The 55,036-nt window shown below is 66.7% G+C and carries 54 protein-coding genes (2 of these 54 running past the window's edge); 40 read left to right on the top strand and 14 right to left on the bottom strand.

Annotation, left to right across the window (positions count from 1 at the left end):
- The 7 genes from kdpA to B7D75_RS16665 all read left to right on the top strand — a co-directional run.
- A protein-coding gene (gene kdpA, locus B7D75_RS16695; RefSeq protein WP_033998610.1) for a potassium-transporting ATPase subunit KdpA crosses the window boundary here: on the top strand, positions 1-22 show its 3' portion. The gene continues 1,673 nt to the left of window position 1, outside the view; only the last 22 of its 1,695 coding nucleotides appear in the window; the start codon falls outside the window, past its left edge; it ends in the stop codon at positions 20-22.
- Between the two features lie 11 nt (positions 23-33).
- Positions 34-2,106, top strand: a complete 2,073-nt coding sequence (gene kdpB / locus B7D75_RS16690; protein WP_034078805.1) for a potassium-transporting ATPase subunit KdpB — start codon at positions 34-36, stop codon at positions 2,104-2,106.
- Positions 2,107-2,159: 53 nt separating this feature from the next.
- Entirely contained in the window at positions 2,160-2,711 is a 552-nt protein-coding gene (gene kdpC / locus B7D75_RS16685; RefSeq protein WP_107114236.1) for a potassium-transporting ATPase subunit KdpC, read from the top strand.
- A gap of 103 nt (positions 2,712-2,814) precedes the next feature.
- Positions 2,815-5,472, top strand: coding sequence for a sensor histidine kinase (locus tag B7D75_RS16680; protein WP_012076258.1), 2,658 nt, complete (start codon positions 2,815-2,817; stop codon positions 5,470-5,472).
- A 101-nt stretch (positions 5,473-5,573) separates the two neighbouring features.
- Entirely contained in the window at positions 5,574-6,266 is a 693-nt protein-coding gene (locus tag B7D75_RS16675) for a response regulator (protein WP_003155703.1), read from the top strand.
- A gap of 118 nt (positions 6,267-6,384) precedes the next feature.
- Complete coding sequence (gene glsB / locus B7D75_RS16670; protein WP_034000544.1) at positions 6,385-7,293, top strand: glutaminase B; 909 nt, start codon at positions 6,385-6,387, stop codon at positions 7,291-7,293.
- 110 nt (positions 7,294-7,403) lie between these two features.
- Complete coding sequence (locus B7D75_RS16665; RefSeq protein ID WP_107114235.1) at positions 7,404-8,009, top strand: DUF4893 domain-containing protein; 606 nt, start codon at positions 7,404-7,406, stop codon at positions 8,007-8,009.
- A 3-nt stretch (positions 8,010-8,012) separates the two neighbouring features.
- Here B7D75_RS16665 and B7D75_RS16660 read toward each other — a convergent pair whose 3' ends face one another.
- Positions 8,013-9,050 carry a patatin-like phospholipase family protein gene (locus tag B7D75_RS16660; protein WP_003155708.1) on the bottom strand — a complete coding sequence of 346 codons (1,038 nt, stop codon included), beginning with the start codon at positions 9,048-9,050 and terminating at the stop codon, positions 8,013-8,015.
- A gap of 107 nt (positions 9,051-9,157) precedes the next feature.
- Between B7D75_RS16660 and B7D75_RS16655 the strand changes: the two genes are divergently transcribed.
- The 3 genes from B7D75_RS16655 to mnmH all read left to right on the top strand — a co-directional run bounded on the left by B7D75_RS16655 (position 9,158) and on the right by mnmH (position 11,663).
- The gene (locus B7D75_RS16655; protein WP_003097836.1) at positions 9,158-9,436 is read left to right on the top strand and encodes a hypothetical protein; all 279 of its coding nucleotides are present in this window, start codon (positions 9,158-9,160) and stop codon (positions 9,434-9,436) included.
- 83 nt (positions 9,437-9,519) lie between these two features.
- Positions 9,520-10,554, top strand: a complete 1,035-nt coding sequence (gene selD / locus B7D75_RS16650; RefSeq protein ID WP_003155711.1) for a selenide, water dikinase SelD — start codon at positions 9,520-9,522, stop codon at positions 10,552-10,554.
- Positions 10,554-11,663, top strand: a complete 1,110-nt coding sequence (gene mnmH, locus B7D75_RS16645; protein ID WP_003155712.1) for a tRNA 2-selenouridine(34) synthase MnmH — start codon at positions 10,554-10,556, stop codon at positions 11,661-11,663. Before selD ends, mnmH begins: the two co-directional genes overlap by 1 nt.
- Here the strand turns inward: mnmH and B7D75_RS16640 are convergent.
- Complete coding sequence (locus tag B7D75_RS16640) at positions 11,642-11,989, bottom strand: GFA family protein (protein WP_034000549.1); 348 nt, start codon at positions 11,987-11,989, stop codon at positions 11,642-11,644. The genes mnmH and B7D75_RS16640 overlap by 22 nt on opposite strands.
- Before the next feature lie 141 nt (positions 11,990-12,130).
- On the opposite strand from B7D75_RS16640, the gene B7D75_RS16635 reads away from it, so the two are divergent.
- Together B7D75_RS16635 and B7D75_RS16630 are read left to right on the top strand one after the other, a co-directional pair.
- Positions 12,131-12,877 carry an acetoacetate decarboxylase gene (locus B7D75_RS16635; protein ID WP_034078813.1) on the top strand — a complete coding sequence of 249 codons (747 nt, stop codon included), beginning with the start codon at positions 12,131-12,133 and terminating at the stop codon, positions 12,875-12,877.
- A 50-nt stretch (positions 12,878-12,927) separates the two neighbouring features.
- The gene (locus B7D75_RS16630; RefSeq protein ID WP_058145464.1) at positions 12,928-13,536 is read left to right on the top strand and encodes a flavin reductase family protein; all 609 of its coding nucleotides are present in this window, start codon (positions 12,928-12,930) and stop codon (positions 13,534-13,536) included.
- A gap of 6 nt (positions 13,537-13,542) precedes the next feature.
- Here the strand turns inward: B7D75_RS16630 and B7D75_RS16625 are convergent, their stop codons facing one another.
- The 3 genes from B7D75_RS16625 to B7D75_RS16610 all read right to left on the bottom strand — a co-directional run bounded on the left by B7D75_RS16625 (position 13,543) and on the right by B7D75_RS16610 (position 16,898).
- A complete protein-coding gene (locus B7D75_RS16625; RefSeq protein ID WP_058129335.1) occupies positions 13,543-13,950 on the bottom strand; it encodes a DUF5086 family protein in 408 nt (135 codons plus the stop codon).
- A gap of 42 nt (positions 13,951-13,992) precedes the next feature.
- Positions 13,993-15,729, bottom strand: a complete 1,737-nt coding sequence (locus tag B7D75_RS16620) for a SulP family inorganic anion transporter (RefSeq protein WP_034078816.1) — start codon at positions 15,727-15,729, stop codon at positions 13,993-13,995.
- A gap of 164 nt (positions 15,730-15,893) precedes the next feature.
- Positions 15,894-16,898 (bottom strand): NADP-dependent oxidoreductase, encoded by a 1,005-nt coding sequence (locus B7D75_RS16610; protein WP_058136053.1) that lies wholly within the window; start codon positions 16,896-16,898, stop codon positions 15,894-15,896.
- A 250-nt stretch (positions 16,899-17,148) separates the two neighbouring features.
- Here B7D75_RS16610 and B7D75_RS16605 point away from each other — a divergent pair, with 250 nt between their 5' ends.
- Both B7D75_RS16605 and B7D75_RS16600 read left to right on the top strand, forming a co-directional pair.
- Positions 17,149-17,910, top strand: coding sequence for an SDR family oxidoreductase (locus tag B7D75_RS16605; protein WP_012076251.1), 762 nt, complete (start codon positions 17,149-17,151; stop codon positions 17,908-17,910).
- 151 nt (positions 17,911-18,061) lie between these two features.
- Positions 18,062-18,955, top strand: a complete 894-nt coding sequence (locus tag B7D75_RS16600) for a bile acid:sodium symporter family protein (RefSeq protein ID WP_043100842.1) — start codon at positions 18,062-18,064, stop codon at positions 18,953-18,955.
- Positions 18,956-18,961: 6 nt separating this feature from the next.
- Here the strand turns inward: B7D75_RS16600 and B7D75_RS16595 are convergent, their stop codons facing one another.
- Positions 18,962-20,164 (bottom strand): benzoate/H(+) symporter BenE family transporter, encoded by a 1,203-nt coding sequence (locus B7D75_RS16595; RefSeq protein ID WP_003155723.1) that lies wholly within the window; start codon positions 20,162-20,164, stop codon positions 18,962-18,964.
- 228 nt (positions 20,165-20,392) lie between these two features.
- Between B7D75_RS16595 and B7D75_RS16590 the strand changes: the two genes are divergently transcribed.
- Positions 20,393-21,034: a hypothetical protein gene (locus B7D75_RS16590; RefSeq protein ID WP_034078820.1), complete on the top strand. Its 642-nt coding sequence runs from the start codon at positions 20,393-20,395 to the stop codon at positions 21,032-21,034.
- 22 nt (positions 21,035-21,056) lie between these two features.
- Here B7D75_RS16590 and B7D75_RS16585 read toward each other — a convergent pair whose 3' ends face one another.
- The gene (locus B7D75_RS16585; RefSeq protein ID WP_107114234.1) at positions 21,057-21,530 is read right to left on the bottom strand and encodes a MarR family winged helix-turn-helix transcriptional regulator; all 474 of its coding nucleotides are present in this window, start codon (positions 21,528-21,530) and stop codon (positions 21,057-21,059) included.
- Between the two features lie 81 nt (positions 21,531-21,611).
- Between B7D75_RS16585 and B7D75_RS16580 the strand changes: the two genes are divergently transcribed.
- The 18 genes from B7D75_RS16580 to B7D75_RS16495 all read left to right on the top strand — a co-directional run bounded on the left by B7D75_RS16580 (position 21,612) and on the right by B7D75_RS16495 (position 44,923).
- The gene (locus tag B7D75_RS16580) at positions 21,612-22,778 is read left to right on the top strand and encodes an aminotransferase-like domain-containing protein (RefSeq protein WP_012076246.1); all 1,167 of its coding nucleotides are present in this window, start codon (positions 21,612-21,614) and stop codon (positions 22,776-22,778) included.
- Positions 22,779-22,828: 50 nt separating this feature from the next.
- Positions 22,829-23,431, top strand: a complete 603-nt coding sequence (locus B7D75_RS16575) for a glutathione S-transferase family protein (RefSeq protein ID WP_012076245.1) — start codon at positions 22,829-22,831, stop codon at positions 23,429-23,431.
- Between the two features lie 923 nt (positions 23,432-24,354).
- Entirely contained in the window at positions 24,355-25,911 is a 1,557-nt protein-coding gene (gene tssA, locus B7D75_RS16570) for a type VI secretion system protein TssA (protein ID WP_034078821.1), read from the top strand.
- 35 nt (positions 25,912-25,946) lie between these two features.
- Positions 25,947-26,453, top strand: a complete 507-nt coding sequence (tssB, locus tag B7D75_RS16565) for a type VI secretion system contractile sheath small subunit (RefSeq protein ID WP_034078822.1) — start codon at positions 25,947-25,949, stop codon at positions 26,451-26,453.
- A 26-nt stretch (positions 26,454-26,479) separates the two neighbouring features.
- Positions 26,480-27,955 (top strand): type VI secretion system contractile sheath large subunit, encoded by a 1,476-nt coding sequence (gene tssC / locus B7D75_RS16560; protein ID WP_012076242.1) that lies wholly within the window; start codon positions 26,480-26,482, stop codon positions 27,953-27,955.
- Positions 27,956-27,967: 12 nt separating this feature from the next.
- The gene (gene tssE / locus B7D75_RS16555) at positions 27,968-28,375 is read left to right on the top strand and encodes a type VI secretion system baseplate subunit TssE (protein ID WP_003154521.1); all 408 of its coding nucleotides are present in this window, start codon (positions 27,968-27,970) and stop codon (positions 28,373-28,375) included.
- A 218-nt stretch (positions 28,376-28,593) separates the two neighbouring features.
- Complete coding sequence (gene tssF / locus B7D75_RS16550; RefSeq protein ID WP_003154519.1) at positions 28,594-30,381, top strand: type VI secretion system baseplate subunit TssF; 1,788 nt, start codon at positions 28,594-28,596, stop codon at positions 30,379-30,381.
- Positions 30,345-31,352, top strand: a complete 1,008-nt coding sequence (gene tssG / locus B7D75_RS16545) for a type VI secretion system baseplate subunit TssG (protein WP_107114233.1) — start codon at positions 30,345-30,347, stop codon at positions 31,350-31,352. The genes tssF and tssG overlap by 37 nt, the downstream gene beginning before the upstream one ends.
- Positions 31,353-31,358: 6 nt before the next feature.
- On the top strand, positions 31,359-33,992 hold the full coding sequence (gene tssH / locus B7D75_RS16540; protein ID WP_079384996.1) for a type VI secretion system ATPase TssH: 2,634 nt from the start codon (positions 31,359-31,361) through the stop codon (positions 33,990-33,992).
- A 10-nt stretch (positions 33,993-34,002) separates the two neighbouring features.
- Positions 34,003-35,514, top strand: a complete 1,512-nt coding sequence (locus tag B7D75_RS16535; protein ID WP_034078825.1) for a sigma-54 interaction domain-containing protein — start codon at positions 34,003-34,005, stop codon at positions 35,512-35,514.
- Positions 35,515-35,602: 88 nt separating this feature from the next.
- Positions 35,603-35,743, top strand: coding sequence for a hypothetical protein (locus B7D75_RS16530; RefSeq protein ID WP_043100850.1), 141 nt, complete (start codon positions 35,603-35,605; stop codon positions 35,741-35,743).
- 17 nt (positions 35,744-35,760) lie between these two features.
- Positions 35,761-36,954: a type VI secretion system-associated FHA domain protein TagH gene (tagH, locus tag B7D75_RS16525; protein WP_043100852.1), complete on the top strand. Its 1,194-nt coding sequence runs from the start codon at positions 35,761-35,763 to the stop codon at positions 36,952-36,954.
- Positions 36,955-36,959: 5 nt separating this feature from the next.
- Positions 36,960-37,466 carry a type VI secretion system lipoprotein TssJ gene (tssJ, locus tag B7D75_RS16520; protein WP_034078930.1) on the top strand — a complete coding sequence of 169 codons (507 nt, stop codon included), beginning with the start codon at positions 36,960-36,962 and terminating at the stop codon, positions 37,464-37,466.
- Positions 37,463-38,794, top strand: coding sequence for a type VI secretion system baseplate subunit TssK (gene tssK / locus B7D75_RS16515; protein WP_012076237.1), 1,332 nt, complete (start codon positions 37,463-37,465; stop codon positions 38,792-38,794). The genes tssJ and tssK overlap by 4 nt, the downstream gene beginning before the upstream one ends.
- Positions 38,795-38,796: 2 nt before the next feature.
- Entirely contained in the window at positions 38,797-39,666 is an 870-nt protein-coding gene (gene icmH / locus B7D75_RS16510) for a type IVB secretion system protein IcmH/DotU (RefSeq protein WP_107114232.1), read from the top strand.
- A gap of 15 nt (positions 39,667-39,681) precedes the next feature.
- Positions 39,682-43,209, top strand: coding sequence for a type VI secretion system membrane subunit TssM (tssM, locus tag B7D75_RS16505; RefSeq protein ID WP_107114231.1), 3,528 nt, complete (start codon positions 39,682-39,684; stop codon positions 43,207-43,209).
- Positions 43,209-43,937 carry a PP2C family protein-serine/threonine phosphatase gene (locus B7D75_RS16500; RefSeq protein ID WP_033997281.1) on the top strand — a complete coding sequence of 243 codons (729 nt, stop codon included), beginning with the start codon at positions 43,209-43,211 and terminating at the stop codon, positions 43,935-43,937. Before tssM ends, B7D75_RS16500 begins: the two co-directional genes overlap by 1 nt.
- The gene (locus B7D75_RS16495; protein ID WP_033997280.1) at positions 43,934-44,923 is read left to right on the top strand and encodes a serine/threonine-protein kinase; all 990 of its coding nucleotides are present in this window, start codon (positions 43,934-43,936) and stop codon (positions 44,921-44,923) included. The genes B7D75_RS16500 and B7D75_RS16495 overlap by 4 nt, the downstream gene beginning before the upstream one ends.
- Positions 44,924-44,949: 26 nt before the next feature.
- Here the strand turns inward: B7D75_RS16495 and B7D75_RS16490 are convergent, their stop codons facing one another.
- The gene (locus tag B7D75_RS16490) at positions 44,950-45,330 is read right to left on the bottom strand and encodes a VOC family protein (protein ID WP_033997279.1); all 381 of its coding nucleotides are present in this window, start codon (positions 45,328-45,330) and stop codon (positions 44,950-44,952) included.
- Between the two features lie 245 nt (positions 45,331-45,575).
- Between B7D75_RS16490 and B7D75_RS16485 the strand changes: the two genes are divergently transcribed.
- Positions 45,576-46,037: a bacteriohemerythrin gene (locus B7D75_RS16485; RefSeq protein WP_003149355.1), complete on the top strand. Its 462-nt coding sequence runs from the start codon at positions 45,576-45,578 to the stop codon at positions 46,035-46,037.
- Between the two features lie 64 nt (positions 46,038-46,101).
- Here the strand turns inward: B7D75_RS16485 and folE are convergent, their stop codons facing one another.
- The 4 genes from folE to B7D75_RS16465 form a co-directional block, all read right to left on the bottom strand.
- Complete coding sequence (gene folE, locus B7D75_RS16480) at positions 46,102-46,647, bottom strand: GTP cyclohydrolase I FolE (protein WP_034078835.1); 546 nt, start codon at positions 46,645-46,647, stop codon at positions 46,102-46,104.
- 77 nt (positions 46,648-46,724) lie between these two features.
- Entirely contained in the window at positions 46,725-47,282 is a 558-nt protein-coding gene (locus B7D75_RS16475) for a Smr/MutS family protein (protein WP_033997278.1), read from the bottom strand.
- Between the two features lie 55 nt (positions 47,283-47,337).
- A complete protein-coding gene (locus tag B7D75_RS16470; protein WP_012076233.1) occupies positions 47,338-47,658 on the bottom strand; it encodes a hypothetical protein in 321 nt (106 codons plus the stop codon).
- A gap of 157 nt (positions 47,659-47,815) precedes the next feature.
- Positions 47,816-48,412 carry a cysteine hydrolase family protein gene (locus tag B7D75_RS16465; protein WP_058174890.1) on the bottom strand — a complete coding sequence of 199 codons (597 nt, stop codon included), beginning with the start codon at positions 48,410-48,412 and terminating at the stop codon, positions 47,816-47,818.
- A gap of 170 nt (positions 48,413-48,582) precedes the next feature.
- Here B7D75_RS16465 and prmB point away from each other — a divergent pair, with 170 nt between their 5' ends.
- A complete protein-coding gene (gene prmB, locus B7D75_RS16460; protein WP_043100861.1) occupies positions 48,583-49,497 on the top strand; it encodes a 50S ribosomal protein L3 N(5)-glutamine methyltransferase in 915 nt (304 codons plus the stop codon).
- 18 nt (positions 49,498-49,515) lie between these two features.
- Here the strand turns inward: prmB and B7D75_RS16455 are convergent, their stop codons facing one another.
- On the bottom strand, positions 49,516-50,295 hold the full coding sequence (locus B7D75_RS16455) for a hypothetical protein (RefSeq protein ID WP_034078837.1): 780 nt from the start codon (positions 50,293-50,295) through the stop codon (positions 49,516-49,518).
- Between the two features lie 77 nt (positions 50,296-50,372).
- Positions 50,373-51,356, bottom strand: coding sequence for an alpha/beta hydrolase (locus tag B7D75_RS16450; protein ID WP_033997276.1), 984 nt, complete (start codon positions 51,354-51,356; stop codon positions 50,373-50,375).
- A gap of 107 nt (positions 51,357-51,463) precedes the next feature.
- Here B7D75_RS16450 and aroC point away from each other — a divergent pair, with 107 nt between their 5' ends.
- The 5 genes from aroC to mtnC all read left to right on the top strand — a co-directional run.
- A complete protein-coding gene (gene aroC, locus B7D75_RS16445; RefSeq protein WP_034078839.1) occupies positions 51,464-52,555 on the top strand; it encodes a chorismate synthase in 1,092 nt (363 codons plus the stop codon).
- Between the two features lie 43 nt (positions 52,556-52,598).
- Complete coding sequence (locus tag B7D75_RS16440; RefSeq protein ID WP_034078841.1) at positions 52,599-53,750, top strand: MFS transporter; 1,152 nt, start codon at positions 52,599-52,601, stop codon at positions 53,748-53,750.
- Positions 53,747-54,364 (top strand): methylthioribulose 1-phosphate dehydratase, encoded by a 618-nt coding sequence (locus tag B7D75_RS16435; RefSeq protein ID WP_003151901.1) that lies wholly within the window; start codon positions 53,747-53,749, stop codon positions 54,362-54,364. The genes B7D75_RS16440 and B7D75_RS16435 overlap by 4 nt, the downstream gene beginning before the upstream one ends.
- Positions 54,361-54,906 (top strand): 1,2-dihydroxy-3-keto-5-methylthiopentene dioxygenase, encoded by a 546-nt coding sequence (locus B7D75_RS16430; RefSeq protein ID WP_012076229.1) that lies wholly within the window; start codon positions 54,361-54,363, stop codon positions 54,904-54,906. The genes B7D75_RS16435 and B7D75_RS16430 overlap by 4 nt, the downstream gene beginning before the upstream one ends.
- A gap of 71 nt (positions 54,907-54,977) precedes the next feature.
- Positions 54,978-55,036 carry the 5' portion of an acireductone synthase gene (gene mtnC / locus B7D75_RS16425; RefSeq protein ID WP_311622681.1) on the top strand. It continues 619 nt past the right edge of the window, so only the first 59 of its 678 coding nucleotides appear in the window; the start codon lies at positions 54,978-54,980; the stop codon falls past the right edge of the window.

The raw sequence follows: 55,036 nt of genomic DNA, 5'->3' as shown, positions 1-55,036 counted from the left end.
ACAACTGAGCCTCGGCTTCTGAAGGAATCGCACATGAACGCTCAGACCCAGGCGTCCAAGAACGCCTTGCACAAACCGCTCGAACGTCGCAGCAACGCATCCACCAGCCTCGCCGCCCTGTGGCGGCCGGCGCTGCTGCAAGCCTTCGTCAAGCTCGATCCGCGCCAGTTGCTGCGCTCGCCGGTGATGCTGGTGGTCGAACTGACCGCCGTGCTCACCACCTTGCTGTGCTTCGTTCCCGACCAGGCGGTACCGACCTCGGTGGCGCTGCAGATCGCCCTCTGGCTGTGGTTCACCGTGCTTTTCGCGAACTTCGCCGAAGCCCTCGCCGAGGGGCGCGGCAAGGCCCGCGCGGACAGTCTCAAGGCCGGCAGCCAGGGCCTCTCCGCCAACAGGCGGCGCGCCGACGGCAGCTTCGAGAGCGTCGCCGCCGGCAGCCTGCGCAAGGGCGATGTGGTGCGGGTCGAGGCCGGCGAGATGATTCCCGGCGACGGCGAAGTCATCGAAGGCGTGGCGGCGGTCAACGAGGCCGCCATCACCGGCGAATCGGCGCCGGTGATCCGTGAGTCCGGCGGCGACCGCTCGGCGGTGACCGGCAACACCCAGGTGGTGTCCGACTGGCTGCTGGTGCGGATCGGCGCCAACCCGGGCGAGTCGACCCTGGACCGGATGATCGCCCTGGTGGAGGGCGCCAAGCGGCAGAAGACCCCCAACGAAGTGGCGCTGGACATCCTGCTGATCGGCCTGACCCTGATCTTCCTGCTGGTGGTGGTGACGCTCAAGCCGTTCGCCCTGTTCGCTGGCGGCAACCTGCCGCTGGTATTCCTGGTGGCGCTGCTGGTGACGCTGATCCCGACCACCATTGGCGGCCTGCTCTCGGCCATCGGCATCGCCGGCATGGACCGCCTGGTGCGCCTGAACGTGATCGCCAAGTCCGGCCGCGCGGTGGAGGCCGCCGGCGACGTACACGTGCTGCTGCTCGACAAGACCGGCACCATCACCTTCGGCAACCGCCGCTGCAGCGCGCTGTACGCCGCGCCTGGGGTGAGCGGCAAGGAACTGGCCGAGGGCGCGCTGCTGGCCTCGCTGGCCGACGATACGCCGGAAGGCAAGTCGATCGTCGAATACCTGCGCATCCTGCATCCGATCGAGGAGCCGCGCCGCGAGGAACTGACGCCGATCGCCTTCAGCGCGGAAACCCGCCTGTCCGGGGTCGACTGGAACGGCCAGGTCTTGCGCAAGGGCGCGGTGGATGCGGCGCTGCGCTTCATCGACCTGCCGCGGGAGAAGATGCCCGAGGTACTTTCGCGGGAGGTGGACAAGATCGCCCAGAGCGGCGGCACCCCGCTGCTGGTGGTAGCCAACGGCCGGTTGCTCGGCGCCATTCACCTGAAGGACGTGGTCAAGCCGGGCATTCGCGAGCGCTTCGCCGAACTGCGCCGGCTGGGCATCCGCACCGTGATGGTGACCGGCGACAACCCGCTGACCGCCGCCGCCATCGCCGCCGAGGCCGGGGTCGACGACGTGATCGCCGAGGCTACCCCGGAGAAGAAACTGGCGCGGATTCGCCAGGAACAGGGCGAAGGTCGCCTGGTGGCGATGTGCGGCGACGGCGCCAACGACGCCCCGGCGCTGGCCCAGGCCGACGTCGGCATGGCCATGAACGACGGTACCCAGGCCGCCCGCGAGGCGGCCAACCTGGTCGACCTGGACAGCGACCCGACCAAGCTGCTCGACGTGGTCCGGGTGGGCAAGGAATTGCTGGTCACCCGCGGCGCGCTGACCACCTTTTCCATCGCCAACGACGTGGCCAAGTACTTCGCCATCCTGCCGGCGCTGTTCGTCGGCATCTACCCGCAACTCGACGTGCTCAACGTGATGCGCCTGCAGAGCCCGCAGAGCGCGATCCTGTCGGCCATCGTGTTCAACGCGCTGATCATCGTCGCGCTGATCCCGCTGGCGCTGCGCGGCGTGCGGGTGCAGGCGGCGGACGCTGCGCAACTGCTGCAGCGCAACCTGCTGGTCTATGGCGTTGGCGGCCTGGTGGCGCCGTTCCTCGGGATCAAGGCGATCGACCTGCTGCTGACCGCAGTCGGTCTTGCATGAGCAACGGCCCGCGCCATCGGGCGCGGGCCCGGGATTGAAGAGAGGATCTGCACATGTTCAAGCAACTCCGTCCGGCACTGGCCTCACTGCTGGTGCTGAGCCTGGCCACTGGCGTGGCCTATCCGCTGCTCGTCACCGGCATCGCCCAGCTGGCGTTCCCCGGGCAGGCCAATGGCAGTCTGCTGCGCGACGCCGGGGGCAAGGTGCTCGGCTCGCGGCTGATCGCGCAGAAGTTCGACGGCGAGGAGTGGTTCCATTCGCGGCCTTCGGCGGGCGACTACGCCACCGTTTCCAGTGCCGCGAGCAACCTGGCGCCAAGCAACCCGGCGTTGGCCGAGCGTATAGCCAGGGATGCCGCCCACGAGCGTTTCGCCGACCAGGGACCGGTGCCGCTGGCGCTGCTCACCACCTCGGGCAGCGGCCTCGATCCGCAGCTTCCTCCCCAGGCCGCGCACTACCAGGCGCTGCGCGTGGCCACGGCGCGCGGGCTGCCGCTGCGGCTGGTGGAGGACCTAGTGGAAAGCCACACCGAGCGGCCGCTGGTGGGGCCGCCGGTGGTCAACGTCCTGGCGCTGAACATGGCGCTGGCCGGTATCGGCCGCTAGGTTTCCCCACAGGCGCGAGGACTTGAAATAATGCCGGATCGGCGGATGATCGCCGGCGATCGCCCGCCCCTCGCGGCGCAGAGCAACGGAGCACGACCGATCCATGACCGACACCGCACGCGCCGACGCGCTGCTGGCCGACCTGCCCGGTGACGGGCGCGGCCGCCTGAAAGTCTTCCTCGGCGCGGCGCCGGGGGTGGGCAAGACCTTCGCCATGCTGCAGGCCGCCCAGGCCCAGTTGCGCCAGGGCGTGAAACTGCGCGCCGGGGTGGTCGAGACCCACTCGCGGGCGGAAACCGAGGCCCTGCTCGCCGGGGTGCCGCAGCAGCCGCTGCGCAGCCTCGAATACCGCGGGATGAAACTGCAGGAGATGGATCTCGACGGGTTGCTCGCCGATCCGCCGGCGCTGGCCCTGGTCGATGAGCTGGCCCACAGCAACGTTCCCGGCAGCCGCCACGCCAAGCGCTGGCAGGACATCCAGGAGCTGCTGGCGGCGGGGATCGACGTCTACACCACGGTCAACGTCCAACACCTGGAGAGCCTCAACGACCAGGTCCGCGACATCACCGGCGTGCAGGTCCGCGAGACGGTGCCGGACTGGGTGCTGCAGGAAGCCTACGAGATCGTCCTCATCGACCTGCCGCCGCGCGAGCTGCTGGAGCGCCTGCGCGAGGGCAAGGTCTACGTGCCGGAGCAGGCACGGGCGGCGATCGACGCGTTCTTCTCGCAGACCAACCTCACCGCGTTGCGCGAACTGGCGATGCAGACCGCCGCCGCGCGGGTCGACGCCGACCTCGCCCACCGCTACCGCCAGCGCGGCGAGGAGGCGCCGGCGCTGCGCGGCCGGCTGCTGGTGGGCATCGACGGCGACGAGCAGGCCGAGCGCCTGGTGCGTCACGCCTGCCGGGTCGCCGAGCGCCGCCACCTGCCCTGGAGCGTGGTGCATGTCGACACCGGCGGGCTGCGTGGCGAGCAGGCGCGGATGCGCCTGCAGGGCGCCCAGCAGCTGGCCGAGCGGCTCGGCGGCGAGATCGTCGTGCTGCGTGCCGGCGAGGTGGCGCGGACTCTCCTGCAACATGCCCGCGAGCGCCGCGCCAGCCTGGTGCTGGTCGGCCAGTCGCGGCGCCGCTGGTATCGCCGAGCCTTCGGCGGCGGCCTCGCCGGACGCCTGCTGCGCGACGGCCAGGGCCTGGAGATCAGTGCCCTGGACAGCGAGGCCGATCTGCGTCCGGCGGAACCGCGGCCACGCTATCCGCTGGCCTGGAACGACTATCTGCTGGCGCTGCTGGCGACCGCCCTGGCCAGCGGACTGGCCTGGGGCGTGGCGCACCTGCTGGAACTGCCGAACATCTCCCTGGTGTTCCTCATGGCGGTACTGCTGGTGGCCGTGCGCAGCAGCCTGATGCCGGCATTGCTGTGCGCGGTGGCGTCGTTCCTGGCCTATGACTTCCTGTTCATCCCGCCGCATTTCTCCTTCGCCATCCATCGTCACGAGGACCTGCTGAGCCTGGCCTTCTTCCTGTTCATGGCCGGCCTCACCGGCAACCTGGCGGCCCGCCAGCGCCGACAGCTGGAGGCGCTGCGCGACACCCAGGAGGAGACCAGCCTGCTGCTGGAACTTTCGCGCAAGCTCACCGCCGCCACCGACCGCCAGGCGGTGCTGGCCGCCGCCGCCCAGCAGTTCGAGGGCTGGCAGGACGTCGAGGTGTGCCTGCTCGGCCAGGTCAATGGCGAATGGAAAACCGAGGCCGGCGCGCAGCGGCCGCTCACGGACCAGGAACGGGTCGCCGCCGATTGGGCCTGGAGCCACGACCAGCCGGCCGGGTTGGGCACCGGCACCCTGCCGGGCGGGCGCTGGTGGTGGTGGCCGCTGTCGGCGGAGGAGGGGCCGCTGGCGCTGCTCGGCATCGCACCGTTGGACGGCCAGCCGCTCAGCCCGCAGCGCCGGCGCCTGCTCGCCGCCCTCGGCCAGCCGCTGGCCCAGGCCCTGGCGCGGGCGCGCCTGGCCGAGGACCTGGAGGCCGCGCGCCTGCATGGCGAGACCGAGCAGTTGCGCAGTGCCTTGCTCGCCTCGGTATCGCACGACCTGCGCACGCCGCTGACCGCCATGCGCGGCTCCATCGACAGCCTGCTGGCGTTGGGCGAGGCGATCCCGCCGGCGGATCGTCGCGAACTGCTGGAAAGCACCCGCGACGAGGCCGAGCGACTGGATCGCTACATCCAGAACCTGCTCGACATGACCCGTCTCGGCCACGGCGGACTGAAGCTGGCGCGCGACTGGGTGGCCCCCGGCGACATCGTCGGCAGCGCGCTGAACCGCCTGCGTGCGGTACTGGCGCCGTATCGGGTGCAGGCCATCGTGGGTAACGACCTGCCGCTGCTGTATGTGCACGCGGCGCTGATCGAGCAGGCGCTGATCAACGTGCTGGAGAACGCCGCGCGCTTCTCGCCGAGCCAAGGCCGGTTGCGCGTCGAGGTCAGCCAGGGCGACGCCGAGCTGCGCTTCGCGGTAAGCGACGAAGGGCCGGGAATTCCCCTGGCCGAACGGGAGAAGATCTTCGACATGTTCTATACCGCCGCGCGCGGCGACCGTGGCGGCCAGGGCACCGGCCTGGGACTGGCGATCTGCCAGGGCATGATCGGTGCCCACGGCGGCCGCATCAGCGTCGGCGAAGGCCTCGACGGTCGCGGCACCACCCTGGTCCTGCACCTGCCGCTGCATCCGCAGCCGGACCTCGGGCAACTGGAGGCCGACGAATGAGCACGGCGCGCTTGCCTGGCGCCGCCGGCCGCGCTATTCCTGCCGTTTCCGCGACGCCGCCGCCGGCTCGTCGCCCGTTTCCTCCTGCCATGCCGAGTGCCATGACCCAATTGCAGAACACCATCCTGCTGATCGACGACGAGCCGCAGATCCGCAAGTTCCTCCGCATCAGCCTCACCGCCCAGGGTTACCGGGTTCTGGAGGCCGGCAACGGCGAGGAGGGGCTGGCCCAGGCCGCGTTGAACCGGCCGGACCTGGTGGTACTCGACCTCGGCCTGCCGGACCGCGACGGCCAGGACATTCTCCGCGACCTGCGCGAATGGTCGGCGGTGCCGGTGCTGGTGCTGTCGGTGCGCGCCAGCGAGGGCGAGAAGGTGCTGGCCCTGGACGGCGGCGCCAACGACTACGTGACCAAGCCGTTCGGTATCCAGGAGTTCCTCGCCCGCGTTCGCGTCCTGTTGCGCCAGGCGGCGCAGGGCGAGAGCCCTGAGGCGGCGGTGACGGTCGGCCCGCTGCAGGTCGACCTGGCCTACCGCCGGGTCAGCCTGGCCGGCGCCGAGGTGGCGCTGACCCGCAAGGAATACGCGGTGCTCGCCGCGCTGGCGCGCCATCTCGGCCGGGTGGTGACCCAGCAGCAACTGCTCAGGGACATCTGGGGGCCGACCCACGTCGAGGATACCCACTACCTGCGGGTGGTGGTCGGCCACCTGCGCCAGAAGCTCGGTGACGACCCGGCGAGCCCACGCTTCCTGGTTACGGAGGCGGGTGTCGGCTACCGCCTGCGCGATAGCTGATGCAGAGCGTTTTTTCGCGCGGCGGGCATGCCGCGCGCGCCTTCATCGCCTATGATGCCGCGCATTCGCGCCAGCCGCGCATCCGGCCCGGCGTTCCAGCGTCACGATGAAGGTCACCATGCAGCAACTGTTGAACGAGATTCTCGATGAAGTCCGCCCGCTGATCGGGCGTGGCAAGGTCGCCGACTACATTCCCGCGCTCGCTGGCGTCGAGCCGGACCAGCTGGGGATCGCCGTGTACAGCCGCGACGGCGAACTGTTCCATGCCGGCGATGCGCTGCGGCCGTTTTCCATCCAGAGCATTTCCAAGGTGTTCAGCCTGGTCCAGGCGATCCAGCATTCCGGCGAGGACATCTGGCAGCGCCTCGGCCACGAGCCCTCGGGCCAGCCGTTCAACTCCCTGGTGCAACTGGAGTTCGAGCGCGGCCGTCCGCGCAACCCGTTCATCAACGCCGGCGCCCTGGTGATCTGCGATATCAACCAGTCGCGCTTCGCCGCGCCGGCGCAATCGATGCGCGACTTCGTCCGCCGCCTGTGCGGCAACCCGGAGGTGGTCTCGGATTCGGTAGTGGCGCGCTCCGAGTACCAGCACCGCTCGCGCAACGCGGCGGCGGCCTACCTGATGAAGTCGTTCGGCAACTTCCACAATGACGTCGAAGCGGTGCTGCTCAGCTATTTCCATCATTGCGCGCTGCGCATGAGCTGCGTCGACCTGGCGCGGGCGTTCTGCTTCCTCGCCGACAAGGGCTTCTGCAAGCACAGCGGCGAGCAGGTACTCAACGAGCGGCAAACCAAGCAGGTCAACGCGATCATGGCCACCAGCGGCCTCTACGACGAGGCCGGCAACTTCGCCTACCGGGTCGGCCTGCCGGGCAAGAGCGGCGTTGGCGGCGGCATCATCGCGGTGGTGCCGGGGCGCTTCACGGTCTGCGTGTGGTCGCCGGAGCTGAACGGCGCCGGCAATTCCCTGGCCGGGATCGCCGCGCTGGAGAAGCTCAGCGAGCGGATCGGCTGGTCGATCTTCTGAAGCCGCCGTCCGTCGCGGCGGCGCTCGAATTCCCGGCGCCGCTGCGCTATGTTCTGCGGCTACCGCTTGCCGGCGCCGGATGCGCCGGTCCACTCGCCAGGAAGGTCGCCATGTCCCGTCCGATCCCCGTTTCCCGTGTCTTCGCCTGCCTCACCGTTCTCGCCGCCTGCGCGCATGCCGGCGCCGCCGAAGCGGATTGGCGTGGCTACACCAGCGAACAGCAGCAGCGCAGCGTGCTGGCTGTCGAGCAGGACGCCGAGGCCATCAACAAGCGCTACTACGACAGTGCCTTCGAGGAATTCCTGCCGGAACTGGAGCAACTGGAACTCAGCCTGGCGCAGCCCGCTGTCGCCGTCGACGAGAAAGGCCTGCTGGGCGACTGGAAGTGCCGCTCGACCCAGGCCGACCAGTACGGCATCTATCGCTATCCGAACTTCCAGTGCCGCATCCGGCGCACCGACCAAGGCCTGTTCCTGGAGAAGACCAGCGGTTCGCAGCGGGTCAGCGGCTACCTGTTCCCGGAAGGTGCCGAGCGCTACGTGTTCCTCGGTGGCGCCACGGTCAACGACGAACCCCAGGTGGTCTTCAGCGGGCTGGCCCATGGCGCGCCGGCGGAGTCCGACGTGGTCGCGCTGCTGCGCCCGCACGCCGGCGGCTTCCTCCTGCTGTTCCCGGAACGGCGCGGCGGCTACGAGGTCCTCGAGTTCAGCCGCTGAGCCTCAGGCGTTGTCTTCCTCGTAGCGCTCCAGGGTGTCGCTGGCGATCTGCCGGCCAAGGGCGATCAGCTCCGGCGCCTTGTAGAACTCGAAGAAGCGGCAGACCCGCTTCGGCACGTTGATCAGGATGTCCGGCGGATAGCCGGCGATCTTGTACTGCGCCAGCGAGGTCTGCATCACCTCGAAGCTCTGGTTGACCAGCTCCAGCAACGACGCCGGGCCGCTGCTCTCCACCACCGTGGTGCCGCTGGCCGACTTCGGCGAGTCCTTGCCCTGCGGCGCCGCGGCCGGCTGTTGCAGTTGCGGCTCGGCGGGCTCCTCGGAATCCGCCGGCACCGGGTGGAGCAGGGCGTCGGCGCTCAGTTCCGGCGGGGTGTTGTCGTCGCCGTGGCGGCGGAAGAACGAGAGTTTGTGGCCGAGGCTCTCGATCATGCTGTCGAAGCGCCCCTTGAGCGCGGCCGGACGCTCGATCACCGGCAGGTGGTACTGCTTCTGGTTGGTGGCGTTGAGGTTGACCGCGATGATCAGGTCGCTGTGGGCCGACACCACCGGGACGATCGGCAACGGATTGAGCAGGCCGCCGTCGACCAGCATGCGGCTGCCCTGCATGACCGGGGTGAACAGGCTCGGGATCGCCGCCGAGGCGCGCATGGCCTGGTGCAGGCAGCCCTCCTGGAACCATATCTCCTGCTGATTGGTGAGATCGGTGGCGACCGCCGTGTAGGGGATCGACAGGTCCTCGATGTTCACCTCGCCGAGGATCTCGTGGATCTTGCCGAACACCCGCTCGCCGCGGATCGCGCCGAGGCGGAAGCTGACGTCGAGCAGGCGCAGCACGTCGAGGTAGTCCAGGCTTTCCACCCACTCGCGGTACTCGCGCAACTTGCCGGCGGCGTAGATGCCGCCGATCACCGAACCCATGGAACAACCGGCGATGCAGGTGATCTCATAGCCGCGTGCCTCGAGTTCCTCGATCACGCCGATGTGCGCATAGCCGCGCGCACCGCCGGAGCCCAATACCAGGGCGACCTGTTTGCTCATCTGCAACCCCTTGCCAATACTGCGTGACGAAGCGAAAACGATACGCGCGTCAGCCGGCCGCCGCCAAGAGCGCCGCGCCGGTCCGTTCCCTGTCCGGAGACCTGTCGATGAAAACCTGGATCGTTCTGCCCGTCCTCGCCCTGACCCTGGCCGGCTGCGCCGGCAAGACCGCCTACCGGGAAAACTGCGCCGACCAGCTGGACGCGGCCTGGAAGGAGCTCGACCTGGCCAAGGCCGAAGGCTTCGCCGGCACCGTCAGCTACTCGAAGGCCCTGACCCTGCTCACCGGGGCCAAGACCCAGCAGCAGTTCGAGGCCTACGAGGGCTGCACCAGCAAGGCCGAGAAGGCGCGCTTCTATATCCGCGAGTCGCGCGCCGGGCGTTGAGACGGGCGCGGCGATCGGACCGCTGGCGATGGCGTCGGCTTTGCTAGAATGGGCACTTTTCCGACATCCACGGGAGTACACCGATGAGCGAGGCGATCCGCCTGACCCAGTACAGCCACGGCGCCGGCTGCGGCTGCAAGATTTCGCCCAAGGTACTGGAGGTGATCCTCGCCGGCAGCGGCGCGCAGAACCTCGATCCGAAGCTCTGGGTCGGCAACGCCTCGCGCGACGACGCGGCCGTCTACGCCATCGACGAGGAGCGCGGGGTGGTTTCCACCACCGATTTCTTCATGCCGATCGTCGACGATCCCTTCGATTTCGGCCGGATCGCCGCGACCAACGCGATCAGCGACATCTATGCCATGGGCGGCGACCCGCTGATGGCCATCGCCATCCTCGGCTGGCCGGTCAACGTGCTGGCCGCCGAAGTCGCCCGCGAAGTCATCGCCGGTGGCCGCAGGGTTTGCGAGGAGGCCGGCATTCCGCTGGCTGGCGGGCATTCCATCGATGCTCCCGAGCCGATCTTCGGCCTGGCCGTGACCGGTATGGTGGAAAAGCGCTTCATGAAGCGCAACGACACCGCCGAGGCCGGCTGCCGGCTGTACCTGACCAAGCCGCTGGGCATCGGCATCCTCACCACCGCCGAGAAGAAAGCCAGGCTGCGCGCCGAGGACGTCGGCGTGGCACGTGACTGGATGTGCACCCTGAACAGGCCCGGCGCGCGCTTCGGGCGCCTGGCCGGAGTCAGGGCGATGACCGATGTCACCGGGTTCGGCCTGCTCGGCCACCTGGTGGAAATGGCCGACGGCAGCAGGCTCACCGCGCGCGTCGAATACGCCGCGGTGCCGCGCCTGGCCAGCGCCGAGTACTACCTGGAGCAGGGCTGCGTGCCCGGCGGCACCCTGCGCAACTTCGACAGCTACGGCGAACGTATCGCGCCCCTGCCGGAGGTGCAGAAGCTGCTGCTCTGCGACCCGCAGACCAGTGGCGGCCTGCTGGTGGCGGTGGCTCCCGAGGGCGAGGCGGAGTTCCTTGCCGTGGCGGCGGAACTCGGCCTGCAACTGGCGCCGATCGGCGAGCTGGTCGAGCGACAGAGTCTCGCGGTACAGGTGGTGTGATGCGCGACAACACCCAGCATTACCGCGAACTGTTCCTCGAAGACACACCCCTGATGGACGTGCGCGCCCCGGTGGAGTACCACAAGGGCGCCTTCCCCCACACGGTCAACCGGCCGCTGATGAACGACATCGAACGGCAGAAGGTCGGTACCAGCTACAAGCAGCACGGCCAGCAGGCCGCCATCGCCCTTGGCCACGAGCTGGTCTGCGGGGCGGTCAAGGCCGAACGGCTGGCGGCCTGGAAGGCCTTCGCCGAAGCCAATCCGAACGGTTACCTGTATTGCTTCCGCGGCGGTCTGCGCTCGCAGATCGTCCAGCAGTGGCTGAAGCAGGACGCCGGCATCGACTATCCGCGGGTGATCGGTGGCTACAAGGCGCTGCGCAACTTCCTTTTCGAAACCACCCGCGCGGCGGTCGACGAATGCGACTTCGTGCTGGTCGGCGGTCTCACCGGCTGCGGCAAGACCGAGGTGATCGCGGCGCTGGACAACAGCCTCGACCTCGAAGGCCACGCCAACCACCGTGGCTCCAGTTTCGGCCGGCGGGCCACGCCGCAGCCGGCGCAGATCGACTTCGAGAACCGCCTGGCCATCGACATCCTGAAGAAGCGCCATCGCGGCGTCGGCCAGTTCGTCCTCGAGGACGAGGGGCGGATCGTCGGCAGCTGCTCGCTGCCGCTGGAGCTGTACCAGGGCATGCAGGGCTATCCGCTGGTGTGGCTGGAGGACGGCTTCGAACAGCGCGTCGCGCGCATCCTCAAGGACTACGTGATCGACCTGCGCAGCGAGTTCGAGCGCGTGGTCGGTGCGGAAGAGGGTTTCGCCGCCTTCTCCGCCTACCTGCAGAAAAGCCTCGCCGGCATCGTCAAGCGCCTGGGTGGCGAGCGCTACCAGCGGCTGGCGGCGATCCTCGTGCAGGCGCTGGAGGAGCAGGGCCGCGATGGCTCGGTGGAGACCCACCGCGGCTGGATCGAGGGCCTGCTCAAGGAATACTACGACCCGATGTACGCCTTCCAGCGGCAGAGCAAGGAAGACCGCGTCGAGTTCCGCGGCAACCAGGCCGAGGTGATCGCCTACCTGCGCCAGCGTCAGGCGCTGCGGCCGTCGTAGTGCTGCAGGGGTAGCGCGTCGGCGTCGACGCCCTCCAGGCAGCGCACGTTGACCGCGGCCATGGCCTGGCCGTCCGGGCCGATGCCTTCGCTGAACGGCGCGCAGCCGCAGGTGGGGCAGAAGTGATGCTGCAGGCGATGGCTGTTGAAGCTGTAGGTGCGCATGGCGCTGGCCGGGGTCTTCAGCGCCAGCCGGTCGCGCGGCACGAACCACAGCAGCCAGCCGCGCCGGCTGCACAGCGAACAGTTGCACTGGATCACCCGGTCGGGATCGCCCTCGACCTCGTAGGCGATGGTTCCGCAGTGGCAGCTTCCTCGATGGTTCATGGCGTTGTCTCCGATAGGGAAGGGTTACAACTCTAGCTGGTGAGCGTCCCCCGCGCCGGCCTGTGAAACCCTACAGGCGTGCTTGCCGGCGGCCGGACGCTGGACTAGAACTCCAGGGTCCATCTCGACAGGGCATGTACGATGAACATCGAAGAGGTCCTGCGCGCCGTTTCCACCCCGCTGGGCGACGGCGCCGCATATCCCGGTGGGCCGTACCGCTTCTTCCGCCGCGAATACCTGAACATCTACTACCGCAGCGATCCCGCGGCGCTGCGCCGGGTGGTCCCGGAACCGTTGCGACTGGACGGCGCGCTGGTGCGCTTCGAGATCATGCTGATGCCCGACAGCGTCGGGCTGGGGCGTTATGCCGAGGGTGGCCAGGCGATCCGGGTGAGCCTCGATGGCTGCCATGGCGAGTACCTGCATGCGATGTATGTCGACAGCCTGCCGGCCATCGCCGCCGGGCGCGAGGTCAGCGCCTACCCGAAGAAGCTCGGCAAGCCGGCCCTGTACGTGGACTCCGATACCCTGGTCGGGAGCATCGACTATGGCAGCCTGCGCATCGCCACCGCGACCATGGGCTACAAGCACCGGCCGTTGCCCAGGGACGAGGCGCTGGCGGCGATCGGTGTGGAAACCTTCATGCTCAAGACCATGCGTGGCTACGACAGCCGCCCGCGGATCTGCGAGCTGGTGCGGACCCGGATCAGCGACATCCGGCTGCACGAGGCCTGGACCGGCCCGGCGCGCCTGCAGCTGTTCGCGCATGCCCTGGCGCCGATGGCGGACCTGCCGGTGCTGGAAGTGCTCGGCGCCAGTCACCTGGTCGCCGATCTCAGCCTGGAGATGCCCGCCCTGGTCTACGACTATCTGGCGCCTCCGGGCTGAGCGCGCTCGGGCATAATCGACATTCCCCCGTCGATTCCCGCGAGACCGTCATGCAACTGGACTTCACCGCCATCGCTCCCGCCGAGGCCTACCGCTGGCTGGCCTCCACCGTCACCCCGCGACCGATCGCCTGGGTCTCGACGCTGTCCGCCGAGGGCGTCAGCAACCTGGCGCCTTTCAGTTTCTTCCAGGTGATCAGCGACGAGCCGCCGACCCTGATGGTCAACGTCAGCCTGCGCGACGATGGCAGCCTCAAGGACACCCTGCGCAATGTCCAGGCCACCGGGCAACTGGTGATCCATCTGGTCGGCGCCGCCCAGGCCGAGACCATGAACGCCACCGCCGCCTGGTTGCCCCACGGGATCAGCGAGATCGAGACGGTGGGCATCCCTACCGTGCCCAGCGTGCGCGTGGCGCCGCCGCGGGTCGCCGCGGCGGCGGTGGCCTTCGAGTGCGAGGTGGCGGAGATCAAGCCGTATCCGGCGCAGGACCCCAATTGCCACATGATCTTCGCCCGCGTGCTGCTGGTGCATGTCGACGACGCGGTGCTGGCCGACGAGCGCCACGTGGACAGCGCCCGGCTCGACCTGGTCGGTCGCCTCGGCGGCAGCCTCTACAGCTATACCCGCGACACGTTCAGCATGATCCGGCCCAGGTAGACGGTGTCACTCGGCCGTCGGCAGGCACTCGGCGACCGTGCTGCGGCACACCGGTGCCTGCCCCGCGGCCTGCTGCCGCTGCCATTCGCGATAGGCGAACTGGTAGCTTTCCGGATACACCCCGCCGCGCTTCAGCGGCGCCACGATACTCGCCCGCAGCGCCTGTTCGGTCAGCGCCAGGTGCGCGGCCAGGCGCTGGAACTGCCAGGGCTGCTGGCCCTGGCGGCGCTCCAGGACTTCGACGTGGTACAGGCCGTCGGCCGCCGCGCTCGACAGATTGTGCACGATCAGCCAGCGCGACAGGCCCGGGGCCGCCGGCAGCGACCAGAGCGGCTGCTCGATCGGGCCGCTCCAGTCGGCCTGGGTGCTGGCGGACAGGCCGAGGGCCAGCAGCAGGATCGGCGGGAAACGCATCGGGAACCTCCTTTCTCCGGGGAGGGCAAAGTATCGCCGGCTTCACGCCGGCGGTGAAACCGTTTCGCCTTGGGGCTGTGCCGTCGCGCCGGCGAGCTTGGCCTGCTGGCGCAGCCAGTAGCGGTAGGCGCTGACGCCCGAACGCACCGAGCTGAACACCAGCGGCGGCTTGATCTTGCCGAGCATGCTCGAGCGTTGCAGGAGGTCCAGGGTCTGTCCGGTGACCCGTGCCAGCGACAGGTGCACGCCCTGGGCCTTGAGGATCTGCTGTACCTCGTGGAGGGTGGTCAGGCCGCTGATGTCCAGGTTGGTCATGGCCTCGGCGTTGAGCAGTACCGCGCGTGGCTGCTCGGTGCGCTCCAGCACGGCGAGCAGCCGCTGCTTGAAATAGTCGGCGTTGAAGAACAGCAGCGGCGCGTCGAAGCGGTAGATGACCAGGCCGGGAAGGGTGCTGGCCTGCGGGTACTTGGCCAGCTCGACCTGGCCGTCGACGCCGTGCATCCAGCCGAGTACCGCATCGCTCGGACGATAGGTGTAGTAGAGCAGGCGCAGCACGGCGATGCTGACGGCGACGAAGATGCCCGGCAGCACGCCGACGCTGAGCACGCCGACGGTGGTCAGCAGGCACAGGCTGAACTCGAAGCGGCTGAGCTTCCAGAAGCCCTTCAGCGCCTGCACGTCGATCAGTCCCCAGCCGGCCAGCAGCAGGACCGCGCCGAGCGCCGGCATCGGCACCCAGCCCAGCGGCCTGTTCAGCAGCAATAGCGTGGCGGCGATCACCAGCGCGGCGACGATGCCGACCAGTTGGGTCTTGCCTCCGACCATGTCGTTCACCGCTGTGCGCGAGTCGGCGCCGCTGATGGCGAAGCCCTGGGAAACCCCGGCGCCGACATTGGCCAGGCCGAGGGCGACGAATTCGTGGTTGGCATTGACGCTGTAGCCATGACGCGCGGCGAAGCTGCGCGCGGTGAGCATGGCGCTGCAGAAGCTGACCACGGTGATGCCGGTGGCATCGCGCAACAGGCTTTTCAGTTCTTCCAGGTTGGTCTGTGGCCAGCTCAGGTGCGGCAGTCCGGCCGGCACTTCGCCGAGCAGCTCGACGCCGAAACGGTCGAGCCCCAGCGCCGCTGACGCCACGGTCGCCAGCAGCACGCCGCAGAGCGCGCCGGGCAACTGCGGGAAGCGCCGCGGCAGCAGCACCATCACCGCCAGCGAGAGGCTGCCGACGATCAGCGTCGGCCAGTGGAGGTGCAGCAGGTTCTCCAGCAGCGCCAGGATGCCGGCTACGAAGCCGCTGGTGGCCGCCTCGTAGCCGAACAGCTTGCCCAGCTGGCCGACCAGCAGGCTCAGACCGATACCGTTGAGGTAGCCGACCAGGATCGGTCGCGAGAGGAAGCTGGCGATGAACCCGGCGCGGGCCAGGCCGGCGACGATGGAGAACAGCCCGACCATGATCGCGACGATCATCGACAGGTCCACCAGGCGCTGGGGATCGCCCGCCGCCAGCGGAGTGATGGCGGCGGCGACCATCGCCGCGGTGGCCGCGTCGGGACCGACCATCAGTTGCCGTGAACTGCCGATCAGGGCGTAGATCAGCATCGGCAGGATGCACGCGTAGAGTCCCACCTGGGGCGGGAAGCCGGCGATCTGGGCGTAGGCGATGGCGGTGGGGATCTGGATCGCCGCCACCGACAGGCCGGCCTGGAGATCCGGGCGGAACCAGGCGCGGCGGTAGTGGAGCAGGCTGTCGAGTCCGGGGACCCAGCGGGCGAGTGGCATGCGGCCGTTTCCTTGCAGGCGCGGATGCCGCAGCTTATCCCGAAGGCCCGGCGGCGGGATTGCCGGGAGTCATTATTTTTTCGCCGCAGCCGCTTCCGGGGAGGAGGCGCAGGGCGAATATCGCAGGACGATATCCGCCGTTTCCCGGCGCCGCCGGACGGCTCTCAAACCTTCAACACCAGCTTGCCGAAGTTCTCCCCGCTGAACAGCTTGAGCAGGGTCTCGGGGAAGGTCTCCAGGCCTTCGACGATGTCCTCGCGCGATTGCAGCTTGCCTTCCGCCAGCCAGGTGGCCATCTCCTTCAGGCCTTCCGGGAAGCGCTGGGCATAGTCCATCACCACCATGCCTTCCATGCGCGCGCGATTGACCAGCAGCGACAGGTAGTTGGCCGGGCCGCGCACCGCTTCCTTGTTGTTGTACTGGCTGATCGCGCCGCAGAGGACGATACGTGCCTTGAAGGCGATGCGGGTGAGCACCGTGTCGAGGATTTCACCGCCGACATTGTCGAAGAACACATCGATGCCCTTCGGGCATTCGCGCTTGAGGCCGGCGGCGAGGTCTTCGTTCTTGTAGTCGATGGCGCCGTCGAAGCCCAGTTCCTCGACCAGGAAGCGACATTTCTCGGCGCCGCCGGCGATACCCACCACCCGGCAGCCCTTGAGCCTGGCGATCTGCCCGGCGACGCTGCCCACCGCGCCGGCGGCGCCGGAGATCACCACGGTCTCGCCGCTCTTCGGCTGGCCGACGTCGAGCAGGGCGAAATAGGCGGTCATCCCGGTCATGCCCAACGCCGAGAGGTAGCGCGGCAGCGGCGCGCGGGACGGGTCGACCAGGTAGAAGCCCTTCGGCTCGCCGACGAAGTAGTCCTGCACGCCGAGGGCGCCGTTCACGTAGTCGCCGGGCTTGAAGCCGGGGTGCCTGGAGGCCAGCACCTTGCCCACGCCGAGCGCGCGCATCACCTCGCCGATGGCCACTGGCGGGATGTAGGAGCGGGCATCGTTCATCCAGCCGCGCATCGCCGGGTCCAGCGACAGATACTCGTTGCGTACCAGGATCTGGCCGTCGCCCGGCTCGCCGAGCGGGGCCTCGACGAAACTGAAGGTGTCGCGGCCGGGCAGTCCGCTGGGACGCTGGGCCAACTGGTATTGCCGATTGATCTGGGTTTGCATGGCAGGCACTCGTGGAATGGAAAACGGATACCTAGGGTTAGTCGCCGGCAACGGCGGCGGCAAGCGCCGAGCGGTGTGGAAATGACCGGTCATCTATGTGGGTGATTGGCGTTGCGCCGTGTCATCAATGGCCTGGATGGGCCATCCTCCAATCGCCTGATAGTGCTATGCCTGCCCTGGACCCTGGCTAGACTGGCCCGGTTCGATCCCGCCGCGGTTGGCGGGAGACGTTTTCCCCGAGGATCAGTAGATGAGCAAACTCCTTTCCGGCCAGGTCGCCCTGGTCACCGGCGGTGCCGCGGGCATCGGCCGCGCCACCGCGCTGGCCTTCGCCGACGCCGGGATCAAGGTGGTGGTCGCCGACCTGGATAGCGTCGGCGGCGAAGCCACGGTGGCGACTATCCGCCAGGCCGGCGGCGAGGCCGCTTTCATCCGCTGCGACGTCACCCGCGACGCCGAGGTCAAGGCGCTGGTCGAAGGCTGCGTGGCTGCCTACGGTCGCCTCGACTATGCCTTCAACAACGCCGGCATCGAGATCGAGCAGGGCAGGCTGGCCGACGGCAGCGAGGCCGAGTTCGACGCCATCATGGGGGTCAACGTGAAGGGCGTCTGGCTGTGCATGAAGCACCAGATCCCGCTGATGCTGGCCCAGGGCGGCGGCGCGATCGTCAACACCGCGTCGGTCGCCGGCCTCGGCGCGGCACCGAAGATGAGCATCTACGCGGCTTCCAAGCATGCGGTGATCGGCCTGACCAAGTCGGCGGCGATCGAGTACGCGAAGAAGGGCATCCGCATCAACGCTGTGTGTCCGGCGGTGATCGACACCGACATGTTCCGCCGCGCCTACGAGGCCGACCCGCGCAAGGCCGAGTTCGCCGCCGCGATGCATCCGCTGGGGCGGGTCGGGCGGGTCGAGGAGATCGCTGCCGCGGTGCTCTACCTGTGCAGCGACAACGCCGGCTTCACCACCGGCATCGCCTTGCCGGTGGATGGCGGCGCGACGGCGATCTGAGCCGTCCGCCTCGGATGCCCCGTCGCGGGGCGTTCGCATTCTGTTACAGGTCGGCGCGCGGTTTGGCGCGCCAGGCCACTGCCGGGGGACTAACCTGGGTCGAGAATCCGCGGCCTGAGCCCGCCTTCGTCGCATCGGAGCAATAACAATAATGACCGCCGATCCCATCCTGACGCTGTTTCTTCCCATCGCCCTGGGCATCATCATGCTCGGCCTCGGACTGTCCCTGACCCCGGCCGACTTCATCCGCGTTGTGCGCTATCCGAAGCCGGTGCTGGTCGGCCTGGTATGCCAGATCGTCCTGCTGCCCCTGGCCTGCTTCCTGATCGTCCAGGGCTTCGCCCTGGAGGCGGCCCTGGCGGTCGGCATGATGTTGCTGGCGGCCTCGCCCGGCGGCACCACCGCCAACCTCTACAGCCACCTGGCGCATGGCGACGTGGCGCTGAATATCACCCTGACCGCGGTGAACTCGGTGATCGCCATCCTCACCATGCCGCTGATCGTCAACCTCTCGCTGCAATACTTCATGGGCGACGGACAGGCGATTCCCCTGCAGTTCACCAAGGTCGTGCAGGTGTTCGTCATCGTCCTCGGCCCGGTGGCCATCGGCATGCTGGTGCGCAACCGCCTGCCGGCCGTGGCGGAGCGCCTGCAGAAGCCGGTGAAGATCCTTTCCGCGCTGTTGTTGCTGGTGATCATCCTGCTGGCGCTGGCCAAGGACTGGCAGACCTTCGTCACCTACGCGCCGGTGGTCGGGCTGGCCGCGCTGGCCTTCAATCTGCTGAGCCTGGCGGTGGGCTACTGGGTGCCGCGCCTGCTGCGCCTGCCGAAGGCCCAGGCGGTGGCCATCGGCATGGAGATCGGGATCCACAACGGCACCCTGGCGATCGCCCTGGCGCTGAGTCCGAGTCTGCTGAACAACAGCACCATGGCGATTCCGCCGGCGATCTACGGAGTGCTGATGTTCTTCACCGCGGCGGCCTTCGGCTGGTGGGTCAGCCGCGGTCACAAGGCCGCTCCGGCGCCCGTGGCGGCGCCGGACTGAGGATCGTCAGCCGCGCCGCCAGTTGAGCACGAACTGGGTCAGCAGGCCGGCCACCAGGCCCCAGAACGCCGAGCCGATGGACAACAGGGTGAAGCCGGAGGCGGTGACCATGAAGGTCACCAGCGCGGCCTCGCGCTGGCGCTCGTCGGCCATCGAATTGGCCAGGCCGTTCATGATCGAGCCGAGCAGGGCGATGGCGGCGATGGACAGCACCAGCGCCTTGGGGAAAGCGGCGAACAGCGCCGCCAGGGTGGCGCCGAAGGTCCCGGCGATGCAGTTGAAGAAGCCGCACCAGAGTGCCGCCGTGTAGCGCTTGCGCGGGTCCTCGTGGGCCGAGGGGCCGGTGCAGATCGCCGCGCTGATCGCCGCCAGGTTGATGCCATGGGAGCCGAACGGTGCCAGCAGGATCGAGGCGATGCCGGTGCTCGAGATCAGCGGCGAGGCGGGTACCTGGTAGCCGTCGGCGCGCAGCACGGCGATGCCGGGCATGTTCTGCGAGGCCATGGCGACGATGAACAGCGGGATGCCGATGCTGATGGTGGCGGCCAGGGAGAAGCTCGGCGTGGTCCACTCCGGCACCGCCAGTTCCAGGCGGAACCGGCTGAAGTCCAGCTGGCCCAGCGCCCCGGCCAGCAGCACGCCGACCAGCAGCGCGGCGAATACCGCGTAGCGCGGCGAGACGCGCTTGCACAGCAGGTAGCTGAAGAACATCGCCAGCACCAGCAGGGTCTGCTGCTCGGCGGCGTTGCAGATCTCGATGCCGATGCGGAACAGCACCCCGGCCAGCAGCGCCGAGGCCAGCGAGGAGGGAACCTGGCGCATCAGGCGTTCGAAGCTGCCGGTGACACCGCACAGGGTGATCAGCGCGGCGCAGACGATGAAGGCACCGATAGCCTCGCTGTAGGGCACGCCGGGCAGGCTGCTGATCAGCAGCGCAGCGCCGGGGGTCGACCAGGCGATCACGATCGGCACGCGGTAGCGCAGGGTCAGGCCGATGGTCGCCAGGCCCATGCCGATCGACAGCGCCCAGATCCACGAGGAAATCTGTGCACTGCTCAGGCCGGCGTTCTGCCCGGCCTGGAACATCAGCACCAGCGAACTGGTGTAGCCGGTGAGCATGGCGACGAAGCCGGCCACCACGGCGGCGGGCGAAGAGTCGGCGAAAGGACGCAGGCGGGACTGCGGCTGAGGCTGGGTGGTTTCGGTCATGCCGGGCACTTCCATGGAGTGGGGATGACCGGGCACAGCGGTGGGCGGGGCCACGGAGGAGGGTGACGCGAAGCGCAGGGTGCCGATCATCGTTCTACTGTTTCCGCAGCCTAAACAGCCGGGGCGGGGCTGTCCCGGTACAGCCGCGGACATAGTTGGCCATACAGTCCCTGCTGCCGGAAGCGAACGCAACTGGTAACGTCGCGGCATTTGCCGAGGAGCTTCGCCATGGATGCAAACCCCTACGCCACTCCGCGTGTCGAGCTGGTCGAGCAGGGCGTGCCGGACGGCTTTCGCCAGCGCTGGACGGCTGCGCAACTGCGGGTCCTCGCCTGGCTGTGCCTGGCCTCGATAGCCGGCGGTGTGGTGCTGATGGTGCTCAGCCTGCTCGAGGCGTTCGGCGACGGTGCCGCGCTCGGCGCCTACGCCGACTGGCTCGGCCTGCTCCTCAGCCTGCTCGGCGCCTACCTGCTGCTGCGGCTCAAGCATCTGGTCGAGTCACGCTTCCGCGGCCCTTCGCTGGCCTGGCCGGTCTGGCTGTCGATCCTCCTGACTCTGGTGGGCGAAGCCTGGAGCCTGCTGGCAGTGACGGACGACGCGCTGCAGGAGTGGCACTGGCAGGCGCTGGTGTACTTCGCACTGCTCGCGCTGCTTGGCGTCGCCACCCTCTGGCTGGGCCTGCGCCTGCTCAAGCGGGAGAACCTCTATCCCTCGCTGCGGATCATGGCCTGGCTGGACATCGCCGGTGGCGCGATGGTGGTTTCGGTTCTGCTGCTGGTGCTGGCGATGCTGCCACTGCTGGCCGCCACCGTGGCCATGGCGCTGGCCTACTGGCGTGCGGCGCGGGAGCTGGAGCAGGGGCGGGGGTGAAGACCGGCCTTGTCGCTCGGCGCTAGTCGGCGTCCGCCGCCGTCTCGCCACGAACGCCGGCATGCGTCCGGGCCAGCGTGCGGTTGACCGCCAGCCAGCCGGTAACCGCTTCGCCACCGGCTTCCTCCAGGCAGCGCTGTAGCAGCCGCGACTGTTCCCGGCGCAGCGCTTTCTCCAGGCGTACGCCCTCGCCGGTGAGGCCGAGCAGGCGCTTGCGCCTGTCCTCGTCGGCGGCGGCGCTGCTGATCAGGTCCATCTCCAGCAACTGGCGCAATGGAATGTTCAGCGCCTGCTTGGTCACCCCGAGCAGGGCCAGCAATTCCTTCACGCTGAGTCCCGGGTGGCGGGCGATGAAGAACAGGATGCGGTGGTGCACGCGCCCCAGGCCGCGGCGGGCGAGCATCTCGTCCGGCTTGGCGGTGAATGCCTGGTAGGCGAAGAAGAAGGCTTCCATCATGGCCTGCTGCTGGACGGCGTGGTTTTTCAGGTCAGGCATATTGACGCTTCCGGGGGCGGCATCGTAGTTTCGGTCAAACAGTTTGACCCATTTTCTCACGCCTACGCTACCGGTGAACCCATGGCCTTCTCTGAACGCATCTCCCGCCTGAAAAGCTCCTTGATCCGCGAAATCCTCGCCGCGGCACAGCGTCCGGAGGTGATGTCGTTCGCCGGCGGGCTGCCGGCCGAACCGATGCTGCCGAAGGTGCAGTGGGAGCAGATGCCGGCCTCCATGGGCCAGTACGGCATGAGCGAGGGCGAGCCGGCCCTGCGCGAAGCCATCGCCGCCGAGGCGCGTGCACTCGGAGTACCCTGCGAGGCGAGCCAGGTTCTGGTCGTCAGCGGTTCGCAGCAGACCCTCGACCTGGCCAGCAAGCTGTTCATCGACCCGGGCACCGAGGTGCTGCTCGAGGCGCCTACCTACCTCGCCGCGCTACAGGCCTTCCAATTGTTCGGCGCCGATTGCGTAACCGTGCCGCTGGGTGCCGAGGGCCCCGACCTGGTTGCCCTGCGGCAGCGCCTGGAGCGACACAAGCCGGCTTTCGCCTACCTGATCCCGACCTTCCAGAATCCGTCTGGCGTGCGCTACAGCGAAGAACGCCGCGATGCGGTAGCGGCGCTGCTCGACGAATTCGGCGTGACCCTGATCGAAGACGAACCCTATCGCGAGCTGGTGTTCGACGAGGGCCGCGCGTCCCCGCTGGTCAGCCGCCTGCGCAAGTCCAGCTGGATCTACACCGGCACGGTGTCCAAGACCCTGCTGCCGGGGCTGCGCGTCGGTTTCCTGATCGCCACCCCGGACCTGTTCCCGCACCTGCTGCGCCTGAAGCAGTCGGCCGACCTGCATACCAACCGGGTAGGGCAGTGGCAGGCGCTGCAATGGTTCGGCAGCGAGGCCTACCGCCAGCACCTGGCCGAGCTGCGCGGCTTCTACCGGGTCCGCCGCGACGCCATGCAGGAGGCGCTGCTGGAACACTTCGGCGAGCTGGCCGAATGGAACATCCCGGAGGGTGGGCTGTTCTTCTGGCTGACCCTAAAGCAGCCGCTGGATACCCGCACCCTGCTCAAGCCGGCGTTGGCCGCGGACGTCGCCTTCATGCCCGGCGAACCCTTCTTCGCCGAGCCGGAGCAGAATCTCGGGCGCCTGCGCCTGAACTTCAGCCATGTCGCTCCGGAGCGCCTGCACGAAGGCCTGCGGCGCCTGGCCAAGGTCGTCCGCGACGCCCAGGCCGCCGCAGCGGCCTGAACCTTCGCCGGCGCTCCTCCGCGCCGGCCTCCGACCCCAGGAGCGACACGATGTACAAGGTCTACGGTGATTACCGTTCGGGCAACTGCTACAAGATCAAGCTGGCCATGTCGCTGCTCGGCATCGACTACCAGTGGCTACCGGTGGACATCCTAAAGGGCGAGACCCAGACCCCGGAATTCCTGGCGAAGAACCCCAACGGCAAGATTCCGGTGCTGGAGCTGGAGGACGGCAGTTGCCTGTGGGAGTCCAACGCGATCCTCAACTTCCTCGCCGACGGCAGTGCCCTGCTGCCCAGCGAACCGCGCCTGCGCACCCAGGTGCTGCAATGGCAATTCTTCGAGCAATACAGCCATGAGCCCTATGTGGCCGTGGCGCGCTTCATCAAGCTCTACCTCGGCCTCCCGGAGGCCCGCCGCGCCGAATTCGAAGAGAAGAAAACCGGCGGCTACAAGGCCCTCGACGTCATGGAAAAACAGCTCGCGCGCACGCCGTTCCTGGTCGGAGAACAGTTCTCCATTGCCGATATCACCCTCTACGCCTACACCCATGTCGCCGACGAAGGCGGCTTCGACCTGACGGCCTATCCGGCGATCCGCGCGTGGATCAGGCGGGTAGGGGAGGTGCCTGGGTACGTGGGGATGCTGGACTGAGGGAAGGAACTGTCCAAAGCGGGCAGGCACTTTTCAGACGATGGATTCAAAGCCGCCTTCGCGGCGGAAAAGGCCGGCGGGTGATACCGCCGGTCTTTCTTTATTCGGCATTCGGCGAAGGTTCGCCTACCTGTTTTGGCTCCATTGCACATCGCTAGTGGCCGTATGTCGCACGGTCACTGTTCTGGCCGGGGAACTGGGCGAGCCGGCTGCTAGCGTGCCAACATGGCGTCCAATGGAAGCTGGGCTGGTCGTGGGGACGGTTTGCACGGCCTCCCGTTGGGTCAGGGTTACGCCTCATCGGAGGCTGTGTCCCGCAATGCCCCGAGCTTATTTCCCTGTATTTCTGTTTCAGTTTCATCAGTTGCTCAAGTGTCATTCGTTTCGCATTTCTTTAGAAGAAACAGTTGAGATGATGCGGGGCTGGAATGTTGTGTGCAGCTTTTTGCGCAGTTGCGTGCTAGGCAGCGTTAACAAGGGCTTGAAGACTAATTTTGAAAGGCTGGAAGTTACGGTTGTGCAGCTTTTTGCACATCCTTGAGTTCTATTCTCAGCCAAGGACGGAATCATTGGAGGTCTTTTGGCATATTGGCCTTCTTAAGGCTGAGGGCTGTTTCTTGTTTTTTTAACTACCTGTTTTGGTAGGGTTTTCCAAAAGGCCACCAATGTCGTTATGATGGCTGTCGACGCACTGCAAGGCCGTAGAAACAGGCTTGCCATTTGATGACCCTTCATTGATACGTATCAGCGAATAGGAAAATTCCCAAAAAAGGGAGCTCCTATTGCAAGCCGGTTTTTATGTTGTTTTCATGAGGAGACAAAGCGCTCGGCAGTTTACTGGGATTCTCATTTGGGTTTCCCTGCCAAGCAATTGAGCTATCAAGATATTTACTGACGCACATGGTGTGCATTGAAGGGTTAGGATGACCTATTCAAGCAAGCTCTCCTTGCATTATCTCGAACTCGCGGACCAGCCGATTTCAAAGGATGTCTTTGCGGGGGAAGATGTGCGTTTCTCCAGTGAGTACGAAGCCCTGGAGAACGAGTTGGGCAAGGCGCTGTCGCTCCACGAAAGTGGTCAGGTCGACTGGTTGAAGATCCTGGAAAACAGCGAGGTGCTTCTGCGCACCCAGTCCAAGGACCTGCGTGTCGCCGCTTGGTTGACCTGGGCTCTCTACCAGCGCGAGTCCTTTAGCGGGTTGCTGGCCGGCCTGGGACTGCTGGACCGGTTGTGCTGCAGGCACTGGGTCGAGATGCACCCGGCCAAGCCGCGCACCCGAGCCGCGGCCATCGCCTGGCTGGTGCCTCGATTGGAGCAGGCGCTCAGCGAGAGCGTTCCGCTCAAGGAGCAATTCCCCCTATTCCGACGTCTCGTCGAGCATCTGGACAGCCTCGATTCCGTCTTGACCGAGCAGTTGGGCGATGAAGCACCGTTGCTCCTGCCTATCAGCCGGCGCCTGGCGAGCATGCTCCAGCGCACCACTGACGACCAGCCGGAGCCCGGGATGGTCGGCGCCATGGTGGCCCAGGTCAAGCAGGCGGCCAGCCAGTTGCTGGCTCCCGGTACCCCCATCGACAACGAGCGTGACGCGCACAAGTCCATGCGCGCCCAGCAGGAAGCCGCTCGTTCCCTGTGCGCCTGGTGGCTGCGGCAGAAAGCCACCGACCTGCGCGCGCTGCGCCTCAACCGGACGATGCTCTGGCTGCCCATCGAGACCATGCCAGAGCGCAATGGCGAACAGGTCACCGCGCTCAGGGGCGTACCGGCGGACAGGCTGAAGAGCTACCAGGAGCGTTTCGCCCAAGGCCTGTACGCCGACCTGCTGGTGGAGTTGGAAGCGAGCCTGTCCCGGGCGCCGTTCTGGTTCGACGGGCAGCGTTTGGTCTGGGAATGTCTGCAGGGGCTCAATGCCGATAAGGCTATGCGGGAAGTCGAGATGCATTTTGCGCTGCTGCTGCAGCGGTTGCCGGGTTTGGTGGACCTGCGCTTCCACGATGGCACGGCGTTTGCCGAACCGGCCACCCGCAGCTGGATCAGTGCCCACGTCATGCCGCATCTACAGAGCGGCAGCGTCCCGCGCATGGCGGAGAACGTGGCGCTACAGGCCGAGTGGGACATCGCACTCGACGAGGCCCAGCCAATCCTGCGCAAGGACGGCTTGAAAGCCGCAGTACAGGTCCTCAAACAGGGCATGACGCGTGCACATGGCGGCCGTGCCCGGTTCTTCTGGCAACTGAGCCTGGCACGGTTGTGCTTCCTGGCGAAGAAATACGAACTGGCCAAGACCCAGCTGGAAAGCCTCGACCAGCAGTTGCACGAGTCCGGCCTCAGCGCCTGGGAACCCGAGCTTGCGCTGGATGTACTGCACCTGCTGCACAGTTGCTGCGAGCTGCTGCCGCAGAACCATGCCGTGCGAGAACGCAAGGACGACATTTATCGCAGGCTGTGCCATCTCGATCTCGAGGTGGTGCTCGAATAGGGCCGCGCGCCCTCATTTTTCAAGGAGAAAAAGCCATGGCCAAAGAAGGCTCGGTAGCCCCAAAGGAACGCATCAACGTCACTTTCAAACCCGCCACGGGCGGGGCGCAGGAGGAAATCGAACTGCCGTTGAAGCTGCTGGCGATCGGGGATTACACCCAGCGCGCGGATGAGCGCAAGGTGGAGAATCGCAAGCCCATCAGCATTGACAAGATGACCTTCGACGAAGTGCTGGCCAAGCAGGAACTGGGTCTGACCCTGAGCGTGGCCAACCGTCTGCAGGTGGAGGGGGGCGGTGAGGAGTTGGCGGTTAGCCTGCAGATCAACTCGATGAAGGACTTCAATCCCGCCAGCATCGTCGAGCAGGTGCCCGAGTTGAAGAAACTGATGGAACTGCGCGATGCGCTGGTCGCCCTCAAGGGGCCGCTGGGTAATGCCCCGGCGTTCCGCAAGGCCATCGAGGGCGTGCTGGCAGATGACGAATCCCGTAGCCGTGTGCTGGGCGAGTTGGGACTGAATACCACCCCATCCCAGGACGCCTGAGCGCCCCTAGCCAAGGAAGCAGATACATGAGCACGAATGCCGCACAGCAAAACCGGAACGAGAACGGTGAGTACAACATTCTCGACAGCATCATTGCCGAAACTCGCTTGAGCCCGGACGACGAGGCCTACGACATCGCCAGGCGCGGTGTGTCGGCCTTCATTGAGGAACTGCTCAAGCCGCAGAACGAAGGCGAGCCGGTGAAGAAGGCGATGGTCGATCGGATGATCGCCGAGATCGATGCCAAGCTCGGCAGTCAGATGGACGAGATCCTCCATCATCCGGACTTCCAGGCCCTGGAGTCGGCCTGGCGCGGCCTGCAATTGCTGGTCGACCGCACGAACTTCCGCGAGAACATCAGGATCGAGATCCTCAGCGTATCCAAGGAGGACTTGCTGGACGATTTCGAGGACTCGCCGGAGGTAATGCAATCCGGCCTGTACAAGCATATCTACACCGCAGAATATGGACAGTTCGGTGGCCAGCCGGTCGGCGCGATCATCGCCAACTACTACCTGTCGCCCAGCTCGCCGGACGTCAAGCTGATGCAGTACGTCTCCAGCGTGGCCTGCATGGCCCACGCGCCGTTCGTGGCCGCTGCCGGGCCAAAGTTTTTCGGTCTGGAGAGCTTTACCGGGCTGCCGGACCTGAAGGACCTGAAGGATCACTTCGAAGGCCCGCAGTTCGCCAAGTGGCAGAGCTTCCGCCAGTCCGAGGATTCTCGCTATGTGGCGCTGACCGTCCCGCGCTTCCTGCTGCGCACGCCCTACGATCCGGAAGAAAACCCGGTCAAATCGTTCGCCTACAAGGAGACCGTGGCCAACAGCCACGAGCATTACCTGTGGGGCAACACCGCCTATGCCTTTGGTACCAGGCTGACCGACAGCTTCGCCAAGTACCGTTGGTGCCCGAACATCGTCGGGCCGCAGAGCGGCGGCGCGGTGGAGGACTTGCCGCTGCATCACTTCGAAAGCATGGGCGAGATCGAGACCAAGATTCCTACCGAGGTGCTGGTGTCCGATCGCCGCGAGTTCGAGTTGGCCGAGGAAGGCTTCATTTCCCTGACCATGCGCAAGGGTAGCGATAACGCAGCGTTCTTTTCCGCCAGTTCGGTGCAGAAGCCGAAGTTCTTCGGTATCAGTGCCGAAGGCAAGGCTGCGGAGCTGAACTACAAGCTCGGTACGCAACTCCCGTACATGATGATCGTCAACCGCCTGGCCCATTACCTGAAGGTGCTGCAACGCGAGCAACTGGGCTCTTGGAAGGAACGCACCGACCTGGAACTGGAACTGAACAAGTGGATCCGCCAGTACGTTGCCGACCAGGAAAACCCCAGCGCCGAGGTCCGCGGCCGGCGTCCTCTGCGTGCCGCGCAGATCATCGTCAGTGATGTCGAGGGTGAGCCGGGCTGGTACCGCGTCAGCTTGAACGTGCGTCCGCACTTCAAGTACATGGGGGCGGACTTCACCCTGTCGTTGGTCGGCAAGTTGGACAAGGAGTAAGCGGGGCGTCCCATGACCGGATACGGCAGTCTGTTCGAACGCCTCACCGGCGAGACGGATAAACGCGCTGGCTGGAGCAGCGAGGTTTCCGCCATGGCGTCGGTGGCTGCCCATCTGGCCAAGATGCTCAGCACCCGGGCGGGCAGCGTGCAGACGCTGTCCGACTACGGGTTACCCGATCTCAACGACATGCGCCTGAGCCTGCATGATGCCCTGAGCCAGGCCCGGGCGGCCATCGAAAGCTTCATCGAGGCCTATGAACCACGCCTGGGCGAGGTGCATGTCGTTCCCCTGCCGCCGGACAACGACCAACTCCGCCTGGCCTTCAGCATAGAGGGCCTGCTGGAAGTGGAGGGAGTCAAGCGCCAGGTGAGTTTTTCCGCGTGCCTGGATGGGCGCGGCCAGGTGACGGTCAGTTGAGGAGGTTCTGATGTCCTGCAAGCCCATCGTCCGTGAGCTCGCTCCTGGCGCCCGCCGGTTCCCTGGCCTGGCCGCCGATGGAGTCGAGGGCTCCAGGAAAGACAGGCAGGGACGCATGCCTGCAAGAAAGAGAATACCACTGGTTTCGGCACTGTCTTCGTTGGGCGCCGCCTCGTTCCTGGAGCCTGCCATCGCGCCTATCTGCGGATCTCTACGCCATGCCCTTTAACCACTACTACCAGAGCGAACTCACCGCACTGCGACAGTTGGGACGCCGTTTCGCCGAGCGCAGCCCAGCCTTGGCGCCGTTCCTCGGTCAGGCCGGGCGCGATCCGGACGTCGAGCGGCTGCTCGAGGGCTTCGCGTTCCTGACCGGACGGTTGCGGCAGAAGCTGGACGACGAGTTGCCGGAACTCAGCCACTCGATGATGCACTTGCTGTGGCCGAACTATATGCGCCCCTTGCCGGCGTTCAGCATCCTCCAGTTCGACCCGCTGACCCGACCAGGCGAAGCACTGCGCGTGGAACGCGATACCCCGGTGGAAAGCCGGCCGGTAGGCGAGGTCGCCTGCCGCTTCCGCACTTGCTATACCACCGAAGTCCTGCCGCTCACCCTGAAGGCGCTGAACTACTCGGTGACTGGCGACGGCGCATTGCTGGGCTTGCGACTGGAGATGAACTGCGACGGGCATCTCGGCGAGCTGCGACTGAACCGCCTGCGCCTGCACCTGACTGGCGAGCGTTACATCAGCCAGATGCTCTACCTGTGCCTATTGCGCAATCTGGACAATATCCAACTGATCCCGTTAGGCGCCCAGGGGCTTCCGCTCGATGGGGTCGACGGCAAGCCGCTGGCGTTTCGCCTGGCGGGCGAGCGGGTGCGGCCGGTGGGGTTCGCCGAGGACGAGGCGCTGATTCCCTATCCGCTGAATACCTTCCGCGGCTACCGCTACCTGCAGGAGTACTTCGCGTTCCAGGACAAGTTCCTTTTCGTCGACGTCGATGGACTGGAGCTGCTCGACAGCCTGCCCGATGACCTCCTCAAGCAGGTTCGTGGCCTGGATTTGCGTTTCGATATCCGCAAGAACGGCATCCAGCGCCTGCACCCGACGCTGGAGAATATCAGGCTGTACTGCACTCCGGTGGTCAACCTGTTCCGCCATGATGCGCTACCTATCCGTCTCGACGGCAAGCAGGACGAGTACCTGCTTATGCCGGTCAGATATGCCCTGGAGGACTGCGGAGTGTTCTCGGTGGAAAGTGTCACCGGCTGGCGGCCGGGCGGACTAGGCTACCGGGGATATGTGCCGTTCGAATCGTTCGAGCACGATCCCAGCTTCGATGTACCCGAGGCTCGTCCCCATTACAGCATCCGGCAACGCACCTCGCTCCTGCATGATGGCCTGGATACCTACCTGAGCTTCGGCATCCGCCATCCCGAGCAGATCGAGACGCTGTCGGTGGAGCTTACCTGCACGAATCAGAACCTGCCGCAGCGGCTGCGCCTGGGCGACATCTGCGTCGCCTGCGAAGGCACACCGGAGTTCCTCGGTTTCCGCAATATCACCCCGGCGACCCCGAGTTACGCGCCGCCGTTGCACCGCGACTTCCTCTGGAAGCTGATCAGCAACATGTCGCTCAACTACCTGTCTTTGGCCAACGTCGATGCACTCAAGGTGATCCTCGAAACCTACGACCTGCCGCGCTACTACGACCAGCATGCCGCGAAGGTCAGCAAGCGCCTGCTGGGCGGGCTCAAGGCGGTCCGCCACGAGCATGTCGACCGCTTGCACCGAGGGCTGCCGCTGCGCGGCTTGCGTACCGAGCTGACGATCGATCCGGAAGGCTATATCGGCGAGGGCGACCTGTTTGTGTTCGCTTCGGTTCTGAACGAATTTTTCGCACTTTACGCCAGCATCAACTCTTACCACGAATTGCGGGTGAGGAGCACACAGGGAGACGTGTACCAATGGAAACCGCGCATGGGTTTGCAGCCCCTGCTGTAAGCGCGTTGGCACGGGGTATTCGCGAATACTCGCTGTTCCAGGCGGTCCTGCTGGTCATGGATCGTCTGCGCGAGCAATACCCCGGGCTGGGGGACGAGGCGCTTTACGATCAGCTGGAATTCCAGGCCAATCCTAGTCTCGGCTTTCCGGCCAGCGATATAGATCGGGTGGAGTTCTTCGAAGAGCGCGGCATGCTGCGGGCGCGGCTGCGCTTCAACCTGATGGGGTTGTTCGGTTCCAGTTCGCCGCTGCCGGCGTTCTACAGCGAGCAGGCCCTGGGCGACAGTGAGGAGAGTAACCCTACGCGGAACTTCCTCGATCTTTTCCATCACCGCCTGCATCGGTTGCTGTTGCCCATCTGGCGCAAGTATCGCTACCGGGTGAGCTTCCAGAGCGGCGCGAGCGATGCGTTCTCCGCCCAATTGTTCTCCCTTGTCGGGCTGGGTGGAGAAGAGATCCGCAAGGCCAGGGAGCTGAACTGGAAACGTCTGCTGCCCTACCTCGGTCTGCTCAGCCTGCGGGCTCACTCGGCGGCCCTGATCGAGTCGGTGCTGCGCTACTACTTCAAGCACGCCGAGCTGCTCGCCGAGCAATGCATCGAACGGCGCGTCGCGATCCTCGAGGAGCAGCGCAACCGGCTCGGTCTGTTCAACAGCCAGCTTGGCGAGGACGCAGTGCTGGGCGAACGGGTTCGCGACCGCAGCGGCAAGTTCCGCATTCATATCCGCCAGCTCGATTGGCAGCGCTTTCACGAGTTCCTGCCAATCGGTCCCGGTTACCAGCCGCTTTGTGCGCTGGTGCGCTTCACCCTGCGTGACCCGCTCGACTATGACATCCGACTGGTCCTGCGCCACGAGGAAATCCGCGAGTTCCGCATCGGCGCGCAGAACCCGTGCCGCCTTGGCTGGACCAGTTGGCTGGGCCGGGAACGCGCCGATGGCGTGGTGACGCTGGGCAGCATGATTCATTAAGGATGGATGAGCATGATCAACGTAGACCTGCAACAACTGATTCAGGCGCTGGATGCCGACACCCGGCGCGACCTGGAGGGCTCCGCCGAGCGCTGCGTCGCCCGCGGCGGCAGCAGGGTACTGGTGGAAGACCTGTTGCTGGGCCTGCTGGAGCGTCCCCAGGGATTGCTGGCGCGCGCCCTGCAGGATGCCGCGGTGGACGCCGGCGAACTCAACGCCGCGTTGCAAGCGCGGGGCGAGCACAGTGCCTCGCGCAATCCGGTGTTCGCGCCCGAGCTGGTGCAGTGGCTGCAGGATGCGCTGTTGCTGGCCAACCTCGAACTGGGCCGTAGCCAGATCGACCAGGCGGCATTGATCCTGGCCCTGCTACGCAACCCGTTGCGCTATGCCGGCAGCCGCTACCAGCCGCTGCTGGCGCGGCTCGACATCGAGCGGTTGAAGGATTTCGCGCTCTCGCAGCCGCTGGAGGGCGCGCCCAGCGGCAAGCCGGGCGGCGGCGAGTCCCTGTTGCAGCGTTTCACCCACAACCTTACCCAGCAGGCGCGCGACGGCAAGCTCGATCCGGTGCTCTGTCGCGACGGGGCTATTCGCCAGATGGTCGACATCCTGGCCCGTCGGCGGAAAAACAACCCCATCGTGGTCGGCGAGGCTGGCGTCGGCAAGACCGCCATCGTCGAAGGCCTGGCCTCGCGGATCGCCGCAGGGGAAGTGCCGCCGGCACTGAGGGACGTCGAGCTGTTGTCCCTCGACATGGGCCTGTTGCAGGCCGGTGCCAGCGTGAAGGGCGAGTTCGAGCGGCGCCTGAAAGGCGTCATTGACGAAGTGAAGGCGGCGCCCAGGCCGACCATCCTGTTCATCGACGAGGCCCATACGCTGATCGGCGCGGGCGGTCAGGCCGGCGGCTCGGATGCCGCCAACCTGCTCAAGCCGGCCCTGGCACGCGGTGAGTTGCGTACCATCGCGGCGACGACCTGGGCCGAGTACAAGAAGTATTTCGAGAAGGACCCGGCGCTGGCCCGGCGTTTCCAGCCCGTGCAACTGCATGAGCCGAGCGTTGCCGAAGCGGTGACAATCCTGCGTGGCCTGGCCCGTGTTTACGAGGAAAGCCACGGTATCTACCTGCGCGACGACGCGGTGGTGGCAGCCGCCGAACTGTCCGCCCGCTACCTGGCGGGTCGCCAGTTGCCGGACAAGGCCGTCGACGTCCTCGACACCGCCTGTGCGCGGGTGCGCATCAGCCTGGCGGCGGCGCCGGAGAGTCTCGAGCGCCTGCGCGGCGAGCTGGCCGAAGGTGAGCGCCAGCGCCAGGCCCTGCGCCGCGATGCCGAGGCAGGGCTGCCGATCGACCACGAGGCCCTGCAGGTGCTGGAAGAACGCCTGGCCCAAGCGGAAAGTGAGCGGCACGTACAAGAGGGCCAGTGGAACCATCAGCGCGAGCTCGCCGAGCGCCTGCTCGCCCTGCGCCAGCAATTGGCCAGGGCCCGCGAGGCGAGCCGGGAAGAGCAGGGCGGCGAGGCGGACGCGGAGGCTTTCCCGGCCGACGAGCATGGCGGTGTCGAAGCCCTGGAAAAGGCCCTTCACGAAACCCGCCAGGCACTCGCCGATGCCCAGGCCCAGGGGCGGCTGGTCAGTTTCGAGGTCTGCCCGCGCCTGGTCGCCGAGGTGATCAGCGCTTGGACCGGTGTACCGGTGGAGCAACTGGCGCGGGAGCACAATGCCAAGGTGGTGGGGTTCGCCGACGACCTGCGGGCGCGAATCCGGGGCCAGGAACAGGCGATCAGGGCACTGGACCGTTCGATGCGCGCCACCGCGTCAGGGCTGAACAAGCCCGATGCGCCGGTCGGTGTGTTCCTTCTGGTGGGGCCGAGCGGGGTGGGCAAGACCGAGACCGCGCTGGCGCTAGCCGACCTGCTGTATGGCGGCGAGCGTTTCATCACCACCATAAACATGTCCGAATTTCAGGAGAAGCACTCCGTCTCGCGCCTGATCGGTGCACCGCCCGGATATGTCGGCTATGGCGAGGGTGGCATGCTCACCGAGGCGGTACGCCAGAAGCCCTATTCGGTGGTGTTGTTGGACGAAGTGGAGAAGGCCGATCCGGACGTGCTCAACCTTTTCTACCAGATATTCGACAGGGGTGTAGCCAACGATGGCGAAGGGCGCGAGATCGATTTCCGCAATACCCTGTTCCTGATGACCTCCAACCTCGCCAGCGAACGTATCGCTGCGCTTTGCCGGGACGGCGAGCGGCCGTCCCCCGAGATTCTCGAAGACACCATCCGCCCGGTGCTCAGCCAGCATTTCAAACCGGCGTTGCTGGCACGGATGCGGGTGGTGCCGTACTACCCGGTGGGCGGCAGGGTGCTGCGAGAGCTGATCGGGATCAAGCTGGACCGGCTCGGCGAGCGCCTGGCCCGCCGCCACCTGGCTTTCGACTACAGCTCTGCGCTGGTGGATCACCTGGGTGAACGTTGCATCCAGAGCGACAGTGGCGCCCGGCTGATCGATCATCTGCTGGACACTCATCTTCTGCCTCTGGTGGCCGACCGGTTGCTGCAGGCGATGGCGCGCGACGAGCGGCTCGTACGGGTTCACGCGACACTCGACGAGCACGGACACGTGTTCTGCGAGTTCGCCTGAGGTGGCTGCTATGTTCAGTCGTGTTGCGCAACCGCTGTCCTTTGCCGAAGCCCTGCTGGCGCAGTTCACCGCGCTGTCACGGGAAACCGATGCCTCGGCCTTGCTGGGAGGCTTCGCGTGCGCTGTCGGTAAGCTCTGCGGATGCGAGCTGAGCCAACTGTACCTGCTCGACCAGACCCATACGGTGCTCACACTCAGCGCCGAGTGCCGCGATGGCCTGCTGCAGGCGCTGGAGCCCTCCATCCTGCCGGCAGACTACAACGGCGAGCAACTGCTGCAGTTCGCTCTTTGTCAGAACCGTGTGGTCAGCCTCGTTGACCTTCCGGCCCGGCTGCACGAGACCGGCTTCCTGCCGCTACGGGACAAGCCGTGGCTGTCCCTGCTGTGCGTGCCGCTGATGAGCCCGGAAAAAACGGTAGGAGGGGTGGTTGTCTGCGCCACCCTGCGGCCACTGAACCTGCAGGGGTTCGCCCATGCGCTGGGCCAGCTCGGCTCGTTCGTGCTGGCCCAGTTGCATTTGCTGCAGCGCCTGGCGCATCCCGCCAGTGAGCCGCAGGGACCATCCAGTGCGCCGGTGGTCAGCGGCTACGGGCTGATCGGTCGGAGCGCGGCGATGCGCGAGACCTGCCGGATGATCAGCAAGGTCCTGCATACCCCCTACACGGTACTGCTGCAGGGCGAGACCGGTACCGGCAAGGAGGTGGTCGCACGGGCGATCCACGAGTACGGTCCACGACGCTCGCAGGCCTTCGTGGTGCAGAACTGCGCGGCGTTTCCGGAAAACTTGCTGGAGAGCGAACTGTTCGGCTACCGAAAGGGCGCTTTTACCGGTGCCGAACGCGACCGCCCCGGGCTGTTCGACGCCGCCGACGGCGGAACCCTGTTGCTCGACGAGATCGGCGACATGTCCCTGCCGCTCCAGGCCAAGCTGTTGCGCGTGCTGCAGGAAGGCGAGATTCGCCCGCTCGGTGGCAACGACACGCACAAGGTCGATGTACGCATCATCGCCGCTACCCACCGTGACCTCGCCCTGCTGGTACGCGATGGCAAGTTCCGCGAAGACCTCTACTACCGACTGGCGCAGTTTCCCATCGAGTTGCCGCCGTTGCGCCAGCGCGAGGGCGACGCCCTCGAACTGGCCCGGCATTTCGCCGAACGCGCCTGCGTGTTCCTGCGTCGCGCGCCGCTGGGCTGGTCCGCGGAAGCGCTGGAACTGCTCGAGGGCTATGGCTTTCCCGGCAACGTTCGGGAGCTGAAGGGACTGGTGGAATGCGCGGTATTGCTCTGCGAAGGCGACGTGCTGCTGGCCGAACACTTTTCCCTGCGCGCCCCTCCGGAAGCGGAGGCGCCACTCAAGCTGCGCGAGCATCTGGAGCAGATCGAACGGGACCTGCTGCTCGCCTGCCTGCGCAGAAACGCTGGCAACCAGACCCTCGCCGCGCGCGAACTGGGTCTGCCGCGCCGAACCCTGATCTATCGCATGGGACGCCTGAACATTCATTTCGGCGATCCCCGGACCTGAAGCCCATGATCGAGATTTCCTTCCATCCATCCCTGCCGGGCGCGCGCCTGGAGCGCGGCGTCCGCGGCCCCTCCATGGAGACTCCCTGATGCCTGTTCGTCACTGGCCCTCCGTGCTTCTGGCCCTGGCCGTCCTCTGCGGCCTCGCCGGTTGCAGCGGCAACTACAAATTCAACGACGGCGACTATCGCCCGCTTGGCGATCCGCAGGTGGTCAATCGCGGCAAGTGACCGCAAGGAGCGATCTCATGGAACTGGTATTGGAAATGCTCAGCGCCAAGCAATTCGTACCGACGGAGCTATGCAGCAAGACCTTCGGCAGGAACGGCGGCCTCATCGGCCGCGGCGGTGAGTGCGATTGGGCGATTCCCGATCGCAAGCGGCACCTGTCCAAGCAGCATGCGCGGGTCAGCTATCGCAACGGCGCGTTCTACCTGACCGACACCAGCAGCAACGGCATCCGCGCCGGCAACGGCAGCCGCCTGCCGCATGGCGAGCCGCAGCGCATCGAGCAGGACAGCGTCTTCCTGCTCGGCGACTTCGAAATCCGCGCGCGGTTGCTGCGCGAGCCCGACGAGTTCGCCATGGACGTCGGGCGGCCGCAGCCGGCGGGCAGCATCATTCCGGACGATGCCTTCCTGGCCCTCGATCCGTTGCAGGCGCTCGACCAGGACGGTACAGATGCCTACGAACTCGACGACCTGAGCGCGATCGCCCAGCCCAGTCATGAGGCCGGGGCGCGTGCGGACTACGCGCGGATCGACATGGAAAGCCTGGTCGTACCGGAGCTGGTGCCCGCTCCGGCGGCTCCGCAGGAACCCGTGGAAAGTCCGCGTCCGGAACACGACGAAGCCTTCTGGCAGCGTTTCGGCCAGGCCCTCGGAGTGGACCTCGAAGGCCTCGACGGCGCTGCGCGCGAAGCGCTGGCGATCAATGCCGCCGGTTTGCTGCGGCAGTGCATCGGCGGCTTGCAGCAGAGCCTGCGGACCCGCAGCGAACTGAAGAACGAACTGCGCCTGTCGCTGAGCACGTTGCGCGATACCGGCAAGAATCCCTTGCGCTTCAGCGGCGATGCCAGCGAGGCGCTGGGGCATCTGCTACGGGATGGCAAGCCTGGCCAGTTGAGTGGCGAACAGGCCGTCGCACGCAGTTTCCGCGACCTCCAGGCGCACCAGGTAGCGCTGCTCGGCGCCAGCCGGGCGGCGGTGCGCGCGACCCTCGAGCATTTCTCGCCGCAGCAGCTGGCCCTGCGTTTCGAGCGCGATGGCCGCCGGCCGTTGCTGGCCACCTCGGGCAGCCGCTGGCGTGCCTACGGTCGCTACCACCAGTCGCTATGCCAGGACAATGACTGGAGCGAGCGCCTGCTGGCGCGTGATTTCGCCCAGGCCTACGAAGAACAGGTTCGCCTGATTTCCACCCTCTACACCGAGCACCAAGGATGATCGCCATGTCTCGTCGCCCGATCCCGCCAGCCAGGGCGCTGGCCATGCTCGCCGTCCTGGCGCTGCTGGCCGGTTGTTCCACGCTGTCGCCGTATTCCAAACTGACCAAGCTCGACCTCGCCCTGAGCGCCGGCGAGCGGGTCAATCCCGACCTCAATGGCCGGCCGTCGCCGGTGGTAGTGCGGCTGTTCGAGCTGAAGCACCCGGTGGCGTTCGAGAACGCCGACTTCTTCAGCCTCTACGAACGTCCCAAGGAGACCCTGGACCCCGACCTGGTGACCAGCGAGGAGCTGGAGCTGCGTCCCGGCGAGCGGGTCGAACTCAAGCTCAGCGTGGAGCAGGGGAGCCGCTACGTGGGCGTGCTCGCCGCCTACCGCGATCTCGGCGAGGCAAGCTGGCGCTACGTGGTGCCGGTCACGGCGAAAGAGCTGACCCGGGTAGAGCTGAAGCTGGACCAGAAGGGCATCCTGAATGCCGGCGAACTGCTCGGCAAGGCGGGTTACGCGCGATGAACGTGCACAAGATCGTCTGGCAGGAAGGCATGCTGCTGCGCCCGCAGCACCTGCAACACAACGACCGCTACTACGACAACCAGATGAAGGCCCGGACCCAGTTGCTGGGCAGCTACAGCTGGGGCTTCCTCGCCCTGGAGCTGGACCGCCAGTTCCTCAACATGGGCAAGCTGGTGATCAGCCAGGCCTCCGGCGTATTGCCCGACGGCAGCCTGTTCGAACTCGGCGGCAACACCGAGCCGCTCGCTCTCGACGTGCCGCCCAATACCTCGAACGTGCCGATCTACCTGGCCCTGCCGCTGGTCACCGGCAACCACATCGAGGCGCGCCGGCCGGAGCAGGCCGAGGTCCTGGCGCGCTATACCGCCTACGACCTGGAGGTGGCGGACTCCAACGCCGGCGAGGATTCCATGGTGCAGGTCAGCTGTGCGCGGCCGGATTTTCGCCTGCTGCTCGGCGAGCAGCAGAGCGACCAGGCCTACGTCAAACTGAAGGTGGCGGTGGTGCTGGACACCACGCCGGACGGGGTGATCAGCCTCGACCCTGACTTCGTGCCGAGCCACCTCCACGCCCATGCATCCGCCTACCTGCTGTCCTGCCTGAAGGAAGTGATCAGCATGCTCGGCCATCGCGGCGACACCATCGCCGAGCGTATCCGGTCCAATGGCAAGGTCGGCGGCGCGGAGGTCGGCGATTTCATGATGCTGCAACTGATCAATCGCACCGAGTTGCTGCTGCGCCACTACCTGGGATTGGAGCAGGTGCATCCGGAGCAGTTGTACCGGGTGCTGCTGACCATGCTCGGCGACCTCGCCACCTTCGGCAGCGAGAGCAAGCGTCCGCGCCTGGACAGCCGTTACCAGCACAGCGACCAGGGCGCCAGCTTCCGCAGGCTGATGGAGGCGATCCGCCAGGTCCTGTCGATGGTGCTCGAGCAGCATGCCATCGAACTGCCTCTCCAGGCCCGCCAGTACGGCATCCTGGTCTCGCCCCTGCACGACCACAAGCTGCTCGGCAGCGCCTCGTTCGTCCTCGCCGCCAGTGCCAATTGCGAGTCGGAGGAACTGCGCCAGCGCCTGCCCGCGCATCTCAAGGTGGGCGCGGTCGAGCACATTCGCCAACTGGTCAACCTGCACCTGCCGGGGATCCGGGTCAAGCCGCTGCCGGTGGCGCCGCGGCAGATCCCGTTCCACTCCAGCAAGACCTATTTCATTCTCGAACCCAACGCCGAGGACATGACCCAACTGGAGCGCTCCGGCGGTTTCGCGTTCCACGTATCCGGCGAGTTCTCCGAGCTTGAGCTGAAATTCTGGGCCATCAGGAACTGAACATGATCAAGGAAAGGGAATACCACGAGGACGAGAAGACCGTCCTCCTCGATCACCAGGGACAGGTACCGGCCCAGGGGCCGCTGACCGATTTCGCCGAACCGCCGCGCTTCGAGCAGCTCGAGGAGCGGATGATCTACGCGGCGCGCCTGCGTCCGGGCGAAGCCTTCAACGTCAGCCTGAACCCGCTGGTGGCGGCGGCTTCCGAACTGCTTTCGGAAGTGGTCCGACTCAAGCACAGCACCGTGCTGGAGAACCTTGCGGCGCTCAAGGAGCGGTTGACCTCCGCCATGAAGCTCTTCGAATTCCGCGCCGTGCAGGATGGCGTAGAAAACAGCCAGGTCATGGCGGCGCGCTACGTGCTGTGCACGGTGGTCGACGAGGCGGTGGTGACCACCCCATGGGGCAACGAAAGCGAATGGTCGAAGATCAGCCTGCTGAGCAGCTTCCATAACGAGACCTTCGGCGGCGAGAAGTTCTTCCAGTTGCTCGATCGGCTGTCGAAGAACCCGGTCAAGCATCTGCCGATGCTGGAGCTGATGTACCTCTGCCTGGCCCTAGGCTTCGAGGGCAAGTACCGGGTGATGGCTCGCGGCGTGCTCGACCTGGACGGTATTTCCGATGCGCTCTACCGGCAGATCCGCCAGTTGCGCGGCGACGTGCCGCGCGAACTGTCACCGCACTGGCAGGGGCTCAGCGACCAGCGTCGCGGCCTGGTGCGGATTGTGCCCTGGTGGATGGCGGCGTTGTTCACCCTGGTCTGCCTGGTGGTGATGTATTCGGGATTCGCCTGGGTTCTCGGCGAGCAACGCGACACGGTGCTGCAGCCATACCAGTCGCTCGATGCGGCGGCAGGACAGCCCGGTTCGTAAACACAGGGACGCGAAATGAAAAACTTCTTCAAGAAAGTCGGCGCCTTCCTGCGCAAGACGTGGGTCTGGACGCTGTTGCTGGTACTCCTGGCGGCATTGCTGGTGTGGTTCGTCGGGCCGCTGCTGGCGGTCGCCGACTACAAGTTCTGGGAAAGCCCGACCTCGCGGTTGCTGAGCATCAGCCTGATGTTCCTGGTCTGGGGGTTGGCGATGGTCTTCGTCAGCTGGCGCGCCGGAGTGCGGCGCAAGGCCGTCGAGGACAGCGACGAGGGCCAGGAGCGCCTGCGCCGCGACGGTCTGATCGAAGACGAACAGAAGGAATTGCGCAGCCGCTTCAAGGACGCCTTGCGCACCCTGAAGACCTCCAGCCTGTACCGCGGCCGCAGCGAGCGCTGGCGCAACGAGCTGCCCTGGTACCTGCTGATCGGCCCGCAGGGAAGCGGCAAGACCAGCCTGCTGGACTTTTCCGGACTGGAATTCCCGATCAACCGGATCGACCGCAAGTTGACCCGTGACACCGCCGGTACGCGCTACTGCGACTGGTACTTCGCCGACCACGGCGTCCTGATCGACACCGCCGGGCGCTACCTGACCCAAGCCGACGGCGAGGTCGACGGGGGCGCCTGGGCGACCCTGCTCGGCCTGTTGCGCAAGCGCCGCCGCGCACGGCCGCTGAATGGCGTGATGGTGTCGATTCCGGTGGAGACGTTGCTCAGCGACGACGAAATGGCGCTGGATACGCTGGCTCGCCAGGTGCGCGCGCGTCTGCAGGAAATCCAGCAGACCCTGCACCTCGATCTGCCGGTCTACCTGGTGCTGAGCAAGGCCGACCAGTTGCTCGGCTTCGACGAGTTCTTCGACCAGTTGAGCCGCGAGGAGAGCGACCAGGTCCTGGGCACCAGCTTCGGCAAGGAGCAGAACGGCACCGATGTGACGGTCCTGCGCCAGGCGTTCGAGGACCTCCTGCGACGCCTGAACAGCCAGGTGATCATGCGCATCCACCAGGAACGCGATACCCTGCGTCGCGGTCGCATCCTCGACTTTCCGCACCAGCTTGGCCAGATCGGCGAGCGGTTGTGCCTGTTCGTCGAACTCGCCTTCACCGGCAATCGATACCAGCGCGCCAGCCGCCTGCGCGGCTTCTACCTGACCAGCGCGCCGCACCTGGCCCAGCAGCTGGACGAGGACACCGCCGGCATCGGCGCCAACCTGGGGATCGCCAGCGGCCTGCTGCCGACCCTGCGCAACGGGCGCTCGCGCTTCATCCATCACCTGCTGAGCCAGGTGATCTTCCCCGAGGCCAACCTGGCAGGTCTCGATCGCCGCGAACGCACGCGCATCCACTGGGGCCAGCGCGCCCTGTACGTCGGTTCGCTGGCGCTCCTTCTGCTATTCGGCCTGCTCTGGGCTGGCGGTTTCTCGGCCAACCACGAGCGCCTGGAGCGGGTCCGCGAGCTGGCGCAGCAATGGGCCCAGCAGCGCCAGGCGCTTGGCGAGCGCGACGACGCCATGGCGGCGCTGAAGACGCTGGATAGCAGCTATGCGGCGACCACCGTGTTTCCGCCCAAAGGGGAAGTCTCGCTGCACGAGCGCGCCGGGCTGTACCAGGGCAACGAGGTCAACCCCCCGCTGGCCGCTGCCTATCGCCGCGAGCTGGAGACGCAACTGCTGCCGCGCGTGGCGCGGATGCTCGAAGCGCAGATCCGCGGCAACATGCAGAATCGCGAACGCCTGCTCAACAGCCTGCGGGCCTACCTGATGCTGAATCTGCGCGAGCGCCGCGAGAACGGATGGCTCAAGGACTGGGTGGCTACCGAATGGTCGCAGCGCTATGCCGGCAACGGCACCGTGCAGAATGGCCTGAACACGCATTTCGCCCGTCTGCTCGAGCAACCGTTCAGCTATCCGCTGAACGACACCCTGGTGGCCCAGGCGCGCCAGGTGCTGCGCAGCGAGTCCCTGGCCAACGTGGTCTACCGGGTGCTGCGCGAACAGGCGCGAAGCCTGCCCGAGTATCGTTTCGGCCAGCACCTGGGGCCGCAGGCCGGTCTGTTCGTCGGCACCGACTACGTGATCCCGGGGTTCTATACCCAGCAGGGCTACCAGCAGTACTTCGTGGTCCAGGGCGCCAGCCTGGTCAACGACATCCTTCGCGACAACTGGGTCCTGGGCGAGGGCAGCGGGATCAGTGACATGGACCTGCGGCGCCTGATGGTCGAACTCGAACAGCTGTATTTCCGCGACTACGCGAACTTCTGGAGCGAGGCGGTCGGACGCCTGGGCCTGCTGCCGTTCAACGATGCCGGAGAGGGCGCCGACCAGATTTCCGGGCTGCTCGCCGCCAACTCGCCGATTCTCCAGTTGTTGCTGGAGGTCCGTGAGAACACCCGTTTCCCGGTCCTGGCGGAGAGCGCCGAGGCGTTGGCAGAGGCTAGCGACAAGGCCGCGGAAAAGGGCGGCAAGCTGGGCAAGGCGGCCGCCGCGGCGGCCGGCAAGGCCAGGGACGCGTTGGCGAAGAACCTGCCGGATACCGCGAAGAAGTCCCTGCAACGCCGCTTCGAGCCCCTGCATCGCCTGCTCGACGATAACAACGGCCCGGCGGCCGACCTCACCCCGCTGTTGCAGGCGCTCAACGAGTTGCAGTTGCAACTCGCCGGACTGGCGCGCGCCAGCCAGCCGGAGCATGCGGCTTTCGACATGGCGAAGAACCGCATGGGCGGCCAGCGCGATGCCCTGAGCAACCTGCGCAACGCCTCCGCGCGACTGCCGCGACCGCTCGGCGGATGGTTCAGCGTGCTGGCCGAAGACGCCTGGCGGCTGGTCCTCGGCGATGCCTACCTGTACCTCAACCAGCGCTACCAGAGCGAGCTGTACGGTTTCTACAGCAAGGCGATCAACAAGCGCTACCCGTTCAACGCGCACAGCGCCAGCGATGTCGCGGTCAGCGATTTTCGCGAGTTCTTCAAGGCGCAGGGCGTCGCCGAACGTTTCTTCGAAACCTACATGCGGCCCTTCGTCAGCGGTGACCCGGGCAGCTACCGCCTGCGCAGCGTGGACGGCTACAGCCTGCCGATGTCCAAGGTCTATCTCGACCAGATGGGCACGGCCCAGGTGATTCGCCAGAGCTTCTTCGCCGAGAACCCGGGCGAGCCGCAGGTGCGCTTCCGCCTGGAGCCCTATACCCTCGATCCTGGCGTCAGCCGCGCCGAGTTCCGTTTCGACGGTCAATCCATGGAATACCGCCACGGCCCGATCGTGCCGATGTCGTTCAAGTGGCCCAGCGACGCCGACGGCGGCCGCACCAGCCTGGTGCTGGAGAAGATGGCCGGGCGACCGGTGGGAATCGAACGCAATACCGGGCCCTGGTCGCTGTTCAGGCTGTTCGACCTGATGCAGACCGAGTACCTCAGCGGGCGTGACGTGATGGTGCTCAAGGCCGACCTGGGCGGCCTGCGCGCCAACTACCTGCTGCTCGCCCAGCGCACGCCGAATCCGTTCGATCTCGCGGTCCTGCGCAGCTTCCGCATGCCGGTGCAGCTCTGATGCAACGCACCGAGCCCTGGCGCAGCGCGGCGCGCACGGATCGCGGCAAGGTCCGCGCGCGCAACGAGGATGCCTTCCTGGACTGCCCGGATCGCGGGCTCTGGGCGGTCGCCGATGGCATGGGCGGGCACCAGGCCGGCGACCTGGCCAGCCGGATGATCGTCACCAGCCTGGCGGAACTGCCGGCCCGGGCGGGATTCGACGAGCGCCTGAACGCGATGCGCCAGTGCCTGCACTGGCTCAACCGGCGCCTGGGCGAGGAACTCACCCTCAGCGCCGAACGCGGTGACAGGATCATCGGTAGTACGGTGGTGGCGCTGGTCGTGGAGGGCTCGCGGGCGGCCTGCGTGTGGGTTGGCGACAGCCGCTGCTACCTGTGGCGCGGCCAGCGGCTGTACCAGCTGTCCCGCGACCACTCGCTGTTGCAGCGACTGGTCGACGAACGGCGGATGAATATCGAGCAGGCCCGCGCCTATCCCTCGGCGCGCGCGCTGACCCGTGCCGTCGGCGCCAGCGAACAACTGGTGCTGGACGTGCTGGAACTGGAGGTGCATCCCGGTGACGTCTTCCTGCTCTGCAGCGACGGACTCTATGAAGAGCTGAGCGCCGATGCACTGGGCCGCGCGTTGAGCCTGGCATCGCCGCAGGTGGCGGTGGAGCGGCTGTTCGACGGCGCCTTGAGCGGCGCCGCGCGGGACAACCTGACGGCCGTGGTGATCCGCCAATGAACGAACCGCTGTCGTCGCTGGAGCTGCTGCCGGAGGAGGAGGGCGGCGCAAACCTGACCTATTTCGCCTTCGCCGCCCCGGCCGCCTCGGCGCCGGAGCTGCCGGCCGTGTTGCCCGGTCCGCTGCCGGACGTTCTTTCCGGGCGCTACCGTCTGGAGCGGATGCTGGGCGCCGGCGGCATGGGGACGGTATACCGTGCCCGGGACCTGCTCCATGAGCAGTTCGGCGACCCGGCGCCGCTGGTAGCGCTGAAGCTGCTCAACGAATCGGTCGCCGAGTCACCCGACGCCAGCGCCTTGCTCTATAGCGAGTTCGCCCTGACCCGGCGCTTGCGCCATCCGAGCGTCGTGCGTCTGTTCACTTTCGACGTCGACACCGCATGCCAGCGCGCCTACATCGTCATGGAACTCATGTCTGGCCTGCCGCTCGACCGCCTGCTCTGCGAGCGTCCCGAAGGCCTGCCCTGGTCCGAGCTGAGCGCGATCGCCCGGCCGTTGCTGGATGCTCTGGCCTATGTCCACGAACAAGGGGTGCTGCATGGCGACCTGAAGCCGAGCAACGTGATGCTCGGCGAGGAGGGCGTGCGGCTCTTCGACTTCGGCCTCGGCCAGGCGCAGGCAGGCATCTTGGACGGCCTGCCGCAGCTCAGCCGGGGCCGCATCGACGCCTGGACTCCGGGCTACGCCGCTCCCGAACTGCTCGAGGGCGCACCGCTGTCGCCGGCGGCCGACCTGTATGCGCTGGCCTGCGTCCTCTACGAACTGGCCGACGGTCGCCATCCGTTCCGCCGCCTGCCCTCGAACCAGGCCCGGGAGCAGGGGCTGGAGCGCCAGTTGCGCGCGCCCGGACACCTGCCTCGGCGCTGTTGGCCGGCGCTGCGTACCGCCCTGAGCCTCGACCCCGAACGGCGCTGCATCGGCGTCCGCGAATTGCAGGAAGCGCTGGGCGCGCGGCGTTCCTGGCTGGCCGGCGTTTTCGCCCGTTGAGCCGGCGCGTTCGGTTTGCATGGCCTCTATGGCCGCTCTCCGCAAGCGCTCTGCAGGGCGATACGGTTGCCTTCGCTGTCCCTGATCTCGGCGATGAACACGCCGTCGCCAAGCGGCGTCTTCGGGAAGAGGATTTCGCTGCCTTCGCCGAGGGCCCGAGCAAGGACGGCATCCAGGTCCGCGACATTCAGGTAGATGATCGCCCCATGTAGCGTAGGCACGTAGACGTCGCCCTCGGCGAGTGCGCCGCTGGCACCATCACGGCCTTCCTCGAAGGGGAAATGCGCCATTCTGCTTCCGTGCAGGGTGGCTACCTCGCCGAACGCCACTCCGAACACCGAGGCGTAGAAACGCATCGCCCTCTCCAAATCGGTCACTGGTATTTCCACGTGCGCGATCAGGTTCATTTCCTTCCTGTCCTGTCGGGACCGCTGGTGACGCCGCTTTCCGGCGACGATGGTCGATGTTCAGCCGTGCGAAACCGGGTGGATCGAGCGGGCAGGCCGCCGCGAGGGGGGCGAATGAATTCATGCGAAATTCATTAACATCTTGTCCCGCTTGACCGGCGTCAATACCCATACTGCGTCACAAAAATACCCTGGCCCCAGGCCGTTCGGAAAGGCCGTTCGCTGTTCGCTTGGGGGAAGTCATCATGGCGCATCTGGTCTGGCAGGATGACCTGAATACCGGTATTCAGGTCATCGACAATCAACACAAACGCATCGTCGAGATGATCAATCTCCTGCATGACGCCCAGCAGGGCAAGGAGCACGCGGCCATCGCCGAGGTGATCGAGGAACTGGTGGACTACACCCTGTCGCACTTCGCCTTCGAGGAAACCCTGATGGAGGACGCCGGCTATCAGTTCTCCCGGGCGCACAAGAAGATCCACGAGCTGTTCATTCGTCGGGTCTCGGAGTACCGCGTGCGCTTCCAGGCCGGCGAGGATGTTGGCGACGAACTCAAGGGCCTGCTCTCGCGCTGGTTGTTCAATCACATCCGCAACGACGATGCCGGCTACGTCGACGCGGTGCGCCACAGCATGTCAGAACTGGTCAAGGACAAGAGCGAGGGCGGCTGGCTGTCGCGCTCGATGAAGCGCTTCTTCGGTTGAGCGCCGGGTATGGAAATGAAAAAACCGGCCGATTGGGCCGGTTTTTTCATCGACGGAGCGAGCTTCAGCGGATCAGGCTGAGGAATTCGCTGCGGGTCGCGGCGTTGTTGCGGAATTCGCCGAGCATCACCGAGGTGACCATGGACGAGTTCTGCTTTTCCACGCCGCGCATCATCATGCACATGTGCTGGGCCTGGATCACCACGGCGACACCGAGGGCGCCGGTGACCTGCTGGACCGCCTCGGCGATCTGCCGGCTCATGTTCTCCTGGATCTGCAGGCGGCGGGCATACATGTCGACGATCCGCGCGACCTTCGACAGGCCGAGTACCTTGCCGTTCGGGATGTAGGCCACATGGGCCTTGCCGATGAAGGGCAGCAGGTGGTGCTCGCAAAGCGAATACAGCTCGATATCCTTGACCAGCACCATCTCGCTGTTGTCGGAGCTGAACAGGGCGCCGTTGACGACTTCTTCCAGGCTCTGTTCGTAGCCGCGGCACAGGTATTTCATGGCCTTGGCGGCACGCTTGGGCGTGTCCAGCAGACCTTCGCGGTTAACGTCCTCGCCGAGCTGGGTGAGGATCGAGGAGTAGTGTTGTTCCAGGGACATGGGCGTTCCAGTCAGACGAATACCAGCGCGGAGGGTAGGACGTCGCCGGGCCGCTGGCAAGACTCGGCGGACGCCGGTTATTCGTCGCGGCCTTCGAGCATGGTCCTGCGCAGCATCACATAGACCGAGCCGGTGCCGCCGTGGCGCGGCAGGCAGGAGGTGAATCCGAGCACCTGCGGGTGCTGGCGCAGCCAGGTGTTGACGTGGCTCTTCACCAATGGGCTGCGGCCGTCCTTGCGTGCCGCCTTGCCGTGGGTCACGCGCACGCAGCGGATTTCCAGGCGGGTGGCTTCGGCGAGGAAATCCCAGAGGGTCTGCCGGGCCTTTTCCACGCTCATGCCGTGCAGGTCCAGGCTGCCGTCGAAGGGAATCAGGCCCTGCTTGAGCTTGCGCAGCTGGCCTTCCTGGACACCATCGCGTGCCCAGGACAGCTCGTCCTCGGGGCCGACGTCGATGACGAACTGGTCGGACAGGCCGTCGACGCGGATCTCGTCGTTGCGCACGCTGGCATTGAGCTGGCGCTGCTTGAGCTGCTGGCGGTCGTTGCGGGGTTTGCCGGTGTCGGCGCGGTCGACCGAGATGCGCTTGACGCCGCGCATCTCGCTCTTGAACAGGGAAAAGTCGTCGTCTTGCATGGGGCCTCCGCGAAGCGGCGCATTCTACCGGATCGGCCGGCCGCCGGCAGCCCGCTCAGTCGCGCTTTTTCATCAGGCTGGGGGACAGGCTCAGGTCACTGTTGCGACGGCCCCGGCGGCGGCTGAAGCGCCAGAAGAACACGCCCAGCCAGAGCGATAGCAGGCCAAGCGCCAGCAGTACGCCGCCGGCACCGGGTTCGATATGCATCATCCCCACCGCCGGCTGGCGGCCGATCAGCGCCGAGGCGCCGGCCAGCGCCAGCAGCACGCCGAGGGTCGCCACCAGGGCCGCCAGCGCCGCCGCCAGGCGCCAGCGCCAGACCCGTGGTCGGCGCGGGCGCAGGCGGCGCGCATCGAAACTATCGGACAACTTCATCCCGACTTCCTCATGTGTCATCGGGGCTAGGACCGGAAGCTCCCGGCCGGGTTCCCGAGTTTCCGGGAGCTGCGGGCAAACCGTGCGCCGCGTCTCCCGGTCCTGCAGGCAGACTAGTCCTCCGCAGGGCCGGGCGGGAGAGCGGCAGGATGGGCGGTCAGACCAGTTCCCTGGCCTGGGCGACGATCGCCGCGAAGTTGTCGCCGAGCGCGGCGATTTCGGCGCGTTGCAGGTCGTCGGCGCGCAGCACCTCGCCGTTCAGGGCGGGAATGTCGCGGGTGGCGCAGGTGCTGTCGGCGAGAGTGCAGCGATAGCCATAGTCCTTGGCGGCGCGCACGGTGGTGCTGACGCTGGAATGGGTCATGAAGCCGCAGACGATCAGGTCGAGGCGTCCATGGTTCTGCAGCAGCTCGTGCAGCTCGGTGCCGGAAAAGGCGTTGGGCAGGCGTTTCTCCACGACCTTTTCGCCATCCTCCGGTTGCAGTTCCGGAAGGAACTGGCCGCGCGGGCCCTGCGGATCGAACAGGCCCCCCTGGATGCCCAGGTGGCGGACATGGACGATGGGCGTGCCGCTGGCGCGTGCCGCCTGCACCAGCACGCCGATCTCCGCGACCGCGGTCTCCAGGCCGGGCAGGCGCAGGGCGCCGCTGCGGTACTCTTCCTGGGCATCGATGATCAGCAGGGTGCTCTGCCGAAGGGGGGCTGGCGGGTAGCCGCGTCCGCTGATCTGCAAAAGGGTGAGCGGATGAGGCATGACACTACTCCTGAGAAGGCACATGTCCTTCATTCTGGCCCCTATCGACGAGACTGTGAACCTTTGCCGCAGGCGCACTAAAGTGGTATGGACTTCCGGCGATGGAGGCCAGGCGCGGCGCGATCGGCTAGAATGACGGCCTTTTGTGCGTTGCGAGGAGCCATTCCGTCATGTCCGAGTCCCGTCTGCTCACCCTGCGCGACTACATCCGCTGGGCTGTCAGCCGCTTTCACGCCGCCGGCCTGTTCTTCGGCCATGGCACCGACAATGCCTGGGACGAGGCGCGCCACCTGGTTCTCGGGTCCTTGCACCTGCCCTGGGAAATTTCGGACAGCTACCTGGATTGCCGCCTGGAGGATGACGAGCGCCTCGAACTGGCGGAGGTGCTCCGCCGGCGCATCGAGGAACGCATCCCGGCCGCCTACCTGCTGGGCGAGGCCTGGTTCTGCGGCCTGCCTTTTAGTGTCGACGAGCGCGTGCTGGTGCCGCGCTCGCCGATCGCCGAGCTGATCGAACAGCGCTTTTCCCCCTGGCTGCCGGCCGAGCCGGCGCGGATCCTCGACCTCTGTACCGGCTCCGGCTGCATCGGCATCGCCTGCGCCTACGCCTTCGAACAGGCGGAAGTGGTGCTCGCCGACCTGTCCTTCGACGCGCTGGAGGTGGCCAACATGAACATCGAGCGCCACGACCTCGGCGAGCGCGTCTATACCGTCCAGGGCGATGGCTTCGCCGGCCTGCCCGGGCAGCGTTTCGACCTCATCGTGTCCAACCCGCCCTATGTGGACGCCGAGGACTTTGCCGACATGCCGGCGGAGTTCCGCCATGAGCCGGAGCTGGGCCTGGCCTGTGGCGACGACGGCCTGGACCTGGTGCGGCGGATGCTTGCCGAGGCGGCCGACCACCTCGGCGAGAAAGGCCTGCTGATCGTCGAGGTGGGCAACAGCGAGGTGCACGTGCAGTCGCTGTACCCGGAAGTGGATTTCACCTGGCTGGAGTTCGAGCACGGTGGGCATGGCGTGTTCATGCTGTCCGCCGCGCAGTGCCGCGAACACCAGGCGTTGTTCCGTTCGCGCCTGAAGAAGTGATGCGAGGTCGCCAGCCGTTCAGTGGGTGGCGATCCAGATCAGCAGGCCGGCCTGGAACACCGCGAAGGCGGTCAGGCAGGCGATGGTGAAGCGCAGGCCGGTGTCGTCGCGGCGATAGTGGTTGATGCGCTGCTCCAGCTGGCGGATCTCGTTTTCCTGGGACTGCAGGGCCTGCTCGGCCTGTTCCAGCATCGCCGCGGCGTCCAGCAGCGGTACGAGCTGCACCTTGTCCTTGTGCCAATCGCTGTGCAGTTCGCTGATCCGGCCGGCGCTGTAGCGGGCCTTGAGCAGCCGCTGGTCCTCGTAGGTGACGTCGAAGCCCTGGGCGCGGATGAAATGGTCGCGGCGCAGGCGCGCGTCTTCGGTCAGGCCATCCTTTAGCGCCAGCGCGCCGCCCTCGACCTTGTAGTGGGCCCAGCGCCGCTGCGCCCAGGCGATCGCCTGGGCCAGCAGGAAACGGCCCAGCCCGCGGTTCAACGGCTCCAGGTTGAGCCCCGCGTCCGAGCCGAAGCGGACTTCCTTGTTACGGTGGTCGGCCCAGACCTCCAGCAGGTTCTGTTCCTTGCGCAGCATCAGGCCCGGAACCTGGATGCTCAGGCGCAGCAGGCTCTGGTCGGCGCTGTGACGCTCGACCCGGCCGAGCTGGACGAAGCGCAGCGGGCGGGCGCCGGTGCTCCGGTCGGTGGGCAGCGGTGCCAGGCGGAGCAGGCGGAAATGCTCCGGCGCCAGGTCGGCCCAGGGGTGCGGTGGTTGCTTCTCGGCTTCTTCTGCGGCCGGTTGGGTGTCGCTATCGATCATCGGGCATCCTCTGGCCGGCCGCGTTCACGGGCCGGCTTTCAGACGTTGTCGGCGCCAGGGGCGATTTCTGTAGCGCCTCAGCCGGCTTTTTCCGCGTTGCCACTGCGCAGGATGAAGCGGCTGAGCGCCTCGACCAGTTGCCGGGCCAGCGGCAGGTTCGGGTCGTTGTAGGCGGATAGCTGTTGCAGGCCGGTGCTCGGGGCGATCCGCAGGATATGGTTCATGCCGTCGATCAGCACCAGTTGCGAGTCGGGCTTGGCCCGCTTGAGCGCCTGGGCATCGGCGACGCCGACCTGGATGTCGTTGCGGCCCTGGACGATCAGGGTCGGGATGCGCAGGGCGGCGAAGGCCCGTGCCGGGTCCTCGCGGAACAGCGAGATCAGGTACGGCTGCACGCTGGGGCGGAGCAGGCTGGACAAGGCCGGCGGAATGTCCCGGCGCATCTGCCCGGCCTTCAGCGAAGCGAGCACCGAGTCGGCCTGGCGCAGTTGCGCCGGCGGCAGGCGGCCACGCAACTGCTCGCGCAGCACCTGGTCGATCGGCTGGCCACTGCCGGCGATGGCGATCAGTTCATCGGCGGACGTGCGTGGCGCCGCCAGGCTGGCGATCAGCGCGCCTTCGCTATGGCCGACCAGGATCAGCCGGGAGAAGCGTGGGTCGCGCGCCAGCCGCTGGCTCCAGGCGACCACGTCGTCGACGTAGGCGCCGACGCTGAGGTCCTCCTCGCGCGGCGCCGCCGCCAGGCTGCGGGCGACCCCGCGCTTGTCGTAGCGGACGCTGGCGATCCCGCGTTCGGCCAGGGCCTCGGCAAGCCGCAGCAGGTAGCGGTTGTTGCCGCCGAAGGGGTTGTTGCCGTCGCGATCGGTCGGCCCGGAGCCGGCGACCAGCAGGACCACCGGCGGCGGCTCGGCGCTCCTGGGCAGCAGCAGCGAGCCGCGCAGCACGCCGTGGCCAGTGTCCAGGTCGTAGGGGCGGTGGAGGATGCTGCCGGGAGCGGCATGGGCCAGGTTGGCGAACAGGCAGAGCAGGGCGAGGAGGGCGCGCGGCATGGAGGTCTTCATGGACGGATGATAGCGCTTTGAGCGCGCCTGCCGGGGAAGGTTCGCAGGCCCGTTTCCGGCGGGTATACTCCTTTGCCTTTCCCTCTCGACTTCCCGCGGAGCCTCGCATGTCCGGCAACACCTACGGCAAGCTGTTCACCGTCACCAGCGCTGGCGAAAGCCACGGCCCGGCGCTGGTCGCCATCGTCGATGGGTGCCCTCCGGGGCTGGAACTGTCCGCCCAGGATCTGCAGCGCGACCTCGACCGGCGCAAGCCCGGCACCAGTCGGCACACCACCCAGCGCCAGGAGGCCGACGAGGTGGAGATCCTTTCCGGGGTGTTCGAGGGCCGGACCACGGGCACGCCGATCGGCCTGCTGATCCGCAACACCGACCAGAAGTCCAAGGATTACTCGGCGATCAAGGACCTGTTCCGTCCGGCCCACGCCGACTACACCTACCACCACAAGTACGGTGTGCGCGACTACCGCGGCGGCGGCCGCTCCTCGGCGCGCGAGACCGCCATGCGCGTGGCCGCCGGCGCCATCGCCAAGAAGTACCTGGCGGGCCTGGGCATCCGGGTGCGCGGCTACATGAGCCAGCTCGGCCCGATCGAGATCCCGTTCAAGACCTGGGACAGCGTCGAGCGGAACGCCTTCTTCAGCCCCGACCCGGACAAGGTGCCGGAGCTGGAGGCCTACATGGACCAACTGCGTCGCGACCAGGACTCGATCGGGGCGAAGATCACCGTGGTCGCCGAAGGCGTGCCGCCGGGCCTGGGCGAGCCGATCTTCGACCGCCTGGACGCCGAGCTGGCGCATGCGCTGATGAGCATCAACGCGGTGAAGGGCGTGGAGATCGGCGCCGGCTTCGCCAGCATCGCCCAGCGCGGCACCGAGCACCGCGACGAACTGACCCCGCAAGGCTTCCTGTCGAACAATGCCGGCGGCATCCTCGGCGGGATCTCCTCCGGCCAGCCGATCGTCGCTCACCTGGCGCTGAAGCCGACCTCCAGCATCACCACCCCGGGCCGTTCGATCGATACCGCCGGCGAACCGGTGGACATGATCACCAAGGGCCGTCACGACCCGTGCGTCGGCATCCGCGCCACGCCGATCGCCGAGGCGATGATGGCCATCGTCCTGCTCGACCAGTTGCTGCGCCAGCGTGGGCAGAACGCCGACGTGCGCGTCGACACGCCGGTCCTGCCGCAGCTGTGAGGGCTGTGGCAGGCAGCGATGCGGGACGGGTGAACGGCGGATCGTGACCAGCGCGGTTCCCTACTGGCGCCTGTCCAGCTTCTATTTCTTCTATTTCGGCCTGCTCGGCGCCACGGCGCCGTTCCTGGCCCTGTATTTCCATCACCTGGGCTTCCCCAGCCCGCGCATCGGCGAGCTGGTGGCGATTCCCATGCTGATGCGTTGCGTCGCGCCCAACCTGTGGGGCTGGCTCGGCGACCACAGCGGCCAGCGCCTGGCCATCGTGCGCTTCGGCGCGGTATGCACGGCGCTGGGCTTCTCGTTGATCTTCGTCAGCCACAGCTACGCCTGGCTGGCGTTGGTGATGGCGTTGCACGCGTTCTTCTGGCACGCCGTGCTGCCGCAGTTCGAGGTCATCACCCTGGCCCACCTGCGCGAGCGCAGCGCCAGCTACAGCCGCATCCGCCTGTGGGGCTCGATCGGTTTCATCTGCACCGTGGTCGGTCTCGGAGCGCTGTTCGAGCGCCTGAGCCTGGACGTCTACCCGGCCGCGCTGCTGGCGATCATGCTCGGCATCGTGCTGTGCAGCTGGTGGGTGCCCAACGCCCAGCCGGCCCATCGCGAGCCGCGCGAAGGCGAGGGCGGTTTCCTCGCCCAGTTGCGCCAGCCGGGCGTGCTGGCGTTCTATCTGTGCGTGTGCCTGATGCAGCTGTCCCACGGGCCGTACTACACCTTCCTCACCCTGCACCTGGAGGCGCTGGGCTACAGCCGCGCGCTGATCGGCCTGCTCTGGGCGCTGGGGGTGGTCGCCGAGGTGCTGCTGTTCCTGGTCATGCCGCGCCTGCTGCAACGTTTCAGCCTGCGCCAGGTGCTGGCGGCGAGCTTCCTGCTGGCGGCGCTGCGCTGGCTGCTCCTCGGCAACCTGGCCGACAGCCTTGCGCTCCTGGCCTTCGCCCAGACGCTGCATGCCGCCACCTTCGGCAGTTTTCATGCGGCCGCCATCCATTTCGTGCAGCGCAGCTTCGGTCCGCGCCAGCAGGGACAGGGGCAGGCGCTATATGCTGCGCTGGCCGGCACCGGCGGTGCGCTGGGCGCGCTGTATTCCGGCTACAGCTGGAACAGCCTGGGCGCGGCCTGGACCTTCGCCATCGCCAGCCTGGCAGCCTTGCTGGCAGCCGCTATCATCAGAACCCGTTTGCAAGAGGTGCGGGCATGAACGACAACCGTGAACAACTGACCCAGCAGATCATCGACGCCGGCCGGTTCCTCTATGGCCGTGGCTGGTCGCCGGCCACCAGCAGCAACTATTCCGCGCGCCTGGACGAGGGGCGCGCGCTGCTCACCGTCTCCGGCAGGCACAAGGGCCAGCTGGGCTTCGACGACGTGCTGGCCACCGACCTGGCCGGCAACAGCCTGGAGCCGGGCAAGAAACCTTCCGCCGAAACCCTCCTGCATACCCAGTTGTATGCCTGGAGTCCGGCGATCGGCGCGGTGCTGCATACCCATTCGGTGAACGCCACCGTGCTTTCCCGCCTGGTCCGCGGCGACCGCCTGGTATTGCAGGACTACGAGTTGCAGAAGGCCTTCGCCGGAGTCACCACCCATGAAGGACAGGTCGAGGTGCCGATCTTCGACAACGACCAGGACATCGCCCGCCTGGCCGGTCGCGTGCAGCCCTGGCTGGAGGCGCACCCGGACTGCCCGGGGTATTTGATCCGCGGCCACGGGCTGTACACTTGGGGCGCACGCATGAGCGATGCCCTGCGTCAGGTGGAAGCTTTCGAGTTTCTGTTCGAGTGTGAACTGAAAGTACTGAGTCTGAGCCGATGAGCAGCCTTACCGTCTATCACGAGAGCCAGCCGGAGCAGCCGCTGAAGCTGCTGACCCATGCCGAGGACATCGCCTCGACCCTGGCCGAGGTCGGCGTCCGTTTCGAACGCTGGGAGGCCGCCGCGCCGATCGCCGCCGGTGCCAGCCAGGAAGAGGTGATCGCCGCCTACGCCCACGAGATCGAGCGGCTCAAGCGCGAGCGCGGCTACATCACCGTGGACGTGGTCAGCCTGGACAGCGACCACCCGCAGAAGGCCGAGCTGCGCGCCAAGTTCCTCGACGAGCACCGCCATGGCGAAGACGAAGTGCGCTTCTTCGTCGCCGGGCGCGGCCTGTTCGTCCTGCATATCGAGGAGCATGTCTACGCCGTGCTCTGCGAGCGCAACGACCTGATTTCGGTGCCGGCCGGCACCCGCCACTGGTTCGACATGGGCGAGCATCCGCATTTCGTCGCCGTGCGCCTGTTCAACAACCCCGAGGGCTGGGTCGCCCAGTTCACCGGCGACGACATCGCCAGCCGCTTCCCCCTGCTGGAAGACTGAGCGAGGCACCGCCCCATCCGTCACCATCCGCGCCCCCGGTCCTGCCGGGGGCGGTTTCATCCGGAGTCCGCATGACCATCAAAGCCATCCTCACCGACATCGAAGGCACCACCAGCGCGGTCAGCTTCGT

This window comes from Pseudomonas paraeruginosa, assembly GCF_003025345.2.
GTDB lineage: Bacteria > Pseudomonadota > Gammaproteobacteria > Pseudomonadales > Pseudomonadaceae > Pseudomonas > Pseudomonas paraeruginosa.
The sequence above is the reverse complement of the archived record's forward strand: the minus strand, read 5'-3'. Positions and strand labels throughout refer to the sequence as shown.

Excerpts from the sequence above, each read along its gene's own strand:
- kdpB (WP_034078805.1), top strand. The coding sequence starts at position 34 with ATGAACGCTCAGACCCAGGCGTCCAAGAACGCCTTGCACAAACCGCTC.
- kdpC (WP_107114236.1), top strand. The coding sequence starts at position 2,160 with ATGTTCAAGCAACTCCGTCCGGCACTGGCCTCACTGCTGGTGCTGAGC.
- B7D75_RS16680 (WP_012076258.1), top strand. The coding sequence starts at position 2,815 with ATGACCGACACCGCACGCGCCGACGCGCTGCTGGCCGACCTGCCCGGT.
- B7D75_RS16675 (WP_003155703.1), top strand. The coding sequence starts at position 5,574 with ATGACCCAATTGCAGAACACCATCCTGCTGATCGACGACGAGCCGCAG.
- glsB (WP_034000544.1), top strand. The coding sequence starts at position 6,385 with ATGCAGCAACTGTTGAACGAGATTCTCGATGAAGTCCGCCCGCTGATC.
- B7D75_RS16665 (WP_107114235.1), top strand. The coding sequence starts at position 7,404 with ATGTCCCGTCCGATCCCCGTTTCCCGTGTCTTCGCCTGCCTCACCGTT.
- B7D75_RS16660 (WP_003155708.1), bottom strand. The coding sequence starts at position 9,050 with ATGAGCAAACAGGTCGCCCTGGTATTGGGCTCCGGCGGTGCGCGCGGC.
- B7D75_RS16655 (WP_003097836.1), top strand. The coding sequence starts at position 9,158 with ATGAAAACCTGGATCGTTCTGCCCGTCCTCGCCCTGACCCTGGCCGGC.
- selD (WP_003155711.1), top strand. The coding sequence starts at position 9,520 with ATGAGCGAGGCGATCCGCCTGACCCAGTACAGCCACGGCGCCGGCTGC.
- mnmH (WP_003155712.1), top strand. The coding sequence starts at position 10,554 with ATGCGCGACAACACCCAGCATTACCGCGAACTGTTCCTCGAAGACACA.
- B7D75_RS16640 (WP_034000549.1), bottom strand. The coding sequence starts at position 11,989 with ATGAACCATCGAGGAAGCTGCCACTGCGGAACCATCGCCTACGAGGTC.
- B7D75_RS16635 (WP_034078813.1), top strand. The coding sequence starts at position 12,131 with ATGAACATCGAAGAGGTCCTGCGCGCCGTTTCCACCCCGCTGGGCGAC.
- B7D75_RS16630 (WP_058145464.1), top strand. The coding sequence starts at position 12,928 with ATGCAACTGGACTTCACCGCCATCGCTCCCGCCGAGGCCTACCGCTGG.
- B7D75_RS16625 (WP_058129335.1), bottom strand. The coding sequence starts at position 13,950 with ATGCGTTTCCCGCCGATCCTGCTGCTGGCCCTCGGCCTGTCCGCCAGC.
- B7D75_RS16620 (WP_034078816.1), bottom strand. The coding sequence starts at position 15,729 with ATGCCACTCGCCCGCTGGGTCCCCGGACTCGACAGCCTGCTCCACTAC.
- B7D75_RS16610 (WP_058136053.1), bottom strand. The coding sequence starts at position 16,898 with ATGCAAACCCAGATCAATCGGCAATACCAGTTGGCCCAGCGTCCCAGC.
- B7D75_RS16605 (WP_012076251.1), top strand. The coding sequence starts at position 17,149 with ATGAGCAAACTCCTTTCCGGCCAGGTCGCCCTGGTCACCGGCGGTGCC.
- B7D75_RS16600 (WP_043100842.1), top strand. The coding sequence starts at position 18,062 with ATGACCGCCGATCCCATCCTGACGCTGTTTCTTCCCATCGCCCTGGGC.
- B7D75_RS16595 (WP_003155723.1), bottom strand. The coding sequence starts at position 20,164 with ATGACCGAAACCACCCAGCCTCAGCCGCAGTCCCGCCTGCGTCCTTTC.
- B7D75_RS16590 (WP_034078820.1), top strand. The coding sequence starts at position 20,393 with ATGGATGCAAACCCCTACGCCACTCCGCGTGTCGAGCTGGTCGAGCAG.
- B7D75_RS16585 (WP_107114234.1), bottom strand. The coding sequence starts at position 21,530 with ATGCCTGACCTGAAAAACCACGCCGTCCAGCAGCAGGCCATGATGGAA.
- B7D75_RS16580 (WP_012076246.1), top strand. The coding sequence starts at position 21,612 with ATGGCCTTCTCTGAACGCATCTCCCGCCTGAAAAGCTCCTTGATCCGC.
- B7D75_RS16575 (WP_012076245.1), top strand. The coding sequence starts at position 22,829 with ATGTACAAGGTCTACGGTGATTACCGTTCGGGCAACTGCTACAAGATC.
- tssA (WP_034078821.1), top strand. The coding sequence starts at position 24,355 with ATGACCTATTCAAGCAAGCTCTCCTTGCATTATCTCGAACTCGCGGAC.
- tssB (WP_034078822.1), top strand. The coding sequence starts at position 25,947 with ATGGCCAAAGAAGGCTCGGTAGCCCCAAAGGAACGCATCAACGTCACT.
- tssC (WP_012076242.1), top strand. The coding sequence starts at position 26,480 with ATGAGCACGAATGCCGCACAGCAAAACCGGAACGAGAACGGTGAGTAC.
- tssE (WP_003154521.1), top strand. The coding sequence starts at position 27,968 with ATGACCGGATACGGCAGTCTGTTCGAACGCCTCACCGGCGAGACGGAT.
- tssF (WP_003154519.1), top strand. The coding sequence starts at position 28,594 with ATGCCCTTTAACCACTACTACCAGAGCGAACTCACCGCACTGCGACAG.
- tssG (WP_107114233.1), top strand. The coding sequence starts at position 30,345 with ATGGAAACCGCGCATGGGTTTGCAGCCCCTGCTGTAAGCGCGTTGGCA.
- tssH (WP_079384996.1), top strand. The coding sequence starts at position 31,359 with ATGAGCATGATCAACGTAGACCTGCAACAACTGATTCAGGCGCTGGAT.
- B7D75_RS16535 (WP_034078825.1), top strand. The coding sequence starts at position 34,003 with ATGTTCAGTCGTGTTGCGCAACCGCTGTCCTTTGCCGAAGCCCTGCTG.
- B7D75_RS16530 (WP_043100850.1), top strand. The coding sequence starts at position 35,603 with ATGCCTGTTCGTCACTGGCCCTCCGTGCTTCTGGCCCTGGCCGTCCTC.
- tagH (WP_043100852.1), top strand. The coding sequence starts at position 35,761 with ATGGAACTGGTATTGGAAATGCTCAGCGCCAAGCAATTCGTACCGACG.
- tssJ (WP_034078930.1), top strand. The coding sequence starts at position 36,960 with ATGTCTCGTCGCCCGATCCCGCCAGCCAGGGCGCTGGCCATGCTCGCC.
- tssK (WP_012076237.1), top strand. The coding sequence starts at position 37,463 with ATGAACGTGCACAAGATCGTCTGGCAGGAAGGCATGCTGCTGCGCCCG.
- icmH (WP_107114232.1), top strand. The coding sequence starts at position 38,797 with ATGATCAAGGAAAGGGAATACCACGAGGACGAGAAGACCGTCCTCCTC.
- tssM (WP_107114231.1), top strand. The coding sequence starts at position 39,682 with ATGAAAAACTTCTTCAAGAAAGTCGGCGCCTTCCTGCGCAAGACGTGG.
- B7D75_RS16500 (WP_033997281.1), top strand. The coding sequence starts at position 43,209 with ATGCAACGCACCGAGCCCTGGCGCAGCGCGGCGCGCACGGATCGCGGC.
- B7D75_RS16495 (WP_033997280.1), top strand. The coding sequence starts at position 43,934 with ATGAACGAACCGCTGTCGTCGCTGGAGCTGCTGCCGGAGGAGGAGGGC.
- B7D75_RS16490 (WP_033997279.1), bottom strand. The coding sequence starts at position 45,330 with ATGAACCTGATCGCGCACGTGGAAATACCAGTGACCGATTTGGAGAGG.
- B7D75_RS16485 (WP_003149355.1), top strand. The coding sequence starts at position 45,576 with ATGGCGCATCTGGTCTGGCAGGATGACCTGAATACCGGTATTCAGGTC.
- folE (WP_034078835.1), bottom strand. The coding sequence starts at position 46,647 with ATGTCCCTGGAACAACACTACTCCTCGATCCTCACCCAGCTCGGCGAG.
- B7D75_RS16475 (WP_033997278.1), bottom strand. The coding sequence starts at position 47,282 with ATGCAAGACGACGACTTTTCCCTGTTCAAGAGCGAGATGCGCGGCGTC.
- B7D75_RS16470 (WP_012076233.1), bottom strand. The coding sequence starts at position 47,658 with ATGAAGTTGTCCGATAGTTTCGATGCGCGCCGCCTGCGCCCGCGCCGA.
- B7D75_RS16465 (WP_058174890.1), bottom strand. The coding sequence starts at position 48,412 with ATGCCTCATCCGCTCACCCTTTTGCAGATCAGCGGACGCGGCTACCCG.
- prmB (WP_043100861.1), top strand. The coding sequence starts at position 48,583 with ATGTCCGAGTCCCGTCTGCTCACCCTGCGCGACTACATCCGCTGGGCT.
- B7D75_RS16455 (WP_034078837.1), bottom strand. The coding sequence starts at position 50,295 with ATGATCGATAGCGACACCCAACCGGCCGCAGAAGAAGCCGAGAAGCAA.
- B7D75_RS16450 (WP_033997276.1), bottom strand. The coding sequence starts at position 51,356 with ATGAAGACCTCCATGCCGCGCGCCCTCCTCGCCCTGCTCTGCCTGTTC.
- aroC (WP_034078839.1), top strand. The coding sequence starts at position 51,464 with ATGTCCGGCAACACCTACGGCAAGCTGTTCACCGTCACCAGCGCTGGC.
- B7D75_RS16435 (WP_003151901.1), top strand. The coding sequence starts at position 53,747 with ATGAACGACAACCGTGAACAACTGACCCAGCAGATCATCGACGCCGGC.
- B7D75_RS16430 (WP_012076229.1), top strand. The coding sequence starts at position 54,361 with ATGAGCAGCCTTACCGTCTATCACGAGAGCCAGCCGGAGCAGCCGCTG.